General features: G+C 56.0%; 51 protein-coding genes (1 of these 51 running past the window's edge). 21 read left to right on the plus strand and 30 right to left on the minus strand.

What is annotated here, in order from left to right; translation table 11 throughout:
* The 21 genes from nikA to OGW13_RS03565 form a co-directional block, all read right to left on the minus strand.
* Positions 1-599 carry the start of a nickel ABC transporter substrate-binding protein gene (nikA, locus tag OGW13_RS03465; RefSeq protein WP_287115670.1) on the minus strand. It extends 976 nt beyond the left edge of the window, so the window shows 599 of its 1,575 coding nt (coding positions 1-599); the start codon lies at positions 597-599; its stop codon lies beyond the left edge, outside the window.
* A 136-nt stretch (positions 600-735) separates the two neighbouring features.
* Entirely contained in the window at positions 736-1,320 is a 585-nt protein-coding gene (acpT, locus tag OGW13_RS03470) for a 4'-phosphopantetheinyl transferase AcpT (protein WP_044263918.1), read from the minus strand.
* A 1-nt stretch (position 1,321) separates the two neighbouring features.
* The gene (locus OGW13_RS03475; protein WP_044253626.1) at positions 1,322-2,551 is read right to left on the minus strand and encodes a beta-ketoacyl-ACP synthase; all 1,230 of its coding nucleotides are present in this window, start codon (positions 2,549-2,551) and stop codon (positions 1,322-1,324) included.
* Positions 2,548-3,279, minus strand: coding sequence for a 3-ketoacyl-ACP reductase FabG2 (locus OGW13_RS03480; protein ID WP_054176495.1), 732 nt, complete (start codon positions 3,277-3,279; stop codon positions 2,548-2,550). Before OGW13_RS03480 ends, OGW13_RS03475 begins: the two co-directional genes overlap by 4 nt.
* Positions 3,276-3,752 (minus strand): hotdog family protein, encoded by a 477-nt coding sequence (locus tag OGW13_RS03485; protein ID WP_287115646.1) that lies wholly within the window; start codon positions 3,750-3,752, stop codon positions 3,276-3,278. The genes OGW13_RS03480 and OGW13_RS03485 overlap by 4 nt, the downstream gene beginning before the upstream one ends.
* Positions 3,749-4,918: a beta-ketoacyl-[acyl-carrier-protein] synthase family protein gene (locus OGW13_RS03490; RefSeq protein WP_044263911.1), complete on the minus strand. Its 1,170-nt coding sequence runs from the start codon at positions 4,916-4,918 to the stop codon at positions 3,749-3,751. The genes OGW13_RS03485 and OGW13_RS03490 overlap by 4 nt, the downstream gene beginning before the upstream one ends.
* Position 4,919: 1 nt before the next feature.
* Positions 4,920-5,576 (minus strand): DUF3261 domain-containing protein, encoded by a 657-nt coding sequence (locus OGW13_RS03495; RefSeq protein WP_369700152.1) that lies wholly within the window; start codon positions 5,574-5,576, stop codon positions 4,920-4,922.
* Complete coding sequence (locus OGW13_RS03500; RefSeq protein ID WP_287115647.1) at positions 5,576-7,894, minus strand: MMPL family transporter; 2,319 nt, start codon at positions 7,892-7,894, stop codon at positions 5,576-5,578. Before OGW13_RS03500 ends, OGW13_RS03495 begins: the two co-directional genes overlap by 1 nt.
* Positions 7,863-8,468, minus strand: a complete 606-nt coding sequence (locus tag OGW13_RS03505; protein WP_044263906.1) for a LolA family protein — start codon at positions 8,466-8,468, stop codon at positions 7,863-7,865. The genes OGW13_RS03500 and OGW13_RS03505 overlap by 32 nt, the downstream gene beginning before the upstream one ends.
* Positions 8,465-8,887, minus strand: a complete 423-nt coding sequence (locus OGW13_RS03510; RefSeq protein ID WP_042998503.1) for an acyl-CoA thioesterase — start codon at positions 8,885-8,887, stop codon at positions 8,465-8,467. The genes OGW13_RS03505 and OGW13_RS03510 overlap by 4 nt, the downstream gene beginning before the upstream one ends.
* Before the next feature lie 3 nt (positions 8,888-8,890).
* Positions 8,891-10,582, minus strand: coding sequence for a glycosyltransferase family 2 protein (locus OGW13_RS03515; RefSeq protein WP_287115648.1), 1,692 nt, complete (start codon positions 10,580-10,582; stop codon positions 8,891-8,893).
* Complete coding sequence (locus OGW13_RS03520; protein ID WP_044263902.1) at positions 10,573-10,926, minus strand: ApeI family dehydratase; 354 nt, start codon at positions 10,924-10,926, stop codon at positions 10,573-10,575. Before OGW13_RS03520 ends, OGW13_RS03515 begins: the two co-directional genes overlap by 10 nt.
* Positions 10,913-12,274, minus strand: a complete 1,362-nt coding sequence (locus OGW13_RS03525; RefSeq protein WP_054176491.1) for an AMP-binding protein — start codon at positions 12,272-12,274, stop codon at positions 10,913-10,915. The genes OGW13_RS03520 and OGW13_RS03525 overlap by 14 nt, the downstream gene beginning before the upstream one ends.
* A complete protein-coding gene (locus OGW13_RS03530; RefSeq protein WP_054176490.1) occupies positions 12,271-12,843 on the minus strand; it encodes a COG4648 family protein in 573 nt (190 codons plus the stop codon). Before OGW13_RS03530 ends, OGW13_RS03525 begins: the two co-directional genes overlap by 4 nt.
* A gap of 6 nt (positions 12,844-12,849) precedes the next feature.
* A complete protein-coding gene (locus OGW13_RS03535) occupies positions 12,850-13,101 on the minus strand; it encodes an acyl carrier protein (protein ID WP_042998498.1) in 252 nt (83 codons plus the stop codon).
* Between the two features lie 12 nt (positions 13,102-13,113).
* On the minus strand, positions 13,114-13,371 hold the full coding sequence (locus tag OGW13_RS03540) for a phosphopantetheine-binding protein (RefSeq protein ID WP_042998497.1): 258 nt from the start codon (positions 13,369-13,371) through the stop codon (positions 13,114-13,116).
* Positions 13,352-14,185 carry a lysophospholipid acyltransferase family protein gene (locus OGW13_RS03545; RefSeq protein WP_369700151.1) on the minus strand — a complete coding sequence of 278 codons (834 nt, stop codon included), beginning with the start codon at positions 14,183-14,185 and terminating at the stop codon, positions 13,352-13,354. The genes OGW13_RS03540 and OGW13_RS03545 overlap by 20 nt, the downstream gene beginning before the upstream one ends.
* Positions 14,164-14,886 carry a beta-ketoacyl synthase chain length factor gene (locus OGW13_RS03550; protein ID WP_044327246.1) on the minus strand — a complete coding sequence of 241 codons (723 nt, stop codon included), beginning with the start codon at positions 14,884-14,886 and terminating at the stop codon, positions 14,164-14,166. Before OGW13_RS03550 ends, OGW13_RS03545 begins: the two co-directional genes overlap by 22 nt.
* 54 nt (positions 14,887-14,940) lie before the next feature.
* Positions 14,941-16,002: a methyltransferase gene (locus OGW13_RS03555; RefSeq protein WP_044263895.1), complete on the minus strand. Its 1,062-nt coding sequence runs from the start codon at positions 16,000-16,002 to the stop codon at positions 14,941-14,943.
* Positions 16,003-16,070: 68 nt separating this feature from the next.
* Complete coding sequence (locus OGW13_RS03560) at positions 16,071-16,448, minus strand: hypothetical protein (protein ID WP_125340073.1); 378 nt, start codon at positions 16,446-16,448, stop codon at positions 16,071-16,073.
* Positions 16,449-16,817: 369 nt separating this feature from the next.
* Complete coding sequence (locus OGW13_RS03565) at positions 16,818-17,867, minus strand: AI-2E family transporter (RefSeq protein WP_044253594.1); 1,050 nt, start codon at positions 17,865-17,867, stop codon at positions 16,818-16,820.
* Positions 17,868-17,964: 97 nt separating this feature from the next.
* Here OGW13_RS03565 and OGW13_RS03570 point away from each other — a divergent pair, with 97 nt between their 5' ends.
* Entirely contained in the window at positions 17,965-19,215 is a 1,251-nt protein-coding gene (locus OGW13_RS03570) for an MFS transporter (protein ID WP_071888335.1), read from the plus strand.
* 3 nt (positions 19,216-19,218) lie between these two features.
* Here the strand turns inward: OGW13_RS03570 and OGW13_RS03575 are convergent, their stop codons facing one another.
* Both OGW13_RS03575 and OGW13_RS03580 read right to left on the minus strand, forming a co-directional pair.
* A complete protein-coding gene (locus OGW13_RS03575; protein WP_044327800.1) occupies positions 19,219-19,776 on the minus strand; it encodes a DcrB family lipoprotein in 558 nt (185 codons plus the stop codon).
* A gap of 77 nt (positions 19,777-19,853) precedes the next feature.
* Positions 19,854-20,519: a 7-cyano-7-deazaguanine/7-aminomethyl-7-deazaguanine transporter gene (locus OGW13_RS03580; protein WP_042998489.1), complete on the minus strand. Its 666-nt coding sequence runs from the start codon at positions 20,517-20,519 to the stop codon at positions 19,854-19,856.
* A 306-nt stretch (positions 20,520-20,825) separates the two neighbouring features.
* On the opposite strand from OGW13_RS03580, the gene tusA reads away from it, so the two are divergent.
* Positions 20,826-21,071: a sulfurtransferase TusA gene (gene tusA / locus OGW13_RS03585; protein WP_042998488.1), complete on the plus strand. Its 246-nt coding sequence runs from the start codon at positions 20,826-20,828 to the stop codon at positions 21,069-21,071.
* A gap of 45 nt (positions 21,072-21,116) precedes the next feature.
* On the opposite strand, the gene zntA is transcribed toward tusA, so the two are convergent.
* Both zntA and OGW13_RS03595 read right to left on the minus strand, forming a co-directional pair.
* Entirely contained in the window at positions 21,117-23,315 is a 2,199-nt protein-coding gene (zntA, locus tag OGW13_RS03590) for a Zn(II)/Cd(II)/Pb(II) translocating P-type ATPase ZntA (protein ID WP_287115650.1), read from the minus strand.
* A 76-nt stretch (positions 23,316-23,391) separates the two neighbouring features.
* On the minus strand, positions 23,392-24,018 hold the full coding sequence (locus OGW13_RS03595; protein ID WP_044253586.1) for a lysoplasmalogenase: 627 nt from the start codon (positions 24,016-24,018) through the stop codon (positions 23,392-23,394).
* 141 nt (positions 24,019-24,159) lie between these two features.
* Here OGW13_RS03595 and OGW13_RS03600 point away from each other — a divergent pair, with 141 nt between their 5' ends.
* Positions 24,160-24,519, plus strand: a complete 360-nt coding sequence (locus tag OGW13_RS03600) for a DUF2500 domain-containing protein (protein WP_090050244.1) — start codon at positions 24,160-24,162, stop codon at positions 24,517-24,519.
* 65 nt (positions 24,520-24,584) lie between these two features.
* Here OGW13_RS03600 and OGW13_RS03605 read toward each other — a convergent pair whose 3' ends face one another.
* Together OGW13_RS03605 and rsmD are read right to left on the minus strand one after the other, a co-directional pair.
* Positions 24,585-24,854 (minus strand): DUF1145 family protein, encoded by a 270-nt coding sequence (locus tag OGW13_RS03605; protein WP_042998484.1) that lies wholly within the window; start codon positions 24,852-24,854, stop codon positions 24,585-24,587.
* Positions 24,844-25,440 (minus strand): 16S rRNA (guanine(966)-N(2))-methyltransferase, encoded by a 597-nt coding sequence (gene rsmD, locus OGW13_RS03610; RefSeq protein ID WP_042998483.1) that lies wholly within the window; start codon positions 25,438-25,440, stop codon positions 24,844-24,846. The genes OGW13_RS03605 and rsmD overlap by 11 nt, the downstream gene beginning before the upstream one ends.
* A gap of 159 nt (positions 25,441-25,599) precedes the next feature.
* Between rsmD and ftsY the strand changes: the two genes are divergently transcribed.
* The 6 genes from ftsY (at position 25,600) to livJ (ending at position 32,622) form a co-directional block, all read left to right on the plus strand.
* Positions 25,600-27,087: a signal recognition particle-docking protein FtsY gene (gene ftsY, locus OGW13_RS03615; protein ID WP_287115652.1), complete on the plus strand. Its 1,488-nt coding sequence runs from the start codon at positions 25,600-25,602 to the stop codon at positions 27,085-27,087.
* Between the two features lie 2 nt (positions 27,088-27,089).
* Positions 27,090-27,758 carry a cell division ATP-binding protein FtsE gene (gene ftsE, locus OGW13_RS03620; RefSeq protein ID WP_042998481.1) on the plus strand — a complete coding sequence of 223 codons (669 nt, stop codon included), beginning with the start codon at positions 27,090-27,092 and terminating at the stop codon, positions 27,756-27,758.
* Positions 27,751-28,809, plus strand: coding sequence for a permease-like cell division protein FtsX (ftsX, locus tag OGW13_RS03625; protein WP_042998480.1), 1,059 nt, complete (start codon positions 27,751-27,753; stop codon positions 28,807-28,809). Before ftsE ends, ftsX begins: the two co-directional genes overlap by 8 nt.
* Positions 28,810-29,062: 253 nt before the next feature.
* The gene (rpoH, locus tag OGW13_RS03630) at positions 29,063-29,917 is read left to right on the plus strand and encodes an RNA polymerase sigma factor RpoH (protein ID WP_042998479.1); all 855 of its coding nucleotides are present in this window, start codon (positions 29,063-29,065) and stop codon (positions 29,915-29,917) included.
* A gap of 130 nt (positions 29,918-30,047) precedes the next feature.
* Positions 30,048-31,313: a 4-aminobutyrate--2-oxoglutarate transaminase gene (locus OGW13_RS03635; RefSeq protein WP_054176487.1), complete on the plus strand. Its 1,266-nt coding sequence runs from the start codon at positions 30,048-30,050 to the stop codon at positions 31,311-31,313.
* Between the two features lie 208 nt (positions 31,314-31,521).
* Positions 31,522-32,622 (plus strand): branched chain amino acid ABC transporter substrate-binding protein LivJ, encoded by a 1,101-nt coding sequence (livJ, locus tag OGW13_RS03640; protein WP_142764811.1) that lies wholly within the window; start codon positions 31,522-31,524, stop codon positions 32,620-32,622.
* Between the two features lie 179 nt (positions 32,623-32,801).
* Here the strand turns inward: livJ and panM are convergent, their stop codons facing one another.
* Positions 32,802-33,185, minus strand: a complete 384-nt coding sequence (gene panM / locus OGW13_RS03645; protein WP_287115674.1) for an aspartate 1-decarboxylase autocleavage activator PanM — start codon at positions 33,183-33,185, stop codon at positions 32,802-32,804.
* A 420-nt stretch (positions 33,186-33,605) separates the two neighbouring features.
* Here panM and livK point away from each other — a divergent pair, with 420 nt between their 5' ends.
* From livK to ugpQ, 10 genes are all read left to right on the plus strand, one after another.
* Positions 33,606-34,715, plus strand: a complete 1,110-nt coding sequence (livK, locus tag OGW13_RS03650) for a high-affinity branched-chain amino acid ABC transporter substrate-binding protein LivK (protein ID WP_287115655.1) — start codon at positions 33,606-33,608, stop codon at positions 34,713-34,715.
* Positions 34,716-34,761: 46 nt separating this feature from the next.
* On the plus strand, positions 34,762-35,688 hold the full coding sequence (gene livH, locus OGW13_RS03655) for a high-affinity branched-chain amino acid ABC transporter permease LivH (protein ID WP_042998474.1): 927 nt from the start codon (positions 34,762-34,764) through the stop codon (positions 35,686-35,688).
* On the plus strand, positions 35,685-36,962 hold the full coding sequence (gene livM, locus OGW13_RS03660; protein WP_042998473.1) for a branched chain amino acid ABC transporter permease LivM: 1,278 nt from the start codon (positions 35,685-35,687) through the stop codon (positions 36,960-36,962). Before livH ends, livM begins: the two co-directional genes overlap by 4 nt.
* On the plus strand, positions 36,959-37,726 hold the full coding sequence (livG, locus tag OGW13_RS03665; RefSeq protein WP_042998472.1) for a high-affinity branched-chain amino acid ABC transporter ATP-binding protein LivG: 768 nt from the start codon (positions 36,959-36,961) through the stop codon (positions 37,724-37,726). The genes livM and livG overlap by 4 nt, the downstream gene beginning before the upstream one ends.
* Before the next feature lies 1 nt (position 37,727).
* Positions 37,728-38,441, plus strand: a complete 714-nt coding sequence (livF, locus tag OGW13_RS03670; RefSeq protein WP_044253570.1) for a high-affinity branched-chain amino acid ABC transporter ATP-binding protein LivF — start codon at positions 37,728-37,730, stop codon at positions 38,439-38,441.
* Positions 38,442-38,707: 266 nt separating this feature from the next.
* A complete protein-coding gene (ugpB, locus tag OGW13_RS03675) occupies positions 38,708-40,024 on the plus strand; it encodes a sn-glycerol-3-phosphate ABC transporter substrate-binding protein UgpB (protein WP_287115657.1) in 1,317 nt (438 codons plus the stop codon).
* 106 nt (positions 40,025-40,130) lie between these two features.
* The gene (gene ugpA, locus OGW13_RS03680; RefSeq protein WP_099433893.1) at positions 40,131-41,018 is read left to right on the plus strand and encodes a sn-glycerol-3-phosphate ABC transporter permease UgpA; all 888 of its coding nucleotides are present in this window, start codon (positions 40,131-40,133) and stop codon (positions 41,016-41,018) included.
* Positions 41,015-41,860, plus strand: a complete 846-nt coding sequence (gene ugpE, locus OGW13_RS03685) for a sn-glycerol-3-phosphate ABC transporter permease UgpE (RefSeq protein ID WP_042998468.1) — start codon at positions 41,015-41,017, stop codon at positions 41,858-41,860. Before ugpA ends, ugpE begins: the two co-directional genes overlap by 4 nt.
* A 1-nt stretch (position 41,861) precedes the next feature.
* On the plus strand, positions 41,862-42,932 hold the full coding sequence (locus OGW13_RS03690; protein ID WP_287115658.1) for a sn-glycerol-3-phosphate import ATP-binding protein UgpC: 1,071 nt from the start codon (positions 41,862-41,864) through the stop codon (positions 42,930-42,932).
* A complete protein-coding gene (ugpQ, locus tag OGW13_RS03695) occupies positions 42,929-43,675 on the plus strand; it encodes a glycerophosphodiester phosphodiesterase (protein ID WP_044253558.1) in 747 nt (248 codons plus the stop codon). The genes OGW13_RS03690 and ugpQ overlap by 4 nt, the downstream gene beginning before the upstream one ends.
* On the opposite strand, the gene OGW13_RS03700 is transcribed toward ugpQ, so the two are convergent.
* Positions 43,659-44,036, minus strand: coding sequence for a DUF2756 family protein (locus OGW13_RS03700; protein WP_042998465.1), 378 nt, complete (start codon positions 44,034-44,036; stop codon positions 43,659-43,661). The two genes, ugpQ and OGW13_RS03700, sit on opposite strands and share 17 nt — an antisense overlap.
* Before the next feature lie 119 nt (positions 44,037-44,155).
* Between OGW13_RS03700 and ggt the strand changes: the two genes are divergently transcribed.
* Positions 44,156-45,901: a gamma-glutamyltransferase gene (gene ggt / locus OGW13_RS03705; protein ID WP_287115661.1), complete on the plus strand. Its 1,746-nt coding sequence runs from the start codon at positions 44,156-44,158 to the stop codon at positions 45,899-45,901.
* A gap of 87 nt (positions 45,902-45,988) precedes the next feature.
* On the opposite strand, the gene yhhY is transcribed toward ggt, so the two are convergent.
* On the minus strand, positions 45,989-46,477 hold the full coding sequence (gene yhhY, locus OGW13_RS03710; RefSeq protein WP_042998463.1) for an N-acetyltransferase: 489 nt from the start codon (positions 46,475-46,477) through the stop codon (positions 45,989-45,991).
* Positions 46,478-46,835: 358 nt separating this feature from the next.
* Between yhhY and OGW13_RS03715 the strand changes: the two genes are divergently transcribed.
* Positions 46,836-47,858 (plus strand): IS110 family RNA-guided transposase, encoded by a 1,023-nt coding sequence (locus OGW13_RS03715; protein WP_061548413.1) that lies wholly within the window; start codon positions 46,836-46,838, stop codon positions 47,856-47,858.
* Positions 47,859-48,124 lie beyond the last annotated feature (266 nt).

Genomic DNA, 48,124 nt, shown 5'->3' on the forward strand with positions numbered 1-48,124 from the left:
AGCACATCGTACTGATTGAGCTTCGACGCTTTCAGTACCCACGGCCCCGTGCCAATCGGCGCTTTAATACCGCGCATCGTTTCGTTGTCTTTAAATTGCGACGGCGCGATAAACCGGAACGGGCGCGGCAGCGCCAGCTCTTGCAGGAACGGGTAATAGGCACTTTTCAGGGTGATTTGGAGCTGGTTTTTGTCGAGCGCTTTCACGTCGACGATCTGATTGACCAGTTCCAGCCAGGCGTGACGCTGGCGGTTATCGAGCACCACGCGGAAGTTTTCCGCCGCCGCATGGGCGTCGAACGCTTCACCATTTGAGAAGGTCACATCATCACGCAGGGTAAACGTCCAGGTTTTGCCATCCGCTGAGTGGGTCCAGCTTTTTGCCAGCCACGGAATGACCGAACCATCGGTCTGATACTTTACCAGCGGCTCATAGACCATGCTCTGGGCGAACATTTGGTTAGGGGTATACAAATGAGGGTTAAGCGGCCCAACGTTGACCGGCCAGGCGGTCGTAATTTCATCAGTGGCAGCGGCGTGCGTAAGGAATGACGCACAGGCCAGCAGCGCAAAAAGTGTGCGGCGTAGTCTGGACAAAATGGTGATCCCGAATGATGTAGAGGTACGACTTTATGAGTATGACGATTCTAAAGAATCATCATACTTTTGACGTGTTCTGGATCAAGAGAAGAGCGGTCAAACACGCGAATTATACGAAAATCGTATGTTTGCGATGTCAGACCGTTTCCAGCCACTGCACCGCGTCTGCGTTCAGGGTAAAGGGCGTGGGAGTGCAGACGGCCAGGCTCAGGTTATCGAGCTGGCAATGGCTCAGCGAAAGCCCGGAGTCAAAGGTGCTGTCGACGCTGACGATCTGCCACGCGCTGCCGCCGCGTTGTTTCACGATTGCCTCTTTTTGCGTCCAGATGCGCCAGAATGCGGCGAGCTGCCGATCCGGATGTTCCGCTTCCATTTCGGCATGTTCGCCGAGGCTGAAGACCGCATTTGCCAGCGAGCGCCAGTTGGCGCGTGGGCGGATGATTTCGAGATCGCAACCCACTTCGCCTTCGTCGCTCAGCAGCAGGGCGATATCGTCACCGCTATGGCTCAGGTTGAACCACAGCGACGTCTCGGGTGAAAACGCGGGTTTCCCCTGTTCGCCGTAAACAATCTCCGGCAGCGGCGAGAGGGTGTGGGAAAGCAGAACGCGACCGGCCAGCCAGCGTGCGCGTCGCGGACCCTGCGGCGCCAGATCGGTTAACGCAGACGGCAAGGCGCCTGCGCTGAGTGTCGAAACTTTTCCCAGTACGATCCGATACATGTCAGGACCAACGTTTAATGATGATGGACGTATTGATGCCGCCAAACGCAAAGTTGTTGCTCTGTAAGAATTCACAATCAATCTTGCGGGCTTCACCCATGATGTAATCCAGCGCGCCGCAGTTGGCGTCGGGCTGTTTTAAGTTTAGCGTAGGCGCAAACCAGCCTTCACGCATCATTTGCAGACTCATCCAGGCTTCCAGCGCGCCACAGGCACCAAGGGTATGCCCAAAATAACTTTTCAGCGAGGAGATTGGCACATTATCGCCATAAATTGCGGCAGTCGCCTGACTTTCCGCAATATCGCCACGATCCGTCGCCGTGCCGTGTGCGGAAATATAGCCGATATCCAGCGCGTTTAATCCTGCCATTTTCAGCGACTGTTCCATGCAAATTTGCATGGTTTCCCGTTGCGGCTGGGTGATATGCGCGGCGTCGCAGTTGGTGGCAAACCCGATGATTTCACCGTAAATCGTCGCGCCGCGTGCTTTGGCGTGTTCCAGTTCTTCAAGGATCAACGTCCCGGCGCCTTCGCCAATCACCAGCCCATCGCGCTGTTCATCGAACGGCGACGGCGTGGTTTTCGGTTGATCGTTGCGCTGACTGGTGGCGAACAGCGTATCAAACACCGCCGCTTCCGACGGGCACAACTCTTCCGCGCCGCCTGCTACCATCACGGTTTGATAACCGTGGCGAATCGCTTCCCATGCATAGCCAATCGCCTGGCTGCCGGACGTGCAGGCGCTGGAGGTGGGGATCACGCGTCCGCGCAGGCCGAAAAACAGCCCGGTATTGACGGCGGTGGTGTGCGGCATCATCTGCACATAGGTGGTGCCGGTAATGTTATTGGTGTGCTTTTCGGTCAGCATGGTGGCAAATTCGCTCACCGGGCCAGTACTGCCGGTGGATGAGCCATACGCAATACCCGTTTCCCCGTTGGTGAGCACGTCGTCGCCAATCAGTCCAGCCTGTTCGAGCGCCAGTTCGGTGGCGCGGGTAGACATCAACGACACGCGACCCATCGCACGGATGCGCTTACGGGTGTAATGCTCCGGCAGCGTGAAATCATCGATCGGCGCGCCCAGCAGGGTATGTAGCCCGTCATAAACCTGCCACTCCGGCATTTTGCGCACGGCGTTTTCATAGGCCCGCAGTCGGGCGGAAACATCCTGCCAGTTTTCCCCAAAGGCGGTGACGCCGCCCATGCCCGTTATCACCACGCGACGTGTCATAACATCCCTCCATTGATGGAAATCACCTGACGGGTGACGTAGCTCGCCACATCCGACATCAAATAGCTGGCAAGCCCGGCGACTTCGTCCGCCTGACCCATGCGTTTCATTGGTATCATCGCCATCGCTTCCTTCAGCGCGGCCTCTTCCATTTCGATCATTCCGGTGTCGATCAGCCCCGGCGCGATGCAGTTGACGGTTATTTTGCGTTTCGCAAGTTCAATCGCCAGCGCTTTGGTGGCGCCGATAATCCCGGCTTTGGCGGCGCTGTAGTTTACCTGCCCACGATTGCCCATTACGCCGGACACCGACGACAGGGTGATAATCCGACCGCCCTGGCGCGCGCCGATCATTGGCATGATGCACGGCTGAATGACGTTATAAAAACTGTCGAGGTTAGTGTGGATCACCGTGTCCCAGTCACTGTCGCTGAGTGCCGGGAAGGCGGCATCGCGGGCAATGCCTGCATTGCTGACTACGCCGTACCATGCGCCATGCGCCTCGATATCCTGTTCCAGTACTTCGCGGCACTGCTCGCGGTTCGCCACGTCGAAACTGAGCAGACGCCCTGCGCCACCGACGGCGAGAATGGCATCCAGCGTCTCCTGCGCGCCCTGTGCATCACGATGGTAGTGGACGCCGACCACAAAGCCGTCCGCTGCCAACTGGCGGGCGATTGCGCGACCGATGCCTTTGCTGGCGCCGGTAACTAAAACTGAACGACTCATGCGGACGCTCCTTGTTGAAATAGAGAATGAAGTTCTTCTGCCGATGGCTGGAAGGTATTAACGCGGCCTGTCGCCAGTGTCTCTTCGTCGGCGGTAATCGCGCATTCGAAGCTGCCGAAACGGTCGTCCTGCATCAGCAACTTAACGGTAATGGATACGGTTTTGCCTGCGGGCAGAACGCCGGCTGCGCAAATCAGTTCGCGCGCGCCGAGCACCATCCCGAGTGAGATCGCTCCCTGACCCTGCTGATGGCGGTGCCAGCCGGACCAGACGCCGACGGTCTGCGCCATCAGTTCCAGTGCGAACCAGCCGGGTAAATTGCCTTGCGGATCAAGGAACGGTGCGAGAACGCCGCCGCTCGCCACCGTGACGCAACAAATAGCGGTGTCTTCGCCCACGCGAACCACCTCTTCGAGTAGCAGCATGGGCGCGTCGTGCGGCAGGTATTCGCCGGGTGATAAATAGTGGCTCATGACATTCTCCCGAGCAGAATACTGGTGTTATTGCCGCCAAAGGCGAACGAATTCGACAAGATAAACGGGCGTTCAAGCGGCTGAGGTTGCTCGATGATGCCGCAGGGCGGCAGCGCCGGATCGCGCGGCGACAGGCTAAAGTCCTGTACTGGCAGGGGCAGGTCATGCTGCAACATCAGCATGCTGAGCGCCGCTTCGGTAATCCCTGCCGCGCCCAGCGTGTGGCCAGTCAGGTGTTTGGTCGAGCTGCACGGGACGCGCTCGCCAAACAGCGCGTTGACCACCCTGGATTCGATCTGGTCGTTCAGCGGCGTGGCGGTGCCATGCAGATTGATGTAACCCACCTGTTCGGGGGTGAGACCGGCATTGTCCAGCGCCTGCTGGATGGCGCGAATGGCCCCAACGCCCTCCGGGTGCGGTGCCGAAATATGGTGCGCGTCGCTGGATTCCCCTACGCCAAGCAGCGCGATGGGCTGTGGCTCGCGGGTCAACAGCATCAGCGCCGCGCCTTCGCCAATAGTAATACCGCTTCGGTCGCGGGCAAACGGCAGACAGCGCGTCGGCGAGAGCGATTCGAGACTGTGGAAGCCGTTGATCGGCATCCGGCTCAGGGTATCTGCGCCGCCGACGATGGCGACGTCCACGAGATCGGATTCAATTAAGCGGCGTCCGCTGATGATAGCGCGAGCGCTGGAGGAGCAGGCGGTGGAGAGGGTGAATGCCGGGCCGTCCAGCTTCAGCCAGTGGCTGAGAAAGCGCGACGGGTCGCCCAGTTCTTGTTGCGCGTACTGCCAGTGATGGCTCTCTTCGCCGTTCAGCGTCAGGTTAACGTGTGTGTCGCCTTCATCCAGACCGGACGTGCTGGTGCCGAGCACCACCGCAACCCGATCGCGACCGTAGCGCGCAATGGCCTCATCCACCTGCGGCTGGATCTGCCTGAGCGCCGCCAGCAGCAGCTGATTGTTGCGCGAACGGTGGGCGCTAAAGTCATCCGGGATGGCGGGCAGTTCGCCGTCCACGCCAGCAAGTACCGCGTGCGGATGCCCCTGTAACCAGCCGGTGCGCGGGCGCATGCCGGGTGCAACGCCATGCGTCAGGTTGGCGGCGATTTCATCGGTATCGTTGCCCAACGCGTTAATCATGCCCACCGCAGAAATGTAAATCATATCAGTCACCCAGATATTGAATGGTGATGTGGTATTTAAAGACATGCTGTTCGATGCTGATCGGCTCGCGCTTGCCTTTGCGGTTCAGGTAGGTGATTTCGGTCACCAGCGTGCCGCGAGCATTACGCAGTTCACGCCTGTCGCCGCTGTCCGTCAACGTCCAGCCTTTCGGCAACTGCGGCTGCCAGGTGCTAATCGGCCAGTGGCTGAGCATGACGTCAGCCAGCACCTGACTGGCGGGCGGCAATTGTGGAACCACGATGGACTGCTCGGTGTGCAACCCTTTGTCATCGTAAGTGACGAGGAACAGACGAATACCCACCGACGACAGCCCCGCCAGCGTGATTTTTTTATCATCGGCATTCAGCATCACCAGCAGCGACTGGGTTTTGCCGTTAAAGCGGCCGGTGAGCAACTGCTGAGCGTTCACTGCCGGAGAGATGCCCGGCGCAGGCAGCGTCACCCGCGTACCTGGCTCCAGCCACGCCTGCGGGCGGCCTTGCTGATCTTTTGGCGAGTGGCTGCAGCCGGTGAGTAACAGCGCAAAGAGGCCCAGCGCTAACTGCGCGATGGCGCTACGCTTATCGGGCCTACGCCAACCTGTTGACCTGTCAGGCCGGATAAGGCGTAGCCGCCATCCGGCAAAAAGGTGTTTAATCATTTTCGTTTTTTCTCTCTTTTCGTCGGCATCGCCAGAGGGGAAAGCAGGAACGCGGTGAAAATGCCGCTGACCAGCACAATGCCAAAACTGCTGATCGCCTGGGTGGCGCTAAAGACCAACATACCGAGCGTCAATAGGGTGGTCATCATGGCCAGCGTGATGGCTAACAGGGAGGTCAGCGGCGTCCCACGCGGATTACTGAAAAACAGCGTGTAGTTAATGCCGATCCCCAGAACCAGCACCAGCGCCAACAGCGAGAACAGATTGACCGCATGCCCGCTCAATGCCAGCACCGCCAGACCGCAGCCCAAAGAGAGCACCGACGGCACGAGGCTGACCAATCCTCTGCGCCAGCCCAACCGCGCGATCGCGCCGCAGGCAATCACCGCCAGCGCGATAAACAATAAACCGGTCAGTACGTTGCGATACAGTGCAAACAGGTTGTCAAAGGTGCTTTTGCGATCGACCCACGCGACACCGGGATATTTCTCGCTAAGCGCGTTGAGCGCCGCGCTCTGGGTCACGCCTTCCACGGGCACCAGTACACCGCTTTCGCCGTGAGGCAGGCTCAACCACAACAGTCGCCAACCTTCGCTGGCCGGGCTGGCAAGCCAGGCGTCAACGGTTACCGGCATAGGGGTTAGATCGGGATTGACCGTCGTCAGCCCGGCGTTGTTCAGGGCCTGAATGACCGTGGGCGCAGCGTTTTTCAGCAAGGCGAGATCCTGCTGCTGACGGGCCAGTGAATTCAATGGGATCGTGCGATAGCCGTTGAGCAGTCTCTCTTTTTTCGCCTGCGCCAGCGCGGGGACAAAGGCTTCCAGCCGTTCCAGCGTCTGCTGTGCGGAGTCGCCGTACACCACAAACCACTTCTGATCGACACTCTGTCCGGTCAGCGCGGTAATGGTTTTTTCCTGCGCCAGAATGTGCTTCGGCAGCGCCTGCAACTGCGAGATATCGTCGTCCACGCGCAGCGTTGCCATGCCAGCCAGTGAGAAAAGCGCGAGTGCCACCGGCAAACCGACGGAGAGCGTTTTATTGCGTCGCCAGGCGGCAAGCCAGCGCAGCATCAGTACCATCGCCGTAACCGGACGCACCGGTAGCCCGCGACACAGCCACGGATGCCAGAAAATCACCGTCAGGCACGAGGCGCTCAGTCCTGCCGCCGCAAATACCGCCATCTGGCGAATGCCGGGGAAGGGGGCGAGCATCATAATCAGGTAGGCCGCGACGGTGGTCAGCAGCGCCAGCAGCAGGGCATTTCGCACTTTTGCCAGACTTTGCCAGGGCGAGGTTTCCGCGCCATGCACCATCCGTTCGGTCAGGTAATACAACGTGTAGTCGGCGGAGATGCCGATGATGCTCATGCTCATCACCAGCGTCATCAGATGCAGTTCACCGAAGAACAGCAGCGTGACGACGGTTCCCGCCAGCGCGCCAATGCCAATCGACAGCAGACACAGCAGCAGCGGGCGCAGCGAGCGGAACACCGCGACAATCAGCAGCAGCACGCCCAGCACTGTCGCCACGCCAAGCGTGGAGACATCCTGTTTTGCCTGTTGGCTGGCGTAATCGCTGTAGAATACCGTGCCACGCGACAGTAGCTGCGCCTGGGGATAGCGCGCTTTCAGCGCCTCCGCAAGCGCGCTGAGCGTGGTCACCAGATGATGCGTCTGTTGCATATCGAACGACGAACCGGCCAGTTCGCCATGCAGCAGATACCAGTAATTTCCCTCGCGATCCTGCGCCACCAGCCAGCCGTCCATCAGCCGCAGACGCTGACCATTTTCGGCCATCGCCAGTTGTGAGCCGCGCATCAGCATTAGCGGGTCGTTTTGCAGCTCTTTACCGCTGACGCCGGAAAACGCGGAATAGAGCTGAGACAGGATCCATTGCGCCTGCGCGTCGCCGCCGTTTTGTAGGCGGGTGCGAGTTTGCGGGTCGATCAAACCGTTGCGGTGCTGCCAAAAGAACGCGCCCCACGCCTGTTGGCTGTTGGCATCCATTGGGCCTTTTACCTCAGCCAGCGCCTGTGATTGTTGCAGCATCGCCAGCCAGTTACGGGCGATTGTCGGGTCCGCCTTTTTACCGGGACTGACCAACCAGACCAGCTGGCGGTCAAGACGCTGCATAAAGCCGTCATTCAGGGCTGGCGGAATCGCTCCCAGCGCCTGTTTTGGCAGCATCGCCAGCACGCTGCTGTTGAGCCGCGCCTGAGGCAGCAACATCAGCAACACGCCCAGCATCATGATGCAGGCGATTCCCCATAACAGCGCGGGGCGTTTACTGGGCGGCAAAGCGTTGGCGTTCGTCATCAGTCAGTTGCGCAGGCGTCAGTTGGTGTTGGGAAAGCACGATATCCGTGCGGTCGCCCTGTTTGTCGTTTAGCTCAATACGTTCCAGATAGGTTTTTCCGGCCAGGTCGATGGTGGCAAAGATCTTATCCAGTGGCGTGGTGACAGGCGTCAGGCGTAGCGTCCAGCGGCCCTCTCCGCGATCTGCAAACTCCACGCGGAAGTTTTGCTCCAGCACTTTGCGGTCGGCCTGAAACAGCCCGCGCAGCAGGTGGTTAAACTGGAACATCTGCGGGTTGTTATCGGCGGTGATAGTCTGCGGCGGCTGACCGTTGATGGCCTGCACCATTCGCGTATCGTCCAGCAGCAATTGCATCGGGAACGGACGGGTTTGATCCCACAAAAGCCCCTGGTCGCGGGCGATCAACATCGTTCCTGCGGATCGCAGCGGCTGCGGCAGATCTTTTATCGTCCGGGTTTGATCGAAATGCGCGCGGATCACCGGCTGTTCGGTAAAGCGCTGTTGCAGTTCATCCAGTGTCAGGGCGCTGACGAACGGGCTGACGAGCAGTGCCAGCAGCGGCAGAAACCTCATGGCGTCACCCCCATTCGTTCAAACAGAATGTCCGGGCAGACGAAGCACATTTCGCGGCTTTTCTCTTCCACCGCGACCTGAATGGTGTAGCCCGTCGTCGCGCGTTTCCCGCTTTCAGCATCGAAGATTTCATAGCCAATGCGCAGGCGGTTTTCGAACTCTTCCAGACGCGCCCGCACGCGAATGCGCTGCTCAAAGGTCAGCGGATGGCGGTATTTCACGCGGGTATCCACCACGGGCCACAGGTAGCCGGAGGCTTTCATCTGGCGATAGCCATAGTCGAACTGGTTAAGCAGCGCTTCGCGGGCAATTTCGAAGTAGCGGAAGTAGTTGCCGTGCCACGCCACGCCCATCATGTCGACGTCATGAAACGGAATGGTCAGCTCGACTTCAGCCGTAAAGCGGGGATCGTTCAGCACCCTTTACTCCTTGTTTTTGGGTTCCGGCAATTGCCAGAAATCGAAAAAGTTAAACCAGTCGAGCGGCGACTGTAACGCGTAATGTTCAAGACGTTCGGCATAGCGGTCGATGGCCTGCTGTAGCGCCTGCTGGCGTTCGGCGCGCGGCAAGAGCAGCGGATCGGCGAACGGCTCGCAGTGAATGCACAGCTTCTCCTGCTGACGCAGGGCAAAGAGGAGATCCACCGGGCAGCGCAAAATCGAGGCGAGGATAAATGGCCCCTGCGGGAACGGGGCGGCTTGCCCCATGAAACGACTCCAGCAGACGCGCCAATCGCCGCCACGCTGGGGATTGACCGCAATGCGATCGCCGACAATAGCAATCCATTCCCCGCGCTCCAGCTTCTCTTTGAGCGCAATGGCGGTGTCCGGGCCGATGTCGGTCACTGGCATCAGGTTGAGTCCGGCCTGCGGGGCCATCTCTTCCATAATCTGCTTAAAACGCCGGGCATTATCGCTGAACACCAGCGCGTTGATGGTTTTGCTGCCCTGCAACTGCGCCAGCGCGCGACAGGCTTCAACATCGCCCAGGTGCGAGGCCAGCAGCAGCTTGCCGCGAGGATCGCTCACATTCAGCGCTGCTTCAGCCCCTGGCGCAAACACCACGTCGCGACCAAAATGCAGTTCACCGCGCCAACTGGCGATTTTATCGAGCATCGCGTTACCAAAACGCAGGAAGTGTTGGTAGCTGGTGAGGTTAGCCGGCACCGGTCTCTGCCGCGCGGCCAATTGCTCACGCACGCGGGCGATCCAGTTCTGTGAGGCCCGGCGAGCGGTGGACGCCGTCAGCCAGTAAACACCGACCACCGGATACAGCAGCAAGGTGAACGCTTTGCGTCCCAGCAGCCGCCAGACCAGCAACATCAGGCGCATTCCCCACAGCCCTTTCACCTCCTGCTGGCGCGCCCAGTGCGGCGACGTTCGACGCAGCAGCAGTGACGGGATGCGCGGCAACATGCCGAAGAACAGGCGCGTATGCATCAGCGAAATGCGACAGTTATCTTTGAAAGCATCGAAGTGCGACAGCCCGTCCGGCGGATAGGTCACGCGAGTCGGGACAAAATAGCTGGGGGTGCCCTGCCACCAGAGACGCACCATCACTTCGGTGTCAAAATCCATTCGCTTACCGAGCGTTACCCGCTGCGCCAGCTGGCGAGTGGGGGCGACAGGGTATACACGAAAGCCGCACATACTGTCTTTCAGTTGCAGGGAAAGGGTTTCAATCCATACCCAGACATGGGTTATCCAGCGCCCGTACAGACGCGAACGGGGAATGGAATCATCATAAATCGGCTGTCCGGAGATCAGCGCGGCGGGATGGGCCTGCGCCAGTTCCAGCAGTTTTGGAATGTCTTCAATGGCATGTTGACCGTCGGCATCGACCTGGACGGCATGGGTAAATCCGGCCTCTGCCGCCGCCTCTAATCCGCGGATCACCGCCGCGCCTTTTCCGGCATTTTCCGCCAGACGGATTAAGGTCAGACCGGAGGTGTCCTCGGCGAGTCTGTCCAGTTCCTGCTGCGTGGCGGCATCGCTGCCGTCGTCCACCACAATACACGGCAGATTAAACGGCTGCAGGCGTGTCAGGACACGCGGCATCATGGCGCCGTGGTTATAGCAGGGGATCAGCACGCAGGGGGAAAAGGTTAACGACATAGCCGGATCTTCCCGCTGCTGGCGGTATGGCGCGCGTCGCCATCGTGGCGTTGATAGCTGAACGTCAGGATCTGACGCGCTTCCTGCCAGCTCAGCGTTAGCGTGACGGTGTTTTCCGGCAGCAGCGGTGCCTGGAACTTCACGTTCTGAATGCTGTGAAAACGCCAGCCGGGAGCGAGCAGAGTGGTGGCATAGTGCATCACCCAGTCAATCTGTGCGACGCCCGGCAGCAGCGGCTGCACGGCAAAATGGCCGCTAAACCAAAAAAGAGAAGGATCGAGATGCAAGACGATCTCGACCTGTTGGGGCTGTGCCTGATGGCGCTCAATTTCATGGGGTATCATGAAACAACTCCTGTAATTGCGCATAGACACGCTTATTCATACTGTTGACCGGGATTTCGTCGATAACCCGCCAGTAACGCGGTACGGCGACCGGCTCGAGCCACGGTAGCAGTGCTCGCCGCCACGTCAGCTCCTGGGTTTTTCCACCGCTGTTCTGCCAGCGCTGGCGCGCCTCGTCATCCAGTACCAGCAGTACGCCCACGCCCTGGCGACCGCCACGGGTGATCGGCAGGGCGGCGACCTCGCGGATGCCCTTTAGCTCCAGCAGGCGTTGTTCGACTTCGCTGAGCGAAATACGCTTCTCTTCAATTTTGACGACCCGTCCACGGCGTCCCATCAGGCGGAACTGACCGTTTGGCTCAAACTGCAGGATATCGTCAAGCAGCAGACCGTTAGCGTCGGCAATCAGCGGAGAAAAGACGCGAAATGCGGCATCTTCTGCGGTAAATGACACGCCGGGGAAGGGCAGCCAGGTGACATTCTCCTGCTGGCGATAGCGCCAGGCCAGAATACCGGTTTCGGTGCTGCCGTAGATTTCATCCGGCCAGACGTTCAGCCAGGCGGCGGTTTGCGTGACGTCCTGCCACGGTAGCATGCCGCCAGCCGACAAAATCATTGCCACCGGCGGTGCGGGAAGCTGGTGGTCGAGACGTTTTAAAAACGCCGGGCTGCTGATAAACACATAGCGATGTTCGTGACCCAACGCAGCCAGTTGCTCCGCGTAGTAGAGCATGGCCGCATGCAGCGGCAGACCGAGCGCCATTGGCAGGAAAATACGAAACGTCAGACCGTACAGATGCTGCGGCACGACGGAGGCTACCACTCTGCACCCCGCCAGGCGGTCGGCAAAGCGCGCCGCCAGCAGTTCGGCTTCATGGTCCAGACGGGCAATGGGTTTGACGATGCGCTTCGGTTGCCCCGTCGAGCCGGAGGTAAACAGCTCGACATATGCATCGTGGCGCAGGGGCGGGAAGAGGCACGCTTCATCGCTGAGCGTCATTGCTGAGCTAACCACCCACAGCGGCCCCTGCCAGCCGAGCGTTTTATCGCTCAGTACGCCGTCAAACAACGCCCGCTGTTCGTCGAGCAAAGAGACGCGGTTATGCCCCGGGATCACGGGTGTTTTCCCCGCATGCAGGGTCGCCAGCAGCGCGACAATAAACAGATAGCTGTTTTCAAAACAGAGCGCCCAGCGATCGCCTTTTTGCTGTTGCAGGCGTGTCATCAACTCCGCGACATCGTGGCGCAAGTGACCGAGCGTCCAGTGGCGTTCATCCTGCCAGGCGACAGGCGTGTTCGCTGGACGGGGGGAGGTGAGCCATTCGGCCAGCGTCAGGGTCTGTTTCATTGCAAGTCTCGATTCATCATCCAATGGCGTACCAGCCATTCGCTGCCCATCAGTAACCCCATCAGCAGGTAGGCAATCATGCCATTCCATGCGGTCCACATTGCCATATCGCCGTGGAGGGCGGTAAACAACGCCACGCCGCCGTTGAAGATAAAAAAGGCGCACCAGATCTGCGTCACCCGGCGGGTGTAACGCACCGCCACAGCCGGGAGTTGGGGATCGCGCAGTCGCGCCAGTCGTTCAACGATGGGCATCGATGACCAGAGCGAACCGCCAAAAACGGCAAGCATGACGGCATTCACCACAATCGGATAAAACAGCAGAAGCTGATGGGTTTTAAGCAGGTAGCTGGCGACGCACAGGGTGATACCCACTGCGGCCACCACCTGGGTGACGACGCGCAGCGGACCCGCCTGTCGCCGGGTCTGGCGAAAGCGTAAGAACAGCAATAGTGCCATCAGCGGCAGTAACCACTGCAGGCTGTGGTGCGCCAGGCCAAACCAAATCAGGAAAGGCCAGGCAAGCAGCAGCACGCCTGTCAGCACAGGCAACGCGCGAACGCCCGACACGGCGAATCAGGCTTCTTTAAGCAGGCGTTCTACCGCGTCAACGACATCCTGCACGGTGCGTACGGCTTTGAACTCTTCCGGTTTGATCTTCTTACCGGTTTTCTTTTGCAGATGGACGATCATGTCGACGGCGTCGATGCTGTCCAGCTCAAGATCGTCGTACAGACGCGCTTCAGGTTTGATTTCCTGCGGGTCTATCTCAAACAGCTTAACCAGCAGCGCAGAGACTTCGTTATAAATGGCGTGTTGATCGGTCATAACGGACTCTCCTCAGGCACGTTGCGCATTAATGAACGATGCCAGCGTGGCGACGGAGAAGAAGTGCTGGCGCATCTCTTCACTTTCCGCAGACAGCACCACGCCGTACTGATTTTTTACCGCCAGTCCCAGTTCCAGGGCATCAATCGAGTCCAGCCCCAGGCCGTCGCCAAACAGCGCCGCCTCGGTGTCAATGTCGTCTGTTGACAGTTCGTCCAGATTCAATGTTGTTATGATGAGATTTTTAATTTCAAGATAAAGCGCTTGCATCATTAATTCCTGAGAGAGGTAACGTACCTGGTTGTAATTGAAGCAAAAGATGCCGGTTTAGCTGTCTTGCCGCCAGCGCCGGTTCTTGTAAATTTGCGTCGTAAAAGTGGTCGATCTTTACCCGCTCGCGTACCTCGACGGTAAACAGCGGTTTTACGGGCGGCACCTGATACCATTTGCTTTCTTTATCCAGCATGCGCTGGCTGCAATGGATGGTCACCACGCGAATATCGCTGCCGCAGCGCACGGCGATATTCGCCGCGCCGCGTTGCAGCGTCATGGTCTCGCCGGGGCGAGTGCGGGTGCCTTCGGGGAAAATTAAAATCGTATCGCCCTGCGCCAGGCGTTGCTGACTGGCCGGTAACAGGGCGTCGGCTTGGCTGTTCACCAGATAATCCGCAGCACGCACTACGCCGCTGAGGAACGGGTTCTTCAGCAGCGCGCTCTTCACCAGACAGTCTGTTTCGGGCATCACCGACGCCAGCAGGACATAATCGATCAGGGTGGGGTGATTGGCGACCACCAGACATCCGCGTTCCTGACGCAAAATATCCACCCCGTTCATCTGATAATCCAGCACGCCCAGCACTCGGGTTACCGTTAAAAAGAGACGGAAGCTGGCGGCAATGCTGCGTCGGGCAATGCGGCGACGCCGGGCATTGTCCCATACGAACACTAATAAAACGTTAAACCAGACGACCGAAAGCAGCAGCCCGCCGAGTCCGAAGAGGGCGAAGCAGAAGCCGGTCATGGCGATTCGCCAGAGTCGGTTCAGCGTGGAGATAACCCCTTTCATGACCGACTCCAGTGCCAGTTCACTCGCTCACCCGGAAGGCTAAACGAGCGGGCATTCTGCAAATAGTGCTGTAAAAACAACAGGCTTTGCGGGAGTGGCGTTTCAGCGCCAGCCTGAGCCGGTTCGCTCTGACACACCCAGTCGTTACCTGCTTCGCAGACCAGCGCGGTGGCGTACGGCCAGGTTGGCATATTTTCCGGAAGGCGCGGGTGGTAAAACTCGGGAAGAAAACCGTCGAAATCGACCATCAGCACGCGCTGATAACCCGCCTGTAGCAGGCAGATGACTTCACATAGCCCCTGCTGGAAGGTATCGCGCCCGGCGGAAAGTGATGACGAGACGATAGGGTGTTTAGCCGCGATAGTCAGGTTGCCCACCGCTGAATTGTGTACCGACAGGGCAAAATCGGTCGGCGAGAGCGCCTGTTCTGTCGCCAGCGCGTGCAGAATCCGGTAGTTACGTTCGAGCTCTCCGTGGCGACTGGTGTATAGCACCGCATCAATATCGTGGCGACGCAACATCGCCAGTCCGCACTCGACGGCCAGTTTACTGCCGGAGCTTAGACGACGGGAGGTCATCATCGGCAGTTCACGCAGTTTGCCTTGTGCCGCCGACGGATCGATGGCGTGCGGATGCCGTGACCATTGCAGCCACTGTATCAATTCGCTCAGACCTGGCGCCATCGCCCGCCAGTCGGTAATGTTTAGTGAGAATTTCATCAACGCGCGTTCGCGGTAAACCGGTGATTCCAGTAGCGTTCAGATGCTACTTTGTTATTTTTTCTTTTGACATATCAATAAGGTATGTCCAACGCCTAAGTTGTCGTGGCGTTCGTCCACCTGGAACCCTGCCTTGTCCAGATAGCCATAAAATTTCTCTGCGCTGTAGAAACGGCTGTTGCCGTTCGCCATGCAGGTAAAATAAAGCGAAGACGCATTCAAACTGAATGAGGCGGCTTCAAAACGCTGCGCATCCCAGAACAGCTCCATAATGCACAGTCTTGCGCCGGGTTTCATCACACGGGCAACCTTGCTGAGCATGGCGACAATTTGCTCCGGTGAAAAACAGTCAAGAAATTGACTCATCCACCAGATATCGGCCTCAGTGGGTAAAGGCGCATCGCCAAGCATATCCACCGCATGAAAACCGATGCGATCGGATAATCCTGCATTTTCGATATTTTCGCGGGCAAGTGCAATTTGTTGTGGCAAATCTAATAACGTTATCGCGATATTTTCGTCGAATTGACTACAGCGTATTGCCCATTTTCCCGTATTTCCGCCTACATCGTACAGGGTTGCAGGACAACTGGCGAATACATGCGGTAATGCGGCGTCAAACGCCCCGTCAGAATAGTAATGATCGAAGGCGAACCAACTTTCACGCGCGGACGGCGGTAATTGCGACAATGCCGGATAAATAGTTGGCCAGTCGCCAAACACTTTTAACCCGGACGGTTTTCCTTCTTTCAGAGCATTCTCTAAAAAGAACAATCCCTGATAACAGACGTCGTGGGTGAAATCCATATTCACGCGAGTCATCGTGTCATGCAAAAGGAAATGTCCGATTTTCGCCAGATAATAGCGTCCCGCTTTATGGGTGATGATGCGTCCGCTTAATCCCATATCCAGCAAGACACCGACTGCATATTCGTTAACGTGACTGTTTTCGGTGATCTCTTCCAGTGTTGCACCCTGTTTTCCCTGGCGGTCAAGATACGCCAGCACATCAGCATTTCGCAGGCAAAGTGCGGTTTGAAACAGCATGGGGGCGAAGGCGATACGCTGCGCTTCCGTGATCGCATCCAGTGCGCTGAGGGAGTCCTGTTCGTACATAGCGAGTACAACCTGTTAAAAGACAAAAAGAGGTTATCGGGCCGCAAACGACCCGACTTTAGGAGATATTACAGACCCGCACCCGCAGACAGGTTCAACTGAATATCTTTATCCAGGTTACGGACCCAACGGTTGTAGTTTTTATGAATTTTACCGCCAGAAGCCTGCAGGTTGAAGCTGCTGTCGTATTTGATATCGTAGCTGGAGGCGGTGTAGGTAATACGCACTTCTGCAACGTGGTCGCGAGACTGCTGACGCGCTTTGATCACGCCCGGACCCGCTTCCGTCATGATCCATTTACGCTGAACGCCTGCTTTCAGGATCGCGTTTTTCACCTGATCCTGAGTATGGCCTGCGGTCACCGAAGAGTGTACCTGATCGATGGGGGCAGTACGCGCACAACCTGCCAGCGCACCGACAACGGCAATCGCCGCAAACCACTTAATGTATTGTTTCATGAAAACTCCCTATCAAAATTACTATTTATATTAACGTTGAATGCATTTCTGAATTGCGTTTTAGTTACAATGATACCGACTATTTTTAATGTTAACTTTGACGGGACACCGTGAAAATTCTGAAATTAATTCATGCAGGCTGAAGACGTTTATCTTCCGGATTATCATGGTATTAGTTAATTTTCACTTAAATTAAATTGTCGATACCATTTAATTTGAATTAAATGCACTGCGGAAAAACCTGGAACTCATTTCGCGAAGGAAACCGCGCTTATTGAAACATCCAGGTAACAAAAGCGCGCCTTATAATACTTTCACCGGTAAGGGAATAAAACTACCCTGGTTGGTAGGGCGGGTTTATCCCGGTAATCGATTTTTCGGTCGCCCAGGGCCCAGTAATATTGCCAGTTTGCTGCCGCCCGTTGTGGTCTCCATCCAGATTTTACAGACGCTGGTCAGGGGAACGGAGAGCAACATCCCCACCGGGCCGAGCAACCAGCCCCAGATCAGTAAAGAAAGGAACACCACCAGCGTCGACATGCCCAGGCGATGCCCCATCATGCGCGGTTCAACCATGTTGCCCAATACCATATGGACCACCAGGAACAGCGCCCCCACCAGCACACACTCATAAACGCCGTTGAAAAGCAGCGCCTGAACCATCGGTGGAACGGCGGAAATCACCGAGCCAATATTGGGTACATAGTTCAGCAGGAACGCCAGCACTCCCCACATCAGGGCAAACTGAATGTTCATCAGTTCCAGCCCCAACCAGACAATGACCCCGGTCCACAGGCTGAGCAGCGTTTTTAACGCCAGATAGTGAGAGACCCCCTTCAGCGCCCTGTGCAGTCCGGCGATGTGGATTTGCGGATTGTGCAGTGCAAAACGCATTTTGTAGGGCACATGGCGGACCTCAAACAACATAAAGACAACCGTCATCACCAACAACACAACGCTGGCCATCGCCCCCGAGAGGCCGGTCATCAGCGTGGTGGTGAAGGTGACTATTTTCTCCGAATCCATGCGTTGCAACATGCGCTCTGGCGACATATGCAGATTCAGAAATGGCATCATATCTTGCAGATACAAAAGCTTACGTGTCAGCTCCTTGTTGTATTTCGGCAGCATGGCAATAAATTCATTCACCGAGGCCGCCAGCACGCCAATCAGCGCGGTGAGCACGAACAGCATCACGACCACCACAATGGTGATCGCCACCGGGCGTTTCACTCCCCGCCGGATAAACCAGGTGACCAGTGGATTGAGGACAATGGCGAAAAAGAGCGCCAGTAATAGTTGCACAATGATATCTGCGGCGGCGTGGATCCCGGCGAGAATGACGACCAGCGAGGCCAGTTTGAGCAGAATATGTAGACCGGCTTTGTCGGGTTGAGGGGTTGTCATGTTTACATCCTTTTTTGATTTTCATTAAGTGTAGCGGCTCGCTGGCTGCCGATATTCCTAATCTGGCTGCTGATTTTCCCGGCGTGGCGTGGTAGAAATGAAACATTGTTGTAAAAACGTGGTGATCCCCATGCCCGAACCCGTCGCTGAACCGGCGCTTACTGGATTGCGCCTCAATCTGCGCATTGTTTCTGTTGTGATGTTCAACTGTGCCAGCTACCTGACCATCGGCCTGCCGCTCGCGGTTTTGCCTGGCTATGTGCATGATGTTATGGGGTTTAGCGCCTTCTGGGCGGGGCTGGTCATCAGCCTGCAATACTTCGCGACTTTGCTCAGTCGCCCTCATGCCGGACGCTATGCTGATCTGCTCGGGCCAAAAAAGATTGTGGTTTTTGGCCTGTGCGGCTGTTTTCTCAGCGGGGCGGGCTATTTTCTGGCAGGAAGCGCCAGTAGCTGGCCGGTTGTCAGTTTGCTGCTGCTGTGTCTGGGCCGCGTGATTCTGGGGATTGGACAGAGTTTCGCCGGGACCGGCTCGACGCTATGGGGTGTTGGCGTGGTGGGCTCGTTGCACATCGGGCGAGTGATTTCCTGGAACGGTATTGTGACTTACGGGGCGATGGCGGTCGGCGCGCCGCTCGGCGTGCTGTTTTACCGTTGGGGCGGACTACAGGGATTAGCGCTGATTATTATGGGTATCGCGCTGCTGGCCATTTTGTTAGCGATTCCGCGCCCTGCGGTGAAAGCGAGCAAAGGGAAGCCTTTGCCGTTTCGCGCGGTGCTTGGACGCGTCTGGCTATACGGAATGGCCCTGGCGCTGGCCTCGGCGGGTTTCGGGGTGATAGCCACCTTTATCACGCTGTTCTATGACGCCAAAGGCTGGGATGGCGCGGCATTCGCGCTCACCCTGTTTAGCTGTGCGTTTGTCGGAACGCGTTTGCTGTTTCCCAACGGCATCAATCGCCTGGGCGGTCTGAATGTGGCGATGATCTGCTTTAGCGTCGAGATAGTCGGACTGCTGCTGGTGGGAGTGGCGATGATGCCGTGGATGGCAAAAATCGGTGTGCTGCTGACAGGAATGGGTTTTTCGCTGGTTTTCCCGGCGCTTGGCGTGGTGGCGGTCAAAGCGGTGCCGCAGCAGAATCAGGGCTCGGCGCTGGCGACGTATACGGTGTTTATGGATCTGTCGCTGGGGGTGACGGGACCGTTGGCTGGGCTGGTGATGACCTGGGCTGGCGTGCCGGTCATTTACCTGGCGGCGGCAGGGCTGGTGGCGGTTGCGTTGCTGCTAACCTGGCGGTTAAAAAAACGGCCTCTGCAGGAATCGCCAGAGGCCGTCTCGTCGTCCTGATGGTTACTGAATAACCAGCGTATTGATGATGTTTTCAGCGGCCGTCTGCGCTTTCTGCTGGTCGTCCGCTGGCAGCGTAATTTGCAGAGTCAGCAGTTGGTTATCGACTTTTCCCAGCACCACAGAAGAGTAAGCGGTCTGGCCTTTCGCCGAGATGATGCTGTCTAACTGTTGCAGCGTGTGACCTTTCAGCTCGATGGATTTGTTGGTCACCACCTGCAACTGCGGGTCACGGCTGCGCTGCTGATCTTCAAGGCGTTTTGCCAGCACAGACAGCTCTTCGTTGGTGTTATCACCGACGATGACAATCACCGCTTTCTGGCCGGTCGCGTCAGAGTAGACGTGCATATTGTTGGCCTGCGTACCCAGCTTGCCACTCTGGTCCGTCATATCTGCCGGCAGTGAGAAACTCAGTTTGCCATCCAGCAGAGAAACCGGCTGACCGGTTGCGTTGCTTTCTGCCGCCGTGCCTTCTGCCGGCGCTTTTGTATCACTATTATCACAGGCCGCCAGCCCCATAACCAGCAGGCCAATACCGACATATTTAACCAGATTACGCATTGACTTCTTCCTTTCGATAAACGGCCATAACGGCGCATCCGTTCATCTTATCACAACCCGGAAAAGGAACCTTTAGCTCAACTTGTCTGCATCGCCGGGATTTCAGATTTATCTGCCAGTTTTTTCAGCAACATATTCAGCAATACGCCATACATCGGCAGGAAGAACAGGATGCTGATCAGCACTTTGAAACAGTAATCGACGATGGCGATTTCCATCCAGTGCTCGGCCATGAAGGCATCCGGACTGCGCCAGAAGGCAATGAAGAAAAAGGCAAGGGTATCGCTGACGTTGCCAAACAGCGTTGAGGCGGTCGGGGCCATCCACCAGCGGCGGTTCTGTCGCAGGCGGTTAAAGACATGCACATCGAGAATTTGTCCCAGTGCATAGGCCATAAAGCTGGCGACTGCGATACGGGCGACAAACAGATTGAAGTGCATCAGTGCCCCGAATCCCTGCCAGGAGCCCATATAGAACAGCGACGAAATCACATAAGAGATCAGCAACGCTGGCATCATCACCGCAAAGATAATTCGACGGGCCAATGGCGCGCCAAAAATGCGCACGGTCAGATCGGTAGCGAGGAAAATAAACGGAAAGCTAAACGCGCCCCAGGTGGTATGGAAACCAAAAATGGAGACCGGGAGCTGGACCAGATAGTTACTGGAGGTGATCACCAGCAGATGGAATAGCGATAGCCAGAACAACGCTTTTACGCGCTGCGATTGTGTGAACGGAGCCATATTGTACCTTTTTAATTGATGATTGGGGTGAGGGAACCCAATTCGTGCCAGATGCTATTTTACTTGCCATTTTGCTCTCGGGCAGTGCTCGCGCTCCTCACGTACGACGTGTACGCTCCGGGCGCTGTGCGCTGACCTTAAACAAACTGATGGCGCCTATAACGCGTCTTCCTTTTTTCAGGCCGCCGCATAATACTGCTTTGCGGTGGCATTGCAATGGCTATTTTTCACGCAATCGTTAACCTGATTGGCTTACTTCCGAACTGAGCGTAAACTACAGCCGTTTTTTTAGTGAATGAGACCACGATGAGCGATCTGTTTTCCTCTCCCGACCATACCCTTGATGCCCAGGGGCTCCGCTGCCCGGAACCGGTGATGATGGTGCGTAAAACCGTACGCAACATGCGGACCGGCGAAACGCTGCTGATTGTGGCGGACGACCCGGCGACCACCCGCGACATTCCCGGCTTCTGTACGTTTATGGAGCATGAGCTGGTGGCAAAAGAGACTGACTCTCTGCCGTACCGCTATCTGGTGCGTAAAGGCCAGTAATCTTGTTATGCCGGATAAGCGTTAGCGCCATCCGGCAAAAAAACGTTATCCTTTACGTAACAATCTGAGCGCATTGGCGGTAACCAGCACCGTTGCCCCGGTATCCGCCAGCACCGCCAGCCACAGACCGGTCATTCCGAGCAGCGTGGTGACAAGAAATATCCCCTTCAGTCCCAGCGCAATGGTGATGTTCTGACGGATATTGGCGTGGGTCGCACGCGCCAGTTGGATCATCTGCACCAGCCCGGTAAGGCGGTTATGCGTTAGTGCGGCGTCCGCCGTTTCCAGCGCCACATCGGTGCCGCTACCCATCGCGATCCCGATAGCGGCGGCCTTCATCGCTGGCGCATCGTTAATGCCATCCCCCACCATTGCCAGCGGCGACTGTTGATTGAGCGCGGTGACCGCCTTCACTTTATCTTCCGGTAGCAGCCCGGCGTTATACGTCAGACCCAGCTCGCCAGCAATGGCGGCTGCCGCGCGCGGGTTATCGCCAGTCAGGATCACGCCGTTCACTCCCAGCGCATTCAGTTCGCGGATGGCGGAACGGGCATCGTCGCGTAGCGTATCCTGCAGGGCGATGACGCCGATCACGGTCTCATTGCGCAGGACCAGAACGACCGTCTGCCCGGCGCTTTCAAGCTGATTAATCTCTCCGGCAAAGGCGTCGGCAGGACGTTTCCCGGCAGCGCAAATCAGAACGCTTTCGCCATTCACCTGCGCTTCAATCCCTGACCCTACCAGCGCCCGTTGCCCTTCGGCGGACGGGATCGTCAGCCCTGCGGTTTGTGCTTCGCGCACAATGGCCTGCGCCAGTGGATGCGTTGCGCCTTGCTCGACAGCCGCGGCTAGCGCCAGCAGTTCAGACTCACTGACGCCGGTGGCCGGATGAATTGCCGTGACGCGCGGTTTCCCGACGGTCAACGTCCCGGTTTTATCAAAGGCGACCTGGGTGATACGGCCCAACTGTTCCAGCGCCGCGCCGCCTTTAATCAATGCCCCGCGACGAGCTGCTGCCGCCAGTCCAGAAGTGATAGCTGCCGGTGTGGAGATGACCAGCGCACACGGACAGCCGATCAGCAGCAGCGTTAACCCTTTATAAATCCACTCCTGCCAGGATCCCGCGAACAGCAGCGGCGGGACGAGCGTCACCAGCAGGGCGACGGCCATAATCGCCGGCGTATAAATTCGGCTGAAGCGGTCGATAAAACGCTCGATTGGCGCACGACGCTCCTCGGCCTCTTCGATTAACTTCAGAATGCGGTCAATCGCGCTGGCACCCGGTTCAGAGAGCACTTCCAGCGTGACGAGACGGTCCACGCTGGTCGCCCCCGCCGGGACTTTTTCACCGGTGGCGCGTTCCACCGGGATCGATTCTCCCGTCAACGCACTCTCATCAAAACTGGCAAAACCAGAGACCAGTTTACCGTCGGCAGGGAGACGTCCCCCGGCAGCGACTTCAATGATGTCGCCCGGTTGCAGCGTGTTGATCGCCACCTCTTCGCGTACGCCGTCGCGCAGACGTGTCGCGGTTTCCGGTTTCAGCGCCATCAGCGCGCTGACCCCTTTGCGGGCGCGACTGGCGGCCCAGCCTTCGAGGCGTTCGCCAATCAGGAACAGCAGCAATACCATCGCCGCTTCTGCTGTGGCACCGATGAACAGCGCCCCGATAGCCGCGACGCTCATCAGCGTTTCAATGGCAAACCAACTGCCGGTTTTTATCAGCCGTAGCGCCTGGCGGGCAATCGGGAACAGGCCGACCAGCGTCGTGGCGATGAATGCCAGTTGGCCGAACGGATGGTTGAACTGCTCCAGTCCCCAACTGAGCGCCATCATGACGAGAAGCGTGAGCAGCGGCAGGTTCTCTTTAAAGCGGGATTCAGGCGTTTCTTCCTTCGCCTGTTCATCGCGTAGGGTGTAACCCGCTTTTTGCACCGCATGCTCGATTTGCTGGCGTAGATCGCCGTTGCTGTCGACGACCAGTTTCTCGGTGGCAAACAGCACCTGAACCTGGTTGACGCCGCTGACCTGGCGCACCGCGTTTTCTACTTTGCGGGCGCAGGCGGCACAGTCCATCCCGGATACTTTCCAGCTATAGCGGGTGCCTTTTACCGTTTCAACAATAGGTTCAGGGGCTGAGCATGCGCCTTCGCAGCAGCAGTCATCGGGCTTCTGCGGCGTGGGAGCTGGCTTGAAAGATGAAAATTGTGGGGCTTTTTTGCCATTGTGAGCAGGTATCGACATGGCATCCTCCGGTTGATGATAATTTTCTCATTAACCGGAGGATACACTCTGGAGTCGACTCCAGAGTCAAGCGTTATTAGAGATAAAGCGAGCGGACGATCAGGAAGTGCCCGGCAAAGTAGCAGGCGGCGGCGATAGCGTTGTCCGCGCGGAAACGACAGCGGTAATGACTGCCCAGCCAGACGATGTTGCCAATGAACAGCAGCGACGCGCCCAAAAACGCCGACAGCGCAGGTGCGGTGGGGCGGAAAAACCACAGCTCACCGGCTAACCAGACCATCACCAGCGTCATGGCGATAAAGGTACACACCGGCCAGCGCAGTTCTTCAAGGCGTGTCCAGATCACCGCAATCAGCAGCGCGCCCAGCACCATCAGCACCAGCGGTAGCGGCCAGAAGAAAGAGAGCGTCATCTGGCTGGCAAAATAGATGGTGTACAACAGGTGCGAGAGGAAAAAGGCGCCAATCGCATAGAGCAGTCGCTGACGCGGCAATAATGTTAGCGCATCGCCAACCAGTGAGGCGCAAAGACCGGCCAGCACCAGATAGCTCACGGCGTTGAACATCGGCGCCTGCCAGGCCAGTAACAGCAGGAGTAATAAGGTGACGGGTTTAAAGACCCAGCGTTGCCAGGCGGGTCCACGGTAGGAGGCATCCACAAATAACCATGCGGAAAGGCAGACAGCGATAAACGACCAAAGCATCATAGTTCCTTGAATTCGTTATTTTTTCGTAAGCGGTATGCTCACAACCCTGATGTTCAGTGTAGAGGCCGCGACCGCCTGATGACAACACCATAACGGGCAGGGTATGCTTATTTCCGCATTTTCTGATGGGTTATCAATATGAGTAAGCCGCCACTTTTCTTCATTATTATCATTGTGTTAATTATCGTTGCCGCCTCATTCCGCTTTATGCAGCAGCGGCGGGAAAAAGCCGATAACGATGCGGCATCGCTTCGTCAGGCGCAAATGGTGGTCAGCAATAAACGTGAAAAGCCCATCAACGACCGACGTTCCCGACAGCAGCAGGTCACGCCAGCGGGAACCAGTATGCGCTATGAGGTGAGCTTTAAACCACAGAACGGCGGGCTGGAAAAGACCTTCCGCCTGGAGGCGCGTCAGTATCATGCGCTGACGGTGGGGGATAAAGGGACGCTAAGCTACAAAGGGTCGCGCTTCGTCGAGTTTGTTGCTCAGCCATAAGACGGGAAACCGCTCACCTGGGTAAGCCGGATAAGCGAAGCGCTATCCGGCACCTTCATGCCGTATTACTTTTTAACGTTAAACTTCTTCTGCCAGACCAGCAGCTCAAACACGCCAAACAGGAAAATACGGACTTTCTCACCGGTGGTCATTTGCGGTCCGTCTTTGGGCAGGGTGGACTTCAGTAGCGCCAGCTGCATGCCGTGCATCAGTACCATGAACACGAGGGCGACGTTAACGAAGATGTTGAGCGGTCGCGGGAAGGGTTGCACCAGGTTTAACAATAAGAATGCCCACACGCCGAGCATCAGTAGTCGACCAAGATTAATCAGCATCGCTTTCTCCTTGTGCTTCGCGTTGATACAAACGGTACGCGACCTGCCCGGCGATTTTTTCCCGGTACAATGACCAGTTCGTCGGCACGGGCGGCAGACCGTTTTCCACTTCGCTTTCCACGTAAATCCAGGCAACATCCGCCAGCCAGCCGTGAGTTTCCAGCAGGTTTAAGGTCTCTTCCAGTAACCCTTTACGAAACGGCGGATCGACAAATACCACGTTATGCGGCGTGCCTGACTGCGTCAGGAATGTCAGGGTATTCGTGTTAACGACTTTTGCATTCCCTGCTTTCAGCGTAGCCAGGTTCTTTTGTAACTGCTGAGAGACTGCGCGATCCCTCTCCAGCAGCGTGGCGCCAGCGGCATAGCGTGATAGCGCTTCCAGCCCCAGTGCGCCGCTTCCGGCAAAACAGTCCAGACATTGGGCTTCTACTATCACCGGTGCCAGCCAGTTAAACAGCGTTTCACGCACGCGATCCGTTGTCGGACGGAGACCAGGGCTATCGGGGACCGGGAGTTTGCGGCCGCGCCATTGTCCGCCAATAATGCGGATTTGGCCGCTACCTGAGTGATTCGTTTTTTTCATTTCTGTTGCTCAAACCGCCGCGTGCAGATGATTCCAGGCGGTGATGTGGATTAAGTAAAGTGATAGACTATTTCATCATTTTTTTTAGCGTCTATACACAAAATCATTCAGGATGCCTCAAAGCGGCAAGAGAATGAGTCCCCAGGAGCGTAATCGCAGATGGCAAAACAGAAAAAACGTGGCTTCTTTTCCTGGCTGGGCTTTGGTGAAAAAGAGCAGGAACAAGAACAAAAAACCGAAGATCAGCAGGGTGTTGAAGCGCAATTACCGTCCGACGAACCCGTTGAAACGGCGGCTGACGTAGAAGCGCAAGCGCCGCTTCACAGCAAAGAAGAGGCTGAAGCCTTTGCTGAGGAAGTGGTTGAGGTGACGGAACAAGTTCAGGAAATCGAAACCATCCAGTCAGTAGAACCCGCTGTCGCGAAAGAGCATGTTGACGCGCAGGTTGAGCCGCAGATTGCCGTTGCGCACGAAGAGCTGCCGTTGCCGGAAGAGGTGAAAGCCGAAGAGGAAACCTCCGCCGAAGAGTGGCAGGCCGAAGCGGAAACCGTTGAGATTGTTGAAGCGGTAGAAGAAGAGGCGCAAAACGAACCGGAACTGACCGACGAAGAGTTGGAAGCACAAGCGCTGGCGGCGGAAGCGGCGGAAGACGCGCAAATGATCGTTCCGCTGGCGGAAAAAGACGCGCCGGTCGAAGAGATGATTCAGGAACAGGAAAAACCGACCAAAGAAGGTTTTTTCGCGCGTCTGAAACGCAGCTTACTGAAAACCAAAGAAAACCTCGGTTCCGGATTTATCAGTCTGTTCCGTGGTAAAAAAATCGACGATGATCTGTTTGAAGAGCTGGAAGAACAACTGCTGATTGCCGATGTGGGCGTGGAAACCACGCGCAAAATCATCGCCAATCTGACGGAAGGCGCCAGCCGCAAACAGCTTAAAAATGCTGAAGCGCTGTACGGACTGCTGAAAGACGAGATGGGCGAGATTCTGGCGAAAGTCGATGAACCGCTGAACGTTGAAGGTAAAACGCCGTTTGTTATTCTGATGGTCGGCGTGAATGGGGTGGGGAAAACCACCACCATCGGTAAGCTGGCGCGCCAGTTTGAACAGCAAGGGAAATCCGTGATGCTGGCGGCGGGCGATACGTTCCGCGCCGCAGCGGTCGAACAGTTGCAGGTCTGGGGTCAGCGTAACAATATTCCGGTGATTGCCCAGCATACCGGCGCGGATTCCGCTTCCGTTATCTTCGACGCCATTCAGGCCGCGAAGGCGCGTCACATTGATGTGCTGATTGCCGATACCGCAGGTCGTCTGCAAAACAAATCGCACCTGATGGAAGAACTGAAAAAAATCGTTCGCGTGATGAAGAAACTGGACGAAGACGCGCCGCATGAAGTTATGCTGACGCTTGATGCCAGCACCGGGCAGAATGCGATAAGCCAGGCCAAACTGTTCCATGAAGCGGTGGGCCTGACCGGTATTACCCTGACCAAGCTGGACGGTACGGCGAAAGGTGGGGTGATCTTCTCGGTGGCCGATCAGTTTGGCATCCCTATCCGCTATATTGGTGTGGGCGAACGTATCGAGGATTTACGTCCGTTTAAGGCGGACGATTTTATAGAGGCACTTTTTGCCCGAGAGGATTAACAATGATTCGCTTTGAACATGTCAGCAAGGCCTATCTCGGTGGGAGACAAGCGCTGCAAGGGGTCACATTCCATATGCAGCCGGGCGAGATGGCGTTTCTGACCGGCCACTCCGGCGCGGGGAAAAGTACCCTGCTGAAGCTTATCTGTGGGATTGAGCGGCCCAGCGCCGGGAAAATCCTCTTCAGTGGGCATGACATCACGCGACTGAAAAACCGTGAAGTGCCGTTTTTGCGTCGTCAGATCGGCATGATTTTCCAGGATCACCACCTGTTGATGGACCGAACGGTATTCGACAATGTGGCGATCCCGCTGATTATCGCCGGTGCCAGCGGGGATGATATTCGTCGTCGCGTATCGGCGGCGCTGGACAAAGTTGGGCTGCTGGACAAAGCGAAAAACTTCCCGATTCAGCTCTCCGGGGGTGAACAGCAGCGTGTCGGGATCGCCCGTGCGGTGGTGAACAAGCCAGCGGTACTGCTGGCGGATGAACCGACCGGTAACCTGGATGACGCGCTGTCGGAAGGGATTCTGCGTCTGTTCGAAGAGTTTAACCGCGTCGGGGTGACGGTGCTGATGGCGACGCACGACATCGGGCTCATTTCCCGTCGGTCGTACCGTATGCTTACCCTGAGTGATGGCCATTTGCATGGAGGCGAAGCCCGTGAATAAGCGCGACGCTATCAATCAAATCAAACAGTTCGGCGGACGGCTGGACCGTTTTCGTCGTTCCGGCGGCTCCTCCGGTGACGGTGGACGTAACGCGCCGAAGCGGGCGAAACCGTCGCCAAAGCCGAACTCACGTAAAACCAACGTCTTTAACGAGCAGGTGCGCTATGCGTTCCAGGGCGCGTTACAGGATCTGAAAAGCAAACCGCTGGCGACGTTTCTGACGGTGATGGTGATTGCCATCTCCCTGACTCTGCCGAGCGTCTGCTACATGGTCTATAAAAACGTTAACCAGGCAGCGACGCAGTATTACCCGTCTCCGCAGATCACCGTTTATCTGCAAAAAACGCTGGATGATGATGCGGCGGCAGGCGTCGTCGCCCAGTTGCAGGCTGAGCAGGGTGTGGAGAAGGTGAATTACCTTTCTCGTGAAGATGCCCTCGGCGAATTCCGCAACTGGTCCGGTTTCGGCGGCGCGCTGGATATGCTGGAAGAGAATCCCTTGCCTGCGGTGGCGGTGGTGATCCCGAAACTCGACTTCCAGAGCACCGATTCGCTGAATACGCTGCGCGACCGCGTCTCTCGTATTAACGGGATTGATGAAGTGCGGATGGACGACAGCTGGTTTGCCCGTCTGGCGGCGCTGACCGGTCTGGTCGGGCGAGTGTCGGCGATGATTGGTGTGCTGATGGTTGCCGCCGTCTTCCTCGTCATTGGTAACAGCGTGCGGCTGAGCATCTTTGCCCGTCGCGATACGATTAACGTGCAAAAACTGATTGGTGCGACGGATGGATTTATCCTGCGTCCGTTCTTGTACGGCGGCGCATTGCTCGGTTTTTCTGGCGCATTTCTTTCACTGATTTTGTCAGAAATTTTGGTGTTACGACTGTCGTCGGCGGTCACGGAAGTGGCGCAAGTTTTCGGAACGAAGTTTGATCTCAATGGCTTATCGTTCGATGAGTGCCTGTTACTGCTGCTGGTTTGCTCGATGATCGGCTGGGTGGCGGCGTGGCTCGCGACGGTTCAACATTTACGTCACTTTACTCCTGATTAAAAAAACCGTGATATAATCTTTCCCTGCAATGGGTTTCCGTTCGCAGGGAAAGAGTTCCTGTTGTCTCTTCCCCACTTTTCATCTTCATGTCACAATTTGTGCGTAATTTATACACAACGTTGCATTGAACTTGTGGATAAAATCACGGTCTGATAAAAGAGTGAATGCTAATCTCGTTGCTCATTAACGCTGGCACGGTTGTTGCTGATATCTATCGCTGTGGTGCCAGACGATAAAAATTGAGAGGATTTGAATGACCAAAGAAATGCAAAATTTAGCTTTAGCCCCTGTTGGTAACCTGGAGTCTTACATCCGGGCTGCGAACGCGTGGCCGATGTTGTCGGCTGACGAGGAACGGGCACTGGCTGAAAAGCTGCATTACCAGGGCGATCTGGAAGCAGCTAAGACGCTGATCCTGTCTCACCTGCGCTTTGTTGTTCATGTTGCTCGTAACTATGCGGGCTATGGCCTGCCGCAGGCGGATCTCATTCAGGAAGGGAATATCGGCCTGATGAAAGCCGTGCGCCGTTTCAACCCGGAAGTGGGTGTGCGCCTGGTTTCCTTCGCCGTGCACTGGATTAAAGCTGAGATCCACGAATATGTCCTGCGTAACTGGCGTATCGTGAAAGTGGCGACCACTAAAGCACAGCGTAAGCTGTTCTTTAATCTGCGTAAAACCAAGCAGCGTCTGGGCTGGTTTAATCAGGATGAAGTGGAAATGGTGGCGCGTGAGCTGGGTGTTTCCAGTAAAGACGTCCGCGAGATGGAATCTCGTATGGCGGCGCAGGACATGACGTTTGATATGTCCCCGGACGATGAGTCCGACAGCCAGCCGATGGCGCCCGTCCTGTATCTGCAGGATAAAACCTCTAACTTTGCCGACGGCATTGAAGAGGATAACTGGGAAGATCAGGCTGCCAACAAACTGACCCATGCGATGGAAGGTCTCGACGAGCGTAGCCAGGATATTATCCGCGCCCGCTGGCTGGACGAAGATAACAAATCTACGCTGCAGGAACTGGCCGATCGCTACGGTGTTTCCGCAGAACGTGTGCGTCAGCTTGAAAAGAACGCCATGAAAAAACTTCGCGCCGCTATCGAAGCGTAACTCCCGCGAAGTCCCCGCTAAAACCCTGGATAACTGTCCGGGGTTTTTGTTTTTTTAGCGCCTGATCTGGCGAATTCCTCCCCCCTGGCAAACACTTACCGATGGGTTGTGCGCATCTTAGGGGAAGAAAATGAAGAATAACGAACTGAATGAACGGCGTTTGCAGGCGACGCCGCGCGGGATCGGCGTGATGTGTGGCTTTTACGCTGAGAGGGCGGAAAACGCAACATTGTGGGATGTGGAAGGCCGTGAGGTGATCGATTTTGCCGCTGGTATTGCGGTGCTGAATACCGGGCATCGTCACCCAAAAATCATCGCCGCCATCGAAAAACAGCTCCAGTCTTTTACTCATACCGCTTACCAGATTGTTCCCTACGAAAGCTATGTCCGACTGGCGGAACGTATCAATAAACGTGTGCCGATTGACGGGCCAGTGAAGACGGCATTCTTCTCCACCGGGGCAGAAGCGGTGGAAAACGCGGTGAAGATTGCCCGCGCATATACCAAACGACCCGGGCTCATTACCTTTGGCGGCGCTTTCCACGGGCGGACTTTCATGACGATGGCGCTGACCGGTAAAGTGGCACCTTACAAAATCGGTTTTGGCCCGTTCCCTGGTTCGGTTTATCACGCTCAGTACCCTAATGCGTTACATGGTGTGAGCACCGCCGATGCGCTGCAAAGTCTGGAGCGCATTTTCAAAGCCGATATCGCGCCAGATCAGGTTGCCGCCATCATTCTTGAACCGGTTCAGGGCGAAGGGGGTTTTAATATTGCGCCAACGGAGTTCATGCAGGCGCTGCGGGCGTTGTGCGATACCCACGGTATCTTGTTGATCGCCGATGAGGTGCAAACCGGCTTTGCCCGTACCGGCAAACTGTTTGCGATGGAACATCATGGCGTACAGCCTGATCTGATGACGATGGCGAAAAGCCTGGCAGGCGGTATGCCGCTCTCTGCGGTCGCTGGCCGTTCCGAAGTGATGGATGCCCCTGCGCCTGGTGGTCTGGGGGGAACGTATGCCGGTAACCCGCTGGCGGTTGCTGCGGCACACGCGGTGCTGGATGTGATTGATGAAGAACAGCTCTGCGCCCGCGCCGCTACATTGGGCACGACGCTGGTCGAGGCGTTGAACCAGGCAAAAGCGGACTGCCCGTTTATTGCCGATATTCGCGCGCAGGGGTCGATGGTGGCGGTAGAATTCAACGATCCGCATAGCGGAAAACCTTCCCCGGAATTCACGCGGCAGGTGCAGGATCGCGCCTTGCAGGAAGGACTTCTGCTACTGAGTTGCGGCGTGTATGGCAACGTCATCCGTTTTCTTTATCCGCTCACCATCCCTGACGCGCAATTTCGTCAGGCGCTCGGCATTATCACCCACTCGCTGACACGATAAACCTGTGCCGTCCATTACCGGGCGGCACGACGCTATGTCGTTCACTTATTATTTGAATATGAAATTAGCTATTCCAAAACTATAAAAATGGGGTATGTTTTAGCAGAGTGTGCTGAAAATGCGCGAGCTGCACACCTATAATCGAAATAAAGCGCTACACAACAACATCACAATAGTCGTAATAACCATAAGAATGGGGAAGGTCAGGATGAATATGAAGGGTAAAGCGTTACTGGCAGGATGTATCGCGTTGGCATTCAGCACAATGGCTCAGGCCGATATTAAAGTCGCTGTTGTCGGTGCGATGTCCGGTCCGGTAGCCCAGTACGGCGACCAGGAGTTTACTGGCGCAGAACAAGCGGTTGCAGACATTAATGCCAAAGGCGGAATCAAAGGCGAAAAACTGCAGATCGTAAAATATGATGATGCCTGTGACCCGAAACAAGCGGTCGCAGTCGCCAACAAAGTGATTAATGACGGCATCAAATACGTTATCGGCCACCTGTGTTCCTCTTCCACTCAGCCCGCGTCTGACATCTACGAAGACGAAGGCATTCTGATGATCACCCCGGCGGCAACGGCACCGGAGCTGACCTCTCGCGGCTACAAGCTGGTGCTGCGCACCACGGGCCTGGACTCAGACCAGGGTCCGACCGCCGCGAAATACATTCTGGAAAAAGTGAAGCCGCAGCGCATCGCGATCGTTCACGACAAACAACAGTACGGTGAAGGTCTGGCGCGTGCCGTGCAGGAAAATCTGAAGAAGGGCAACGCTAACGTGGTGTTCTTTGACGGTATCACCGCCGGTGAGAAAGACTTCTCCACGCTGGTGGCGCGTCTGAAGAAAGAGAATATCGACTTCGTTTACTACGGCGGTTATCACCCGGAAATGGGGCAGATCCTGCGTCAGGCACGTGCTGCGGGTCTGAAAACGCAGTTCATGGGTCCTGAAGGGGTAGCCAACGTTTCCCTGTCTAACATCGCCGGTGAATCGGCCGAAGGTCTGCTGGTGACCAAACCGAAGAACTACGACCAGGTACCTGCGAACAAACCTATCGTTGATGCGATCAAGGCGAAAAAACAAGATCCGAGCGGGGCGTTCGTGTGGACCACCTACGCCGCGCTGCAATCTTTGCAGGCGGGCCTGAACCAGTCAGCCGATCCGGCTGAAATCGCCACCTGGCTGAAAGCGAACTCCGTGGATACCGTCATGGGACCGCTGTCGTGGGATGAGAAGGGTGACTTGAAAGGCTTTGAATTCGGCGTCTTCGACTGGCATGCCAACGGCACGGCGACCGACGCGAAGTAATTTCCACGGCGCCTTTGCGCATTGCAGGTGCATTGGCTGTGTTATTCAACCCCGGTCACTTACGTCGGTAAGCTTCCGGGGATGTCATCCCTTGCCGCCTTCCTGCAACACGAAATTCTTGGGAAAAGGCAGTAGAGAATATAGCCAGCCGGGTAAGGCGAAGCCGCCACCCGGCTTTTTTAACGTTTTTCCCAGCCGTTTTGCTGTGCGGTGAAGCCCAGTACCTGCATAAACGCCGCCATGACGCCCCGGTCTTCCACGCCGACATCCGCCATCCACCAGGAGGAGACGTTCGGATTATCATGGATCACTTCTTCCACCAGATATTTTCCCACCCCCCGACGCCGCGTGACGTCACGGATGCGCAGCGAATCCAGCGCGCCCTGAGTGCCGCTCAGGGTGACCCTTACGGCGCCTAACAACCGCTCATTAAATTGTGCCGCGTAGATCCGGTGCGTTTCATCTACGCTTAAAGAGGCGGCGGAATACTCCGGCCAGATTTTGCCCAGGTCGATCAGATCCTGATCGCTAAAGTGTTCTAAACGAATGATGGTCAGCTTCATCGACAGCATGTCCAAATCACAAAAGAGAGTGCAAGTGTACCGAAATAATTCAACCGGACGCTTTCTCTTTTTTAAATCATTTGGCAGGTGATTAATTTTATGACGGTCAGAACCTCAGTTCGAAACATCAGAGAATGAAAAACAGGCAGGATAATACCCTGGAAGGTAGTGTTTTATTCGGCTCATTGTCCCGTTATTTTATGCTGACAAGTGTGCTTTTTTTTGTTTATCTATGGTGAAAAGCAGAATATTATCTGTTCTTAATAGACTGAAAAATAGAGGTTTTACTCTGTATTTGCGGAAAATACTGCGCTAAACCATTAATCAGACTGGTAAAAATAGTGTAGTGCAAAAAAAGCACAGTCTGCTTTTTAACCATATAAATAGAAAATAAGTACATCACGAATGGGGATTCAGTAAATGAAACGGAATGCGAAAACGGTCATCGCAGGGGTGATTGCACTGGCGATGTCACAGGCGGCAATGGCAGAGGATATTAAAGTTGCTGTTGTCGGCGCGATGTCGGGTCCAGTGGCGCAGTGGGGCGACATGGAATTTAACGGCGCGCGTCAGGCCATCAAAGACATCAACGCTAAAGGCGGCATCAACGGCGACAAGCTGGTCGCTGTGGAATATGACGACGCCTGCGATCCAAAACAGGCCGTGGCGGTGGCGAACAAAATCGTCAACGACGGTATTCAGTATGTGATTGGTCACCTCTGCTCCTCTTCGACTCAGCCTGCGTCGGATATTTACGAAGATGAAGGCATTCTGATGATCTCGCCTGGTGCGACCAACCCGGAACTGACGCAGCGCGGCTACGCGCACATCATGCGTACCGCCGGACTGGACTCTTCTCAGGGACCGACCGCAGCAAAATACATTCTTGAGAGCGTAAAACCGCAGCGCATCGCCATCATTCACGACAAACAACAGTACGGTGAAGGCCTGGCGCGCTCTGTTCAGGATGCGCTGAAAGCGGCAAACGCCAATATCGTCTTCTTTGATGGCATCACCGCAGGTGAGAAAGATTTCTCCGCGCTGCTTGCGCGCCTGAAAAAAGAGAACATCGACTTTGTGTACTACGGCGGCTACTACCCGGAAATGGGGCAGATGCTGCGCCAGGCGCGCTCCGTCGGGCTGAAAACCATGTTCATGGGGCCGGAAGGCGTGGGCAATGCATCGCTGTCGAATATCGCCGGTCAAGCAGCCGAAGGTATGCTGGTCACCATGCCAAAACGCTATGACCAGGATCCGGCCAACAAAGCGATTGTTGATGCGCTGAAAGCCGATAAAAAAGATCCGACTGGTCCGTATGTGTGGATCACCTACGCTGCTGTGCAGTCACTGGCAACGGCAATGGACCGTTCTGGCAGCAAAGCGCCGCTGGATCTGGTGAAAGATTTAAAAGCAAACGGTGCTGATACCGTCATTGGGCCGCTGAAATGGGATGAAAAAGGCGATCTAAAGGGATTTGAATTTGGTGTCTTCCAGTGGCACGCCGATGGGTCATCCACGGCAGCCAAATAATTATCCCACCGCCCGTTCACGCGGGCGGAAATAGAAAGGTTTTTTTATGTCCGAGCAGTTCCTGTACTTTTTGCAGCAGATGTTTAACGGCGTCACGCTGGGAAGCACCTATGCGCTGATCGCCATCGGTTACACCATGGTGTACGGCATTATCGGCATGATCAACTTCGCCCACGGCGAGGTATACATGATCAGTAGCTATGTCTCTTTTATGATTATCGCGGCACTCATGATGATGGGGATCGATACCAGTTGGTTGCTGGTGGCGGCCGGATTCATTGGGGCGATTATCATTGCCAGCGCCTACGGCTGGAGCATTGAGCGGGTGGCGTATCGGCCCGTCCGGAATTCCAAACGTCTGATTGCGCTGATCTCCGCGATTGGGATGTCTATCTTCCTGCAAAACTACGTCAGCCTGACGGAAGGTTCACGTGACGTGGCGCTGCCCAGCCTGTTCAACGGGCAATGGGTCGTGGGGGCCAGCGAAAACTTCTCCGCCTCGATCACCACCATGCAACTGGTCATCTGGGTTGTGACCTTCCTGGCGATGCTGGCACTGACCATTTTTATCCGTTACTCCCGCATGGGACGTGCCTGCCGTGCTTGTGCGGAAGACCTGAAAATGGCCAGCCTGCTCGGGATTAACACGGACCGCGTGATTGCGTTGACCTTTGTGATTGGCGCAGCGATGGCGGCAGTGGCCGGCGTGCTGCTCGGGCAATTCTACGGGGTGATCAACCCCTATATCGGCTTTATGGCCGGGATGAAAGCCTTTACCGCAGCGGTGCTTGGCGGGATCGGCAGCATTCCAGGCGCGATGATCGGCGGCCTGATTCTGGGCGTCGCGGAAGCGCTTTCTTCTGCTTATCTGAGTACGGAATACAAAGACGTGGTGTCGTTCGCCCTGTTGATTCTGGTACTGCTGGTGATGCCGACCGGGATTCTGGGCCGTCCGGAGGTAGAGAAAGTATGAAACCGATGCATTTTGCGATGGCGCTGCTCTCTGCCGCGATGTTCTTCGTGCTGGCGGGCGTCTTTATGGGCGTTCAACTGGAACTGGATGGCACCAAACTGGTGGTGGACACCGCTGCCGACATCCGCTGGCAGTGGGTGTTTATCGGCACTGCCGTGGTCTTTTTCTTCCAGATGCTGCGTCCGGTATTCCAGAAGAGCCTGAAAAGCGTCTCCGGGCCGAAGTTTATTTTGCCAGCGATTGATGGCTCAACCGTAAAGCAGAAGCTGTTCCTGATTGCGCTGCTGGTGATTGCCGTGGCGTGGCCGTTTATGGTCTCGCGCGGCACGGTGGATATCGCCACGCTGACCATGATTTATATCATTCTCGGCCTGGGGCTGAACGTTGTCGTCGGGCTTTCCGGCCTGTTGGTATTAGGCTACGGCGGTTTCTACGCAATTGGCGCGTACACTTTTGCGCTGCTGAACCACTATTACGGTCTCGGCTTCTGGACCTGCCTGCCGCTGGCGGGACTGGTCGCAGCGGCGGCGGGTTTCCTGCTGGGCTTCCCGGTGCTGCGTCTGCGTGGCGACTACCTGGCAATCGTCACCCTGGGATTTGGTGAGATCGTCCGTATTCTGCTGCTCAACAATACTGAAATCACCGGCGGTCCGAACGGCATCAGCCAGATCCCGAAACCGACGCTGTTCGGTCTCGAGTTCAGCCGCAGCGCACGTGAAGGCGGCTGGGATACCTTCAGCAACTTCTTCAATGTGAAATACGATCCGTCCGATCGCGTGATTTTCCTCTATCTGGTCGCGCTGCTGCTGGTGGTGCTGAGCCTGTTTGTGATTAACCGTCTGCTGCGCATGCCGCTGGGACGAGCGTGGGAAGCGCTGCGTGAAGATGAGATCGCCTGTCGCTCTCTGGGTCTGAGCCCCACGCGCATCAAGCTGACCGCCTTTACCATCAGCGCCGCGTTTGCCGGTTTCGCCGGTACGCTGTTCGCGGCGCGTCAGGGGTTTGTCAGCCCAGAATCGTTCACTTTTGCCGAATCGGCGTTTGTGCTGGCGATTGTGGTGCTCGGCGGGATGGGGTCGCAGTTTGCGGTAATCCTCGCAGCCATTCTGTTGGTGGTGTCGCGTGAACTGATGCGTGATTTCAACGAATACAGCATGTTAATGCTGGGTGGTTTGATGGTACTGATGATGATCTGGCGTCCGCAGGGCTTGCTGCCGATGACCCGTCCACAGTTGAAACTGAAAAACGGGGAAGCGAAAGGAGAGCAGGCATGAGTCAGCCATTATTATCGGTTAACGGCCTGATGATGCGCTTCGGCGGTCTGCTGGCGGTGAACAACGTTGAACTGGAGCTGCATCCGCAAGAAATTGTGTCGCTGATTGGGCCGAACGGCGCCGGTAAAACCACGGTGTTTAACTGCCTGACCGGTTTTTATAAGCCGACGGGTGGCACCATTAAGCTTCGCGATCAGCACCTTGAAGGGCTGCCGGGGCAACAAATTGCCCGGATGGGCGTGGTGCGAACTTTCCAGCACGTGCGTCTGTTTCGCGAAATGACGGTGATTGAAAACCTGCTGGTGGCACAGCATCAGCAACTGAAAACAGGCGTGTTTTCCGGTCTACTGAAAACCCCGGCGTTTCGTCGGGCGCAGAGCGAAGCGCTGGATCGCGCGGCCACCTGGCTTGAGCGTATCGGGCTGCTGGAGCATGCGAACCGTCAGGCCAGCAACCTGGCTTATGGCGACCAGCGCCGTCTGGAGATCGCCCGCTGTATGGTGACGCAGCCAGAAATTTTGATGTTGGATGAACCGGCTGCGGGTCTTAACCCGAAAGAGACCAAAGAGCTGGACGAGCTGATTGCCGAACTGCGCAACCATCACAACACCACCATTCTGCTGATTGAGCACGATATGAAGCTGGTGATGGGGATTTCCGACCGTATTTACGTGGTGAACCAGGGCACGCCGCTGGCGAACGGGACGCCGGAACAGATTCGTAATAACCCGGACGTGATCCGTGCATACCTTGGTGAGGCATAAGATGGAAAAAGTCATGTTGTCCTTTGACAAAGTCAGTGCCCACTACGGCAAAATTCAGGCGCTGCACGAGGTGAGCCTGCACATCAATCAGGGAGAAATTGTGACCTTGATTGGTGCCAACGGCGCGGGAAAAACCACGCTGCTTGGCACGCTGTGTGGCGATCCGCGTGCGACCAGCGGTCGGATTGTGTTTGATGACAAAGACATTACCGACTGGCAAACGGCGAAAATCATGCGTGAAGCGGTGGCGATCGTTCCGGAAGGGCGTCGCGTGTTTTCCCGCATGACGGTGGAAGAGAATCTGGCGATGGGCGGTTTTTTTGCCGAGCGCGATCAGTTTCAGGCACGCATCAAGTGGGTATACGAATTATTCCCGCGTCTGCATGAGCGTCGTATTCAGCGTGCGGGCACCATGTCCGGCGGTGAACAGCAGATGCTGGCGATTGGTCGTGCGCTGATGAGTGAACCGCGCCTGCTGCTGCTTGATGAGCCATCTCTGGGGCTGGCGCCGATTATCATCCAGCAGATCTTCGACACTATCGAACAACTGCGCGAGCAGGGAATGACCATCTTCCTCGTTGAGCAGAACGCTAATCAGGCGCTGAAGCTGGCCGATCGTGGCTACGTGCTGGAGAACGGTCATGTCGTTCTCGAAGACACCGGCGACGCATTGCTGGCAAACGAAGCGGTACGCAGCGCGTATTTAGGCGGTTAAGCGGTTTGTGATGCCTGATGGCGGCGCATGGCGTCTTATCCGGCCTACACGACATTCGATATTTACACCTGATGCAGGCCGGGTAAGGCGAAGCCGCCACCCGGCTTTTTTGTTTTCTTGCCACTGAAACGTCATTCATCTGAAGCCTGGCTGTCACCGCTTCGTCATCTGACGGTTATCTTTCTGTCATTCGCGCATGTCATGTTACCTCGCGAGCATAAAACGCGTGATTTCGCGCATCCGGCACAATAAGAGAGATGATGACAATGACATCGTTACGACACACAGCTTTGGGTCTGGCGGTTGGTCTGGCTTTTGCGACAAACGCAATGGCCGTTACCACCATTCCGTTCTGGCATTCCATGGAAGGGGAGTTGGGTAAAGAAGTTGACTCCCTGGCGCAACGTTTCAACGACACCCACCCGGATTACAAGATTGTGCCGGTGTACAAAGGTAACTACGAGCAGAGCCTGAGCGCCGGTATCGCCGCGTTCCGTACCGGAAATGCACCGGCGCTGCTGCAGGTTTATGAAGTCGGCACCGCGACGATGATGGCCTCAAAAGCGATTAAACCGGTTTACGAAGTGTTCAAGGATGCGGGCATCAACTTCGACGAGTCACAGTTTGTTCCGACCGTTTCCGGTTACTACACCGATTCGAAATCCGGGCATCTGTTGTCTCAGCCATTTAACAGCTCTACGCCGGTGCTGTACTACAACAAAGACGCCTTCAAAAAAGCGGGCTTAGATCCGGAGCAGCCGCCGAAAACCTGGCAGGATCTGGCGGATTACACCGCGAAGCTGAAAGCCGCAGGGATGAAGTGTGGCTACGCCAGCGGCTGGCAGGGGTGGATCCAGATTGAAAACTTCAGCGCCTGGCACGGCCTGCCGGTGGCGACCAAAAACAACGGCTTCGACGGCACCGATGCGGTACTGGAGTTCAACAAGCCGGAGCAGGCGAAGCATATCGCGCTGCTTGCCGATCTGAACAAGAAGGGCGACTTCAGCTACTTCGGACGTAAAGACGAATCCACCGAGAAGTTCTACAACGGTGACTGCGCCATTACCACCGCCTCGTCCGGTTCGCTTGCAGATATCCGTCATTACGCCAAATTCAACTATGGCGTAGGCATGATGCCTTACGATGCGGACGCCAAAGGCGCACCGCAGAACGCCATCATCGGCGGCGCGAGCCTGTGGGTAATGCAGGGCAAAGACAGCGACACCTACAAAGGCGTGGCCGAGTTCCTCGACTTCCTGGCAAAACCGGAAAATGCGGCCGAATGGCATCAGAAAACCGGTTATCTGCCGATCACCAAAGCGGCTTATGACCTGACTCGTGAGCAGGGCTTCTATGACAAGAATCCCGGGGCAGACATTGCGATCCGTCAGATGCTGAACAAACCGCCGTTGCCGTTCACCAAAGGGCTGCGACTGGGCAATATGCCGCAGATTCGCACCATCGTTGATGAAGAACTGGAAAGCGTGTGGACCGGCAAAAAAACGCCACAGCAGGCGCTGGACTCTGCGGTAGAACGTGGTAATCAGTTGCTGCGCCGCTTTGAGCAGTCGACCAAATCGTAATCTGTGACTTGCCCGGTGGCGCGTAGCGATCCGGGCCTAAAACGAACTACATGCAGGCCGGGTAAGGTGTAGCCGTCACCCGGCACAGTTCAGGACAACTATCTCAATGTCATCATCCCGTCCGGTGTTTCGCTCGCGTTGGCTGCCTTATTTGCTGGTTGCGCCACAGCTGGCGATCACCGTTATTTTCTTTATCTGGCCTGCAGGCGAAGCGTTGTGGTACTCGCTACTAAGCGTCGATCCGTTTGGGCTTTCCAGTCAGTTCGTGGGACTGGATAATTTCGTCACGCTGTTTCATGACCGCTACTATCTCGACGCTTTCTGGACGACGATCAAATTCAGCGCGCTGGTGACCTTCAGCGGCCTGCTGGTATCGTTGTTCTTCGCAGCGCTGGTGGATTACGTCGTGCGCGGCAGTCGTCTGTATCAGACGCTGATGCTACTGCCCTATGCCGTGGCGCCTGCGGTAGCCGCCGTGCTGTGGATTTTCCTGTTTAACCCAGGACGTGGGCTAATTACCTACTTCCTTGAGCAGTTTGGTTATGACTGGAACCATGCACAGAACAGCGGGCAGGCGATGTTCCTGGTAGTTTTTGCCTCCGTCTGGAAGCAGATTAGTTACAACTTCCTTTTCTTCTTTGCCGCGTTGCAATCGATCCCACGTTCGCTGGTTGAAGCCGCCGCGATCGATGGCGCAGGGCCTGTTCGTCGCTTTTTCAGGCTGGCGTTACCGCTGATCGCGCCGGTGAGTTTCTTCCTGCTGGTGGTCAATCTGGTCTACGCCTTCTTCGATACGTTCCCGGTGATCGATGCCGCGACCGCAGGCGGCCCGGTTCAGGCTACTACGACGCTGATTTATAAGATCTATCGTGAAGGGTTTGCTGGGCTGGATCTCTCTGCGTCCGCCGCGCAGTCGGTGGTACTGATGTTCCTCGTCATCATTCTGACGGTGGTGCAGTTCCGCTATGTGGAAAGTAAGGTGCGTTACCAATGATTGAGAACCGTCGCGGGCTGACAATATTCAGCCACACCATGCTGATTCTGGGGATTGTCGTAATTTTGTTCCCGCTGTACGTCGCGTTTGTCGCGGCGACGCTGGACAACAACGCGGTGTTTGAAACGCCGATGACGCTTATCCCTGGTACGCATCTGCTGGAAAACATGAAAAACATCTGGGCCAACGGCGTCGGTGTGAACAGCGCGCCGTTCTGGCTGATGATGCTCAACAGCTTCATCATGGCGTTTGGCATTACGGTGGGGAAAATCGCGGTCTCGATGCTTTCTGCCTTTGCTATCGTCTGGTTTCGTTTTCCGCTGCGTAACCTGTTCTTCTGGATGATTTTTATCACCCTGATGCTGCCGGTCGAAGTGCGTATTTTCCCGACGGTGGAAGTGATTGCCAATTTGAATATGCTCGACAGTTACGCAGGATTGACGCTACCGCTGATGGCATCGGCGACCGCCACTTTTCTGTTCCGCCAGTTCTTTATGACCCTGCCGGATGAGCTGATCGAAGCGGCGCGCATTGATGGCGCTTCGCCGATGAGATTTTTCTGCGACATCGTGCTGCCGTTGTCGAAAACCAATCTGGCGGCGCTGTTCGTCATCACCTTTATCTACGGCTGGAACCAGTATCTGTGGCCGTTGCTGATTATTACCGACGTCAATCTGGGGACTGCCGTGGCGGGGATCAAAGGCATGATTGCCACTGGCGAAGGTACCACCTTGTGGAATCAGGTGATGGCGGCAATGCTGCTCACCCTTATCCCACCCGTAGTCATTGTTTTAGCCATGCAGCGCGCGTTTGTCCGCGGCCTGGTCGATAGTGAGAAATAAGATGGCAGGTTTAAAATTACAGGCAGTAACCAAAAGCTGGGATGGCAAAACCCAGGTGATTCAACCGCTGACGCTGGACGTGGCGGACGGTGAGTTCATTGTGATGGTCGGCCCGTCCGGCTGCGGGAAATCAACGCTTCTGCGGATGGTGGCCGGGCTGGAGCACGTCACCAGCGGCGATATCTGGATTGACCGTCAGCGCGTGACTGAAATGGAGCCGAAAGACAGGGGCATCGCGATGGTCTTCCAGAACTATGCGCTCTACCCGCACATGAGCGTGGAAGAGAACATGGCGTGGGGGCTGAAAATCCGTGGGATGGGCAAGGGACACATCGAACAGCGGGTGAAAGAAGCGGCGCGTATTCTCGAACTGGACGGTCTGCTCAAACGTCGTCCGCGCGAACTCTCCGGCGGTCAGCGCCAGCGTGTGGCGATGGGGCGTGCCATTGTGCGCGACCCTGCGGTTTTCCTGTTTGATGAGCCGCTGTCGAACCTCGATGCCAAACTGCGCGTGCAGATGCGTCTGGAGCTTCAGCACCTGCACCGTCGTCTGAAAACCACCTCGCTATACGTGACCCACGATCAGGTCGAAGCGATGACGCTCGCCCAGCGCGTGATGGTGATGAATAAAGGTATTGCCGAGCAGATTGGCACGCCGGTAGAGGTCTATGAAAAACCGGCCAGCCGCTTTGTGGCGAGCTTTATCGGCAGCCCGGCGATGAACCTGCTGGAAGGACGTATCAGCCATGCGGATACGCACTTCGAACTGGAAAGCGGCATGGCGCTGCCCATCAATTGGTACTATCGTGGCTACGCCGGGCGAAAAATGACGCTGGGTATCCGCCCGGAACATATTACGCTAAGCTCCCAGGCGGAGGGCGGTGTGCCGCTGGTGATGGACACGCTGGAGATGTTGGGCGCCGATAATCTGGCGCACGGTCGCTGGGGCGATCAGAAACTGGTGGTGCGTCTGGCCCATCAGGAACGCCCAAAGGCAGGCAGCACGCTGTGGCTGCATCTGCCGGAAAATCATTTGCACCTTTTTGATGGTGAAACAGGACAACGTGTATGAGTAACTGGCCGTATCCCCGCATCGTCGCCCATCGCGGCGGCGGTAAACTGGCGCCGGAAAATACGCTGGCGGCGATCGACGTCGGCGCGCATTACGGGCACACCATGATCGAGTTCGACGCGAAGCTGTCGAAGGACGGGGAAATTTTCCTGCTGCACGACGATAACCTTGAGCGCACCAGCAACGGCTGGGGCGTGGCGGGAGAGCTCAACTGGCAGGATTTGCTGCGGGTGGATGCCGGTGGCTGGTACAGCGGCGAGTTTAAAGGCGAACCGCTGCCGTTGCTCTCGCAGGTGGCCGCGCGTTGTCGCCAGCATGGCCTGATGGCCAATATCGAAATTAAACCGACTACCGGAACCGGACCGCTGACGGGGAAAGTGATTGCTCTCGCCGCGCGTGAGCTGTGGCAGGGGATGACTGCGCCGCTGCTGTCGTCATTTGAAATTGATGCGCTGGAAGCGGCGCAGGCCGCCGTACCAGAGCTGCCGCGAGGGTTGTTACTTGACGAGTGGCGTGATGACTGGCGCGAACTGACCACTCGCCTGGCGTGCGTGTCGATTCACCTGAATCACAAGCTACTGGATGAAGCGTGGGTCAGACAGCTTAAAGCGGCGGGATTACATATTCTGGTCTACACCGTCAACAAACCCCAGCGTGCGGCTGAACTGCTACGCTGGGGCGTGGACTGCATCTGTACGGATGCGATTGACGTGATTGGCCCGGACTTTACTGCTGCGGATTAAGCATATCGCCATTCTGCCGCGGCGGTAGCATGTGCTGCTGGCCGCTCTCCAGACGCGTACCGCCGCTCAACATGCCGCCGTTGGTATTGGGCAACGGCTGCTCGCGTACCTGACCCTGCTGGATCCGCTGCTGATTGTTGTTCATCTGTGTTTGCAGATTTTGCTGCTGAAGCTGCGTCTGCGTTTTTAACTGCTGATTCAGCATTCCTTTCTGCTGGATCTGCTGCGTCTGCATCTGCGTCTGCATCCGTTGCTGGCTGGGGATCTGATAGCCCGGCTGGTTCGGATTGTTCAGCGTGTTAATCGGCTGTGCGAGACAGGCAAACGGCAGTAGCGCTGTCAAAATTACGTATCGTTTCATCATCATTCCTCCACTGAGGTCTCTCTTAAGTTTACCCCTTTCCCGGCGAAACGAGGATCATTTCAGAGTTATGCACCAGGCTTAGTGGGGGGCTGACCCCACATCTTTGGAGAATAACGATGACGAAACCGACGTTTTTACGCCGGGTAGCCCTTGCTGCTCTGCTCTCAGGAAGCTGTTTCAGTGTGCTCGCCGCCCCCCCTCCACCCCCTCCGGTGTCGTATGGGGTGGAAGAGGATGTGTTCCATCCCGTTCGCGCCAGGCAGGGAATGGTGGCCTCGGTAGATGCCATGGCCACGAAGGTTGGGGTGGATATTCTCAAACAGGGCGGGAACGCCGTGGATGCTGCGGTCGCCGTAGGGTATGCGCTGGCGGTAACGCATCCGCAGGCCGGGAATCTGGGCGGCGGCGGTTTTATGTTGCTGCGTACTAAAGACGGCAAGACCACGGCGATCGATTTTCGCGAAATGGCGCCCGCTAACGCCACGCGCGATATGTTCCTTGACGACCAGGGCAATCCGGACAGTAAAAAATCGCTGACCTCCCATCTGGCGTCCGGCACGCCGGGCACCGTGGCCGGGTTCTCTCTGGCGCTGGAAAAATATGGCACCCTGCCGCTCAACAAGGTGGTGCGTCCGGCGATCAAACTGGCGGAAGAGGGCTTTATAGTTAACGATGCGCTGGCGGACGATCTAAAAACCTACGGCAGTGAAGTCATTCCGAATCACGAAAACAGCAAAGCCATTTTCTGGAAGGACGGTGAGCCGCTGAAAAAGGGCGACAAACTGGTACAAAAAAATCTGGCGAAAAGCCTGGAGTTGATTGCGGAAAAGGGGCCGGATGCCTTTTATAAAGGGGAGATTGCCGACCAGATTGCGCAGGAGATGCAGAAAAATGGCGGGCTGATGACCAAAGAGGATTTGGCGGGCTATAAAGCGGTAGAGCGCACGCCAATTAGCGGTGACTATCGCGGATATCAGGTCTTCTCGATGCCACCGCCGTCCTCTGGCGGGATCCACATCGTGCAAATCCTGAATATCCTTGAAAACTTCGACATGAAACAATACGGCTTCGGCAGTGCGGACGCCATGCAGGTGATGGCGGAAGCGGAGAAACAGGCCTACGCCGATCGTTCGGAATACCTGGGCGACCCGGATTTTGTGAAGGTGCCGTGGCAGGCGCTGACCAACAAAGATTACGCCAAATCGATTGCCGAACGGATCGATATCAACAAGGCGAAACCCTCCAGCGAAATTCGCCCTGGCAAACTGGCGCCCTACGAGAGTAACCAGACCACTCACTTCTCGGTGGTGGATAAAGACGGTAACGCCGTGGCGGTCACTTATACCCTCAACACCACCTTCGGGACCGGCATTGTGGCGGGGGATACCGGCATTCTGCTGAATAACGAGATGGATGACTTCTCAGCTAAGCCGGGCGTGCCAAATGTCTATGGTCTGGTGGGAGGCGATGCCAACGCCGTTGGGCCGAAGAAACGTCCGCTGTCGTCAATGTCGCCCACCATCGTGGTGAAAGACGGTAAAACCTGGCTGGTTACGGGCAGTCCGGGTGGGAGCCGGATTATCACGACTGTGCTGCAAATGGTGGTCAACAGCATCGATTTCGGGATGAATGTGGCGGAAGCGACCAACGCGCCGCGTTTCCATCATCAGTGGCTGCCGGATGAGCTGCGTGTGGAGAAAGGCTTTAGTCCGGATACCCTCAAACTACTTGAGCAAAAAGGGCAGAAGGTTGCGCTGAAAGAAGCGATGGGTAGCACACAGAGCATTATGGTAGGTCCGGACGGCGCGCTGTATGGCGCATCAGACCCACGCACTGTGGACGATTTAACGGCAGGGTATTGATTTTGTTGCCGGGTGGCGGCTTCGCCTTACCCGGCCTACGTTTGTGCAGCTGTAGGCCCGGTAAGCGTAGCGCCACCGGGCAATTTGTCACTTCATCCGCGCCATAAAATAGGCATCGACGTACTCGCCGTTACGCAGGCCGTACTTCTTGCCGGTGCCTTCAATTTCAAAACCATATTTTTTATACACGGCTATGGCGGGGGCGTTATCGACAAACACCGTTAATTCGATGCGTTCAACGCGCAGCCAGTTGTCGCACATGTCGATCATGGTCCGCATTAATGCGCTGGCGACACCGCGGTTTTGCCATTGCGCATCAACACAAATACCGAAATCGGCGACGTGACTCCTGCGTGGACGCTGAACGACGGCAATGCACAAATGTCCAACCACGCGATCGTCAATGCAGGCCACAAGTTGTTTGATGCCGGGCTGTTCGGCGAGTCGCGCCTGCCACATCTCACTGGATGGATGAGGAACCTGTAGCGTGTTGTGATACACCTCCGGCTGGGCATGGATCTGACGAATCGCGTCGTAATCTTTGGTTTCAGCATGGCGTATCACTATCTCACTCATTCCCGATCTCCTTTAGGGGTTATTGAGTCTTTACAGTCGCTGAGATTAAAAATGTCGTCAACTGCATTTTTTTGAAGAAATCGCTGGACAACTGCGAATGAGAATGATTATTATTGCTTTGCGTTCAGGAAGACCCTTGCGGAGAACCTGAAAGCACGACATTGCTCACATTGCTTCCAGTATTATTTTAGCCAGCCGGGTGCTGGCTTTTTTTTGGTTTTTTTCAGCCAGGCTGACTTGTTATTTTGTCCCGGGGAAGTGCCCGAGCTCCTCACGAATGGAAGGGACTTCCCCTGATTATGCGCCTGATTAACTCTTGTGCAATCATGGGGTAAACACAACCCCGGAGGGATTCGTTATGACCATTACTACTGTCGGTATCGATCTTGCTAAAAATGTGTTCGCTGTTCATTGCGTTGACCAGAATGGCAAAACCGTTCTGGTTAAATCCAGAGTAACCCGCGCAGCTCTTCCCGGGCTGATTGCTGGTTTGCCGCCCTGTGTTATCGGGATGGAGGCGTGCTCCGGGGCTCATTACTGGGCAAGACTGTTTCGGCAGTATGGTCATGAGCCGCGTCTGATGGCCGCTAAATTTGTATCGCCTTACCGCATCGCTGGTAAATCAGGGAAAAATGATGCAGCTGATGCTCAGGCTATCTGCGAGGCGGTTCGTCGCCCACATATGCGGTTTGTGCCGGTTAAGGATAAGAGCCAGCAGGCAATGCAGTGTCTGCATCGTACCCGACAGGGTTTTATCGAAGAGAAAACAGCAACATATAATCGTCTCCGGGGGTTGATATCTGAATTCGGCGTTATCGCCCCACAAAGTACAGATGCCCTGCGCCACATAGTTTTTGAGCAGAAGAATTCTTTACCACTTCAGGTTCAGCAATGTGTTGATGATTTGCTGGAGCACGTTGCTCGCATTGAAGATAACATCGCTGAATATGACCGAATTTTGTCCCGCATGGCCAAAACAGATCATCGCAGTCAGCGGCTGATGGAATTGAAGGGCGTTGGCCCCACAACGGCCTGTGCGCTGGTCGCCAGTATCGGTAATGCACATGATTTTAAGAATGGGCGCCAGCTGGCAGCCTGGCTGGGACTGACACCATCGCAGTACAGCAGCGGCGGAAAGTCGAAGCTTGGCAGGATAACGAAAGCTGGCGATTCGTATCTGAGAACACTTCTGGTTCAGGGTGCCCGCTCGGTACTGATCGGGGCGGAGAAAAGGACTGATTTATTCAGTCGTTGGGTCTGCTCACTGGTCGAACGCAGAGGATACTGGCGCGCTGTTGTTGCCATCGCTGCCAAAAATGCAAGACTGTGCTGGGCATCATTGCATTACGGTGATGATTTCAGGTTGTACTCAGCCAGCTAAAGTACAAAGCTGTATGACCATCTGATCTGCAACTCGTTGATGATAAAGGGTTAGACCCCGTGAGGTATATCTGCTTATTGTACAGGGCAAGTGTACCCGACTAACGAACTAGAGCCTCACGAGCGTCTTTCATCAGGGTCCGAATCGATGACGATTCATCATGACCGTTTATAGTACCGCAGTCTCTCCCCTTTATTTTTTTACTATAGTGCAGACAGAAACCGTAAACACCGGCGTTGACATGCCGGGGAAGCCCTTATAGTACA

It is taken from the genome of Citrobacter sp. Ca225, from assembly GCF_030337175.1.
Taxonomy (GTDB): Bacteria; Pseudomonadota; Gammaproteobacteria; order Enterobacterales; family Enterobacteriaceae; genus Citrobacter_A; species Citrobacter_A amalonaticus.

Coding starts and splice junctions, on each gene's coding strand:
- acpT (WP_044263918.1), bottom strand. CDS start 1,320: ATGTATCGGATCGTACTGGGAAAAGTTTCGACACTCAGCGCAGGCGCC.
- OGW13_RS03475 (WP_044253626.1), bottom strand. CDS start 2,551: ATGACACGTCGCGTGGTGATAACGGGCATGGGCGGCGTCACCGCCTTT.
- OGW13_RS03480 (WP_054176495.1), bottom strand. CDS start 3,279: ATGAGTCGTTCAGTTTTAGTTACCGGCGCCAGCAAAGGCATCGGTCGC.
- OGW13_RS03485 (WP_287115646.1), bottom strand. CDS start 3,752: ATGAGCCACTATTTATCACCCGGCGAATACCTGCCGCACGACGCGCCC.
- OGW13_RS03490 (WP_044263911.1), bottom strand. CDS start 4,918: ATGATTTACATTTCTGCGGTGGGCATGATTAACGCGTTGGGCAACGAT.
- OGW13_RS03500 (WP_287115647.1), bottom strand. CDS start 7,894: ATGACGAACGCCAACGCTTTGCCGCCCAGTAAACGCCCCGCGCTGTTA.
- OGW13_RS03505 (WP_044263906.1), bottom strand. CDS start 8,468: ATGAGGTTTCTGCCGCTGCTGGCACTGCTCGTCAGCCCGTTCGTCAGC.
- OGW13_RS03515 (WP_287115648.1), bottom strand. CDS start 10,582: ATGTCGTTAACCTTTTCCCCCTGCGTGCTGATCCCCTGCTATAACCAC.
- OGW13_RS03520 (WP_044263902.1), bottom strand. CDS start 10,926: ATGATACCCCATGAAATTGAGCGCCATCAGGCACAGCCCCAACAGGTC.
- OGW13_RS03525 (WP_054176491.1), bottom strand. CDS start 12,274: ATGAAACAGACCCTGACGCTGGCCGAATGGCTCACCTCCCCCCGTCCA.
- OGW13_RS03535 (WP_042998498.1), bottom strand. CDS start 13,101: ATGACCGATCAACACGCCATTTATAACGAAGTCTCTGCGCTGCTGGTT.
- OGW13_RS03540 (WP_042998497.1), bottom strand. CDS start 13,371: ATGCAAGCGCTTTATCTTGAAATTAAAAATCTCATCATAACAACATTG.
- OGW13_RS03550 (WP_044327246.1), bottom strand. CDS start 14,886: ATGAAATTCTCACTAAACATTACCGACTGGCGGGCGATGGCGCCAGGT.
- OGW13_RS03555 (WP_044263895.1), bottom strand. CDS start 16,002: ATGTACGAACAGGACTCCCTCAGCGCACTGGATGCGATCACGGAAGCG.
- OGW13_RS03565 (WP_044253594.1), bottom strand. CDS start 17,867: ATGACAACCCCTCAACCCGACAAAGCCGGTCTACATATTCTGCTCAAA.
- OGW13_RS03570 (WP_071888335.1), top strand. CDS start 17,965: ATGAAACATTGTTGTAAAAACGTGGTGATCCCCATGCCCGAACCCGTC.
- OGW13_RS03575 (WP_044327800.1), bottom strand. CDS start 19,776: ATGCGTAATCTGGTTAAATATGTCGGTATTGGCCTGCTGGTTATGGGG.
- OGW13_RS03580 (WP_042998489.1), bottom strand. CDS start 20,519: ATGGCTCCGTTCACACAATCGCAGCGCGTAAAAGCGTTGTTCTGGCTA.
- tusA (WP_042998488.1), top strand. CDS start 20,826: ATGAGCGATCTGTTTTCCTCTCCCGACCATACCCTTGATGCCCAGGGG.
- zntA (WP_287115650.1), bottom strand. CDS start 23,315: ATGTCGATACCTGCTCACAATGGCAAAAAAGCCCCACAATTTTCATCT.
- OGW13_RS03595 (WP_044253586.1), bottom strand. CDS start 24,018: ATGCTTTGGTCGTTTATCGCTGTCTGCCTTTCCGCATGGTTATTTGTG.
- OGW13_RS03600 (WP_090050244.1), top strand. CDS start 24,160: ATGAGTAAGCCGCCACTTTTCTTCATTATTATCATTGTGTTAATTATC.
- OGW13_RS03605 (WP_042998484.1), bottom strand. CDS start 24,854: ATGCTGATTAATCTTGGTCGACTACTGATGCTCGGCGTGTGGGCATTC.
- rsmD (WP_042998483.1), bottom strand. CDS start 25,440: ATGAAAAAAACGAATCACTCAGGTAGCGGCCAAATCCGCATTATTGGC.
- ftsY (WP_287115652.1), top strand. CDS start 25,600: ATGGCAAAACAGAAAAAACGTGGCTTCTTTTCCTGGCTGGGCTTTGGT.
- ftsE (WP_042998481.1), top strand. CDS start 27,090: ATGATTCGCTTTGAACATGTCAGCAAGGCCTATCTCGGTGGGAGACAA.
- rpoH (WP_042998479.1), top strand. CDS start 29,063: ATGACCAAAGAAATGCAAAATTTAGCTTTAGCCCCTGTTGGTAACCTG.
- OGW13_RS03635 (WP_054176487.1), top strand. CDS start 30,048: ATGAAGAATAACGAACTGAATGAACGGCGTTTGCAGGCGACGCCGCGC.
- livJ (WP_142764811.1), top strand. CDS start 31,522: ATGAATATGAAGGGTAAAGCGTTACTGGCAGGATGTATCGCGTTGGCA.
- panM (WP_287115674.1), bottom strand. CDS start 33,185: ATGAAGCTGACCATCATTCGTTTAGAACACTTTAGCGATCAGGATCTG.
- livK (WP_287115655.1), top strand. CDS start 33,606: ATGAAACGGAATGCGAAAACGGTCATCGCAGGGGTGATTGCACTGGCG.
- livH (WP_042998474.1), top strand. CDS start 34,762: ATGTCCGAGCAGTTCCTGTACTTTTTGCAGCAGATGTTTAACGGCGTC.
- livM (WP_042998473.1), top strand. CDS start 35,685: ATGAAACCGATGCATTTTGCGATGGCGCTGCTCTCTGCCGCGATGTTC.
- livG (WP_042998472.1), top strand. CDS start 36,959: ATGAGTCAGCCATTATTATCGGTTAACGGCCTGATGATGCGCTTCGGC.
- livF (WP_044253570.1), top strand. CDS start 37,728: ATGGAAAAAGTCATGTTGTCCTTTGACAAAGTCAGTGCCCACTACGGC.
- ugpB (WP_287115657.1), top strand. CDS start 38,708: ATGACATCGTTACGACACACAGCTTTGGGTCTGGCGGTTGGTCTGGCT.
- ugpA (WP_099433893.1), top strand. CDS start 40,131: ATGTCATCATCCCGTCCGGTGTTTCGCTCGCGTTGGCTGCCTTATTTG.
- ugpE (WP_042998468.1), top strand. CDS start 41,015: ATGATTGAGAACCGTCGCGGGCTGACAATATTCAGCCACACCATGCTG.
- OGW13_RS03690 (WP_287115658.1), top strand. CDS start 41,862: ATGGCAGGTTTAAAATTACAGGCAGTAACCAAAAGCTGGGATGGCAAA.
- ugpQ (WP_044253558.1), top strand. CDS start 42,929: ATGAGTAACTGGCCGTATCCCCGCATCGTCGCCCATCGCGGCGGCGGT.
- OGW13_RS03700 (WP_042998465.1), bottom strand. CDS start 44,036: ATGAAACGATACGTAATTTTGACAGCGCTACTGCCGTTTGCCTGTCTC.
- ggt (WP_287115661.1), top strand. CDS start 44,156: ATGACGAAACCGACGTTTTTACGCCGGGTAGCCCTTGCTGCTCTGCTC.
- yhhY (WP_042998463.1), bottom strand. CDS start 46,477: ATGAGTGAGATAGTGATACGCCATGCTGAAACCAAAGATTACGACGCG.
- OGW13_RS03715 (WP_061548413.1), top strand. CDS start 46,836: ATGACCATTACTACTGTCGGTATCGATCTTGCTAAAAATGTGTTCGCT.